This is a genomic window from Streptomyces corallincola, from assembly GCF_019104725.1.
In the GTDB taxonomy this organism is placed as follows: Bacteria; Actinomycetota; Actinomycetes; order Streptomycetales; family Streptomycetaceae; genus Streptomyces; species Streptomyces corallincola.
This window is the reverse complement of sequence record NZ_JAHRXF010000022.1, coordinates 57,231-98,655: the sequence shown is the minus strand read 5'-3', so window position 1 is coordinate 98,655 and position 41,425 is coordinate 57,231. Positions and strand designations below refer to the sequence as shown.

38 protein-coding genes (1 of these 38 running past the window's edge) are annotated in these 41,425 nt (G+C 73.7%); 12 read left to right on the top strand and 26 right to left on the bottom strand.

Annotation, left to right across the window (positions count from 1 at the left end; translation table 11 throughout):
- The 6 genes from cobA to KUM39_RS16195 form a co-directional block, all read right to left on the bottom strand.
- Positions 1-1,285, bottom strand: a 1,285-nt coding sequence (cobA, locus tag KUM39_RS16220) for a uroporphyrinogen-III C-methyltransferase (RefSeq protein WP_246620219.1), incomplete at its 3' end; no start/stop codon positions are given.
- A 216-nt stretch (positions 1,286-1,501) separates the two neighbouring features.
- Positions 1,502-2,014, bottom strand: coding sequence for a P-loop nucleotide/nucleoside kinase family protein (locus KUM39_RS16215; protein ID WP_217786353.1), 513 nt, complete (start codon positions 2,012-2,014; stop codon positions 1,502-1,504).
- A 94-nt stretch (positions 2,015-2,108) separates the two neighbouring features.
- On the bottom strand, positions 2,109-5,966 hold the full coding sequence (gene cobT, locus KUM39_RS16210) for a nicotinate-nucleotide--dimethylbenzimidazole phosphoribosyltransferase (RefSeq protein ID WP_217786352.1): 3,858 nt from the start codon (positions 5,964-5,966) through the stop codon (positions 2,109-2,111).
- A 344-nt stretch (positions 5,967-6,310) separates the two neighbouring features.
- Positions 6,311-7,522 carry a precorrin-6y C5,15-methyltransferase (decarboxylating) subunit CbiE gene (cbiE, locus tag KUM39_RS16205; protein ID WP_217786351.1) on the bottom strand — a complete coding sequence of 404 codons (1,212 nt, stop codon included), beginning with the start codon at positions 7,520-7,522 and terminating at the stop codon, positions 6,311-6,313.
- Between the two features lie 190 nt (positions 7,523-7,712).
- Positions 7,713-8,351 carry a GNAT family N-acetyltransferase gene (locus KUM39_RS16200; protein ID WP_217786350.1) on the bottom strand — a complete coding sequence of 213 codons (639 nt, stop codon included), beginning with the start codon at positions 8,349-8,351 and terminating at the stop codon, positions 7,713-7,715.
- Positions 8,352-8,694: 343 nt separating this feature from the next.
- The gene (locus tag KUM39_RS16195) at positions 8,695-9,345 is read right to left on the bottom strand and encodes an HAD-IA family hydrolase (protein ID WP_217786349.1); all 651 of its coding nucleotides are present in this window, start codon (positions 9,343-9,345) and stop codon (positions 8,695-8,697) included.
- Between the two features lie 101 nt (positions 9,346-9,446).
- On the opposite strand from KUM39_RS16195, the gene KUM39_RS16190 reads away from it, so the two are divergent.
- Both KUM39_RS16190 and KUM39_RS16185 read left to right on the top strand, forming a co-directional pair.
- Entirely contained in the window at positions 9,447-9,806 is a 360-nt protein-coding gene (locus KUM39_RS16190) for a hypothetical protein (protein ID WP_217786348.1), read from the top strand.
- A gap of 1 nt (position 9,807) precedes the next feature.
- Positions 9,808-10,308: a hypothetical protein gene (locus tag KUM39_RS16185; RefSeq protein WP_372455766.1), complete on the top strand. Its 501-nt coding sequence runs from the start codon at positions 9,808-9,810 to the stop codon at positions 10,306-10,308.
- Between the two features lie 21 nt (positions 10,309-10,329).
- On the opposite strand, the gene KUM39_RS16180 is transcribed toward KUM39_RS16185, so the two are convergent.
- From KUM39_RS16180 to KUM39_RS16170, 3 genes are all read right to left on the bottom strand, one after another.
- Positions 10,330-10,827 carry a GNAT family N-acetyltransferase gene (locus KUM39_RS16180; protein WP_217786347.1) on the bottom strand — a complete coding sequence of 166 codons (498 nt, stop codon included), beginning with the start codon at positions 10,825-10,827 and terminating at the stop codon, positions 10,330-10,332.
- Positions 10,828-10,871: 44 nt separating this feature from the next.
- Positions 10,872-11,381: an RNA polymerase sigma factor gene (locus tag KUM39_RS16175; RefSeq protein ID WP_217786346.1), complete on the bottom strand. Its 510-nt coding sequence runs from the start codon at positions 11,379-11,381 to the stop codon at positions 10,872-10,874.
- Positions 11,382-11,510: 129 nt separating this feature from the next.
- A complete protein-coding gene (locus tag KUM39_RS16170; protein ID WP_217786345.1) occupies positions 11,511-12,686 on the bottom strand; it encodes a glycerophosphodiester phosphodiesterase in 1,176 nt (391 codons plus the stop codon).
- A gap of 351 nt (positions 12,687-13,037) precedes the next feature.
- Here KUM39_RS16170 and KUM39_RS16165 point away from each other — a divergent pair, with 351 nt between their 5' ends.
- A complete protein-coding gene (locus KUM39_RS16165) occupies positions 13,038-13,760 on the top strand; it encodes a lysophospholipid acyltransferase family protein (protein ID WP_217786344.1) in 723 nt (240 codons plus the stop codon).
- Between the two features lie 125 nt (positions 13,761-13,885).
- Here the strand turns inward: KUM39_RS16165 and KUM39_RS16160 are convergent, their stop codons facing one another.
- From KUM39_RS16160 to KUM39_RS16140, 5 genes are all read right to left on the bottom strand, one after another.
- On the bottom strand, positions 13,886-15,409 hold the full coding sequence (locus KUM39_RS16160) for an MFS transporter (protein ID WP_217786343.1): 1,524 nt from the start codon (positions 15,407-15,409) through the stop codon (positions 13,886-13,888).
- Between the two features lie 52 nt (positions 15,410-15,461).
- Positions 15,462-16,022, bottom strand: coding sequence for a TetR/AcrR family transcriptional regulator (locus KUM39_RS16155; RefSeq protein WP_217786342.1), 561 nt, complete (start codon positions 16,020-16,022; stop codon positions 15,462-15,464).
- Between the two features lie 87 nt (positions 16,023-16,109).
- On the bottom strand, positions 16,110-17,081 hold the full coding sequence (locus KUM39_RS16150) for an aldo/keto reductase (RefSeq protein WP_217786341.1): 972 nt from the start codon (positions 17,079-17,081) through the stop codon (positions 16,110-16,112).
- Positions 17,082-17,307: 226 nt separating this feature from the next.
- Positions 17,308-18,738 (bottom strand): argininosuccinate lyase, encoded by a 1,431-nt coding sequence (gene argH, locus KUM39_RS16145; protein ID WP_217786340.1) that lies wholly within the window; start codon positions 18,736-18,738, stop codon positions 17,308-17,310.
- Positions 18,739-18,871: 133 nt separating this feature from the next.
- Positions 18,872-20,065: an argininosuccinate synthase gene (locus KUM39_RS16140; protein WP_217786339.1), complete on the bottom strand. Its 1,194-nt coding sequence runs from the start codon at positions 20,063-20,065 to the stop codon at positions 18,872-18,874.
- 248 nt (positions 20,066-20,313) lie between these two features.
- Between KUM39_RS16140 and KUM39_RS16135 the strand changes: the two genes are divergently transcribed.
- The 5 genes from KUM39_RS16135 to KUM39_RS16115 all read left to right on the top strand — a co-directional run bounded on the left by KUM39_RS16135 (position 20,314) and on the right by KUM39_RS16115 (position 24,712).
- On the top strand, positions 20,314-20,901 hold the full coding sequence (locus tag KUM39_RS16135; RefSeq protein WP_217786338.1) for a pyridoxamine 5'-phosphate oxidase family protein: 588 nt from the start codon (positions 20,314-20,316) through the stop codon (positions 20,899-20,901).
- A 3-nt stretch (positions 20,902-20,904) separates the two neighbouring features.
- Positions 20,905-21,606, top strand: a complete 702-nt coding sequence (locus tag KUM39_RS16130) for a L,D-transpeptidase family protein (RefSeq protein WP_217786337.1) — start codon at positions 20,905-20,907, stop codon at positions 21,604-21,606.
- A 127-nt stretch (positions 21,607-21,733) separates the two neighbouring features.
- On the top strand, positions 21,734-23,116 hold the full coding sequence (locus tag KUM39_RS16125; protein WP_217786336.1) for a ferredoxin reductase family protein: 1,383 nt from the start codon (positions 21,734-21,736) through the stop codon (positions 23,114-23,116).
- A 17-nt stretch (positions 23,117-23,133) separates the two neighbouring features.
- The gene (locus KUM39_RS16120) at positions 23,134-23,916 is read left to right on the top strand and encodes an FMN-binding protein (RefSeq protein WP_217786335.1); all 783 of its coding nucleotides are present in this window, start codon (positions 23,134-23,136) and stop codon (positions 23,914-23,916) included.
- The gene (locus tag KUM39_RS16115) at positions 23,909-24,712 is read left to right on the top strand and encodes an FAD:protein FMN transferase (protein ID WP_308288148.1); all 804 of its coding nucleotides are present in this window, start codon (positions 23,909-23,911) and stop codon (positions 24,710-24,712) included. Before KUM39_RS16120 ends, KUM39_RS16115 begins: the two co-directional genes overlap by 8 nt.
- Before the next feature lie 117 nt (positions 24,713-24,829).
- Here the strand turns inward: KUM39_RS16115 and KUM39_RS16110 are convergent, their stop codons facing one another.
- From KUM39_RS16110 to argC, 5 genes are read right to left on the bottom strand one after another with little or no spacing between them, the layout of a single operon-like run.
- Positions 24,830-25,375: an arginine repressor gene (locus KUM39_RS16110; RefSeq protein ID WP_217786334.1), complete on the bottom strand. Its 546-nt coding sequence runs from the start codon at positions 25,373-25,375 to the stop codon at positions 24,830-24,832.
- A 7-nt stretch (positions 25,376-25,382) separates the two neighbouring features.
- Complete coding sequence (locus KUM39_RS16105) at positions 25,383-26,582, bottom strand: acetylornithine transaminase (protein ID WP_217786333.1); 1,200 nt, start codon at positions 26,580-26,582, stop codon at positions 25,383-25,385.
- The gene (argB, locus tag KUM39_RS16100; RefSeq protein WP_217786332.1) at positions 26,579-27,523 is read right to left on the bottom strand and encodes an acetylglutamate kinase; all 945 of its coding nucleotides are present in this window, start codon (positions 27,521-27,523) and stop codon (positions 26,579-26,581) included. The genes KUM39_RS16105 and argB overlap by 4 nt, the downstream gene beginning before the upstream one ends.
- A complete protein-coding gene (argJ, locus tag KUM39_RS16095) occupies positions 27,520-28,671 on the bottom strand; it encodes a bifunctional glutamate N-acetyltransferase/amino-acid acetyltransferase ArgJ (RefSeq protein ID WP_217786331.1) in 1,152 nt (383 codons plus the stop codon). The genes argB and argJ overlap by 4 nt, the downstream gene beginning before the upstream one ends.
- Positions 28,668-29,696: an N-acetyl-gamma-glutamyl-phosphate reductase gene (gene argC, locus KUM39_RS16090; RefSeq protein ID WP_217786330.1), complete on the bottom strand. Its 1,029-nt coding sequence runs from the start codon at positions 29,694-29,696 to the stop codon at positions 28,668-28,670. Before argC ends, argJ begins: the two co-directional genes overlap by 4 nt.
- Before the next feature lie 318 nt (positions 29,697-30,014).
- On the opposite strand from argC, the gene KUM39_RS16085 reads away from it, so the two are divergent.
- Positions 30,015-30,461 (top strand): DUF6314 family protein, encoded by a 447-nt coding sequence (locus KUM39_RS16085; protein ID WP_217786329.1) that lies wholly within the window; start codon positions 30,015-30,017, stop codon positions 30,459-30,461.
- A 6-nt stretch (positions 30,462-30,467) separates the two neighbouring features.
- On the opposite strand, the gene KUM39_RS16080 is transcribed toward KUM39_RS16085, so the two are convergent.
- Positions 30,468-31,058, bottom strand: a complete 591-nt coding sequence (locus tag KUM39_RS16080; protein WP_217786328.1) for a histidine phosphatase family protein — start codon at positions 31,056-31,058, stop codon at positions 30,468-30,470.
- A 304-nt stretch (positions 31,059-31,362) separates the two neighbouring features.
- Between KUM39_RS16080 and KUM39_RS16075 the strand changes: the two genes are divergently transcribed.
- A complete protein-coding gene (locus KUM39_RS16075) occupies positions 31,363-31,560 on the top strand; it encodes a DUF1918 domain-containing protein (RefSeq protein WP_217786327.1) in 198 nt (65 codons plus the stop codon).
- A 9-nt stretch (positions 31,561-31,569) separates the two neighbouring features.
- Here the strand turns inward: KUM39_RS16075 and KUM39_RS16070 are convergent, their stop codons facing one another.
- The gene (locus tag KUM39_RS16070; RefSeq protein WP_217786326.1) at positions 31,570-32,868 is read right to left on the bottom strand and encodes a glycoside hydrolase family 10-like protein; all 1,299 of its coding nucleotides are present in this window, start codon (positions 32,866-32,868) and stop codon (positions 31,570-31,572) included.
- Between the two features lie 178 nt (positions 32,869-33,046).
- Between KUM39_RS16070 and KUM39_RS16065 the strand changes: the two genes are divergently transcribed.
- Together KUM39_RS16065 and KUM39_RS16060 are read left to right on the top strand one after the other, a co-directional pair.
- The gene (locus tag KUM39_RS16065) at positions 33,047-33,907 is read left to right on the top strand and encodes a 3-hydroxybutyryl-CoA dehydrogenase (RefSeq protein ID WP_217786325.1); all 861 of its coding nucleotides are present in this window, start codon (positions 33,047-33,049) and stop codon (positions 33,905-33,907) included.
- A gap of 249 nt (positions 33,908-34,156) precedes the next feature.
- Positions 34,157-34,411 carry a hypothetical protein gene (locus KUM39_RS16060; protein ID WP_217786324.1) on the top strand — a complete coding sequence of 85 codons (255 nt, stop codon included), beginning with the start codon at positions 34,157-34,159 and terminating at the stop codon, positions 34,409-34,411.
- A gap of 81 nt (positions 34,412-34,492) precedes the next feature.
- Here the strand turns inward: KUM39_RS16060 and KUM39_RS16055 are convergent, their stop codons facing one another.
- The 5 genes from KUM39_RS16055 to KUM39_RS16035 form a co-directional block, all read right to left on the bottom strand.
- The gene (locus KUM39_RS16055) at positions 34,493-35,029 is read right to left on the bottom strand and encodes an NUDIX hydrolase (protein ID WP_217786323.1); all 537 of its coding nucleotides are present in this window, start codon (positions 35,027-35,029) and stop codon (positions 34,493-34,495) included.
- Between the two features lie 99 nt (positions 35,030-35,128).
- Positions 35,129-36,472 carry an NsdA family TPR-like regulatory protein gene (locus KUM39_RS16050; RefSeq protein WP_217786322.1) on the bottom strand — a complete coding sequence of 448 codons (1,344 nt, stop codon included), beginning with the start codon at positions 36,470-36,472 and terminating at the stop codon, positions 35,129-35,131.
- A gap of 390 nt (positions 36,473-36,862) precedes the next feature.
- On the bottom strand, positions 36,863-39,376 hold the full coding sequence (pheT, locus tag KUM39_RS16045) for a phenylalanine--tRNA ligase subunit beta (RefSeq protein ID WP_217786321.1): 2,514 nt from the start codon (positions 39,374-39,376) through the stop codon (positions 36,863-36,865).
- Positions 39,376-40,497: a phenylalanine--tRNA ligase subunit alpha gene (gene pheS / locus KUM39_RS16040; RefSeq protein WP_217786320.1), complete on the bottom strand. Its 1,122-nt coding sequence runs from the start codon at positions 40,495-40,497 to the stop codon at positions 39,376-39,378. Before pheS ends, pheT begins: the two co-directional genes overlap by 1 nt.
- Before the next feature lie 142 nt (positions 40,498-40,639).
- Positions 40,640-41,425, bottom strand: the 3' portion of a protein-coding gene (locus KUM39_RS16035; protein WP_246620217.1) for a sensor histidine kinase. 369 nt of this gene lie beyond the right edge of the window; 786 of the gene's 1,155 nt are visible here — the last part of the coding sequence; its start codon lies beyond the right edge, outside the window — the gene reads right to left on this strand; it ends in the stop codon at positions 40,640-40,642.

Sequence of the window (41,425 nt, the reverse complement as noted above, 5' to 3'; positions counted from 1 at the left end):
CGTGGGGGGGGGGCGGTTTTGGGGGGGGGGGGGGGGGTGCTCGGGGTGCGGGTGGGGCCGCCGGGTCCGGGCCCACGGTGACCACCGGGCCGATCACGATGACCGCCGGGGGCCGTACGTCCTGCTCGCGGGCGGTGTCGGCGGCCGTGGCGAGGGTGGCGTCCACCCGGCGCTGCGCGGCGGTCGTGCCCTCCTGCACGAAGGCGACCGGGGTCTCGGGCGGCCTGCCGTGCGCGACGAGGGTGTCCGCGATCTTCCCGATCTTGTCCACGCCCATCAGGACGACCAGGGTGCCGCTGAGTCCGGCCAGCGAGGGCCAGTCGATGAGCGAGCGGGCGTCGTCGGGGGCGACATGGCCGCTGACCACGGTGAACTCGTGGGCCACGCCCCGGTGGGTGACCGGGATTCCGGCCGCGCCCGGTACCGAGATCGAGCTGGAGATACCGGGGACGACCGTGCAGGGGATGCCGGCCTCCGCGAGCGCCCGCATCTCCTCCATGCCCCGGCCGAAGACGAACGGGTCGCCGCCCTTGAGGCGTACGACGGACTTGCCCTGCTTGGCGTGCTCGATCAGGGCGTTGTTGATCGCCTCCTGGGCCATGTAGCGGCCGTAGGGGATCTTCGCGGCGTCGATGACCTCGACGTGCGGGGGGAGTTCGGCGAGGAGGTCGCGCGGGCCCAGGCGGTCGGCTATCACCACGTCGGCCTCCGCGAGCAGGCGGCGGCCGCGCACGGTGATCAGGTCCGGGTCGCCGGGGCCACCGCCGACCAGGGCGACACCGGGGGTACGGGTGCGGTGGTGCGGGGCGACCAGGGTGCCGTCGCGCAGGCCCGCGACGACCGCGTCCCGGATGGCGGCGGTGTGCCGGGGGTCCCGGCCGCGCGCGTCGGTGGTGAGGACGGCGACCGTGACGCCCGCGCTGGTGCCGGTGGCGGGGGTCCACGCGGTCGCTCGGTCGGCGTCGTCGGCGCGGACGCACCACACGCGACGCTGTTCGGCCTCGGCGGAGGCGGCGGTGTTGGCGGCCGGGTCGTCGGTGGCGATGAGGGCGTACCACGCGTCGGTGAGGTCGCCCTCGGCGTACGGGCGGCGCTCCCAGGTCACCTCGCCCGCGTCCGCCATCGCCTCCACGGAGGGCGTCGCCCGCGGCGAGACCAGCAGGATGTCCGCCCCGGCCGCGATCAGCGCGGGCAGCCTGCGCTGGGCCACCTGTCCGGCGCCCAGCACGACGACGCGGCGTCCCGAGAGGCGCAGGCCCACGGGGTAGGCGGGGGGTTCGGCCATGACGGCTCCTCTCGGGCGGGGCGATGGTCCTGACGTGCGGATTTTAGGTTACGGGGGAGGTGGGGGCGGGTGGGTGTCCGGATGGGGGGACGCGAAGGGGTTCCAGGGGCCGGAAACCCTGGTGGTCCGGGGGGCCGGTAAGCGGTGCCCGGCGTGGGGGCGCTGTCCGCCTCCGGGTGGGTGACCGTTAGGCGTGCCCTTGCGCGCGGTCCTCGGTCAGCCGTTCCGGTCCGGGGGCGGTGGGTCGTAGAGGGCGAGTTCGGTGGGGCCGGGGGGCTGGAAGGAGCGCGCATAGTCCGCGAGCTGCGCGCGCCCGACCGGGGCGGTTCTCGGCGTCCCCGCCCGGCGGCGGGCCTCCAGGCGGCTGGCCAACTCCTGCAGGGGGACGGGGAGATGGCGGAGTTCCACAGGGACGCCGAGGGCGCGGGCGGCCCGGCGCTTCTCGTCGCGTTCGGCACGCGCCCAGAAACCGAACTCCAAGATGACGGTCTGCCCCAGCCGCAGCAGATCCTGGGCGTGGCCCCAGAGGCGCCGTTCCAGCCGGTCGCGGGCCGGTGCGTCGAACAGGTCGGTACCGAGGTCCGTCAGCCACTCGTCGGGGCAGAGCCGTACCGCCGGGATCTCGGCCGCCAGGCGCCGGGCGAGGGTGGTCTTCCCGGAGCCGGGGAGTCCGCAGAGGAGGATGAGCCTGGGGGCGGGGGTGTCGCCGGAGCGGGGGGACCGGGACATCCGAAGGCTCCTCGCGGGGGCGGGCGACGGGTGACGGTCCCGCGCCCGTCGGGTGCGGGACCGTCAAGTAGCAGTCGGTACGGGCCGGTTGGTGCTACTTCTCCGTGACTCCCGCCGAGTCGAAGGTCGCCACCTCGTGCATCGCGCGGGCCGTGCTCTGGACCAGGGGCAGGGCGAGGAGGGCGCCGGTGCCTTCGCCGAGGCGGAGATCGAGGTCCACGAGGGGGCGGAGACCGAGCTTGTTGAGGGCGGCGACGTGACCGGGCTCGGCGCTGCGGTGTCCGGCGATGCAGGCGGCCAGGACCTCGGGGGCGATGGCACGGGCGACGAGGGCCGCGGCTCCCGCGCTGACACCGTCGAGGATGACCGGCGTACGCAGGGACGCGCCGCCGAGCAGCAGGCCGACCAGGGCCGCGTGCTCGAAACCGCCGACGGCGGCGAGGACGCCGAGCGGGTCGGCCGGGTCGGGCCGGTGGACGTCGAGGGCGCGGCGGACCACCTCCGTCTTGCGGGCCAGCGTCTCGTCGTTGATGCCGGTGCCCCGGCCGGTGACCTCGGCGGGGTCGGCGCCGGTGAAGACGGAGATCAGCGCGGCGGAGGCGGTGGTGTTGGCGATGCCCATCTCACCGGTGAGCAGCGCCTTGTTGCCCGCCGCCACGAGGTCGCGGGCGGTCTCGATGCCGACCTCGACGGCGGCCTTGGCCTCCTCGCGGGTCATCGCGGGCCCGGTCGTCATGTCGGAGGTGCCGCCCCGGATCTTGCGGGGCAACAGGCCGGGCGTGGACGGCAGTTCGGCGGCGACGCCGACGTCCACGACGCACACCTCGGCGCCGACCTGCGCGGCGAACGCGTTGCAGACCGCTCCCCCGCCGAGGAAGTTGGCCACCATCTGCGCAGTGACCTCCTGCGGCCAGGGGGTGACACCCTGGGCGTGCACCCCGTGGTCACCGGCGAACACGGCGACGGCCGCGGGCTCCGGGATGGGCGGCGGGCACTGCCGGGACAGCCCGGCGAGCTGCGCGGAGATGATCTCCAGCATGCCGAGCGCACCGGCCGGTTTGGTCATCCGCTTCTGCCGCTCCCACGCCTCCCCAAGCGCCTTGGCGTCCAGCGGGCGGATCTGCGCGACGGTCTCGGCGAGCAGGTCGTGGGGCTCCTCCCCGGGCAGGGCGCGACGGCCGTACGTCTCCTCGTGCACGACCCAGGACAGCGGACGGCGCTTGGACCACCCGGCCTGCATCAGCTCGGGCTCCTCCGGGAACTCGTCCACGTACCCGACGCACAGGTACGCCACGACCTCCAGGTGCTCGGGCAGGCCGAGCGCGCGGACCATCTCCCGCTCGTCGAAGAAGCTGACCCAGCCGACACCGAGTCCTTCGGCACGCGCGGCGAGCCACAGGTTCTCCACGGCGAGCGCGGAGGAGTACGGCGCCATCTGCGGCTGGGTGTGCCGACCGAGGGTGTGACGGCCGCCGCGGGTGGGGTCGGCGGTGACGACGATGTTGACCGGGGTGTCGAGGATGGCCTCGATCTTCAGTTCCTTGAACTGCTTGGCCCGGCCCTTGGGCAGCGACTTCGCGTACGCGTCGCGCTGACGCACGGCCAGTTCGTGCATCGCGCGGCGGGTCTCGGCGGACCGGATGACGACGAAGTCCCAGGGCTGCGAGTGCCCGACGGAGGGCGCGGTGTGCGCGGCCTCCAGCACGCGCAGCAGCACCTCGTGCGGGATCGGGTCGTCACGGAAGCCGTTGCGGATGTCGCGGCGCTCGCGCATGACCTTCAGCACGGCGGCGCGCTCGGCGTCGTCGTAGCCGGGTGCGGCCGGACCGGTGGACCGGCGCGCCTCGTCCGCCGGGGGCGCGGCCTCCTCGGCGTCCTCCTGGTCGGCGGCCCTGGTCTCCAGGTCGTCGGCGCTCTGCGCGGGAACGGCGTCCTGGAGCGCGGCCCGCGCCGACTCGGCGTCACGGGGCGCCGGAACCGTGGGCACCTGCTCCGGTACGTCCAGCACCGGCAGCACCAGCGGCTGCGGCGGGGTCGGCGCGAGGTGCGGGGTGGTGGGGACCTGTCCCTCGACCGGCACGAACTGGCCGAGCGGCGCATCGGGTACGACGTGCGGCACGGGGTCGGCGAGCGGGCCGACCGGCTCCGGGTACGGCTCCGGCTCCACGGCCGCCGGGACGGGGGCCTGCGGCGCCGGGGCCTCCGGCAGGACGGCCCGGATCTGCGGACCGGCCGGGGCGGGGACGGTGGCCGCCCGGGGGGCCGTGTCGGCGGGGTGGACCGCCAGCGTCTCGGCTCCCGGCGCGGGCTCGGGAGCCGGGGCGGGTGCCTCGGCGGGAAGGGGCTCGGGTTCGGCGGCGAGCGGTTCGGGCTCGGCTACGGCCGTCCGCCGGGCGGGGTCGGGTGCCTCGGCGGCAGGCTCGGCCGCCTCCGCGAGCAGCGCGTCCAGGGCGGAGTCGGCGGCGGTCGGCAGGGGCTCGGGGGCCCCCTCGGGAGCCTGGTCCACGGCGGGGGTGGGTTCGGCGGGTACGGCGGCTTCGGCTACGACGGGCGCAGTGCCGACGGGCTCGGCGGCGACGGGCTCGGGGAGCACCGGCTCCGGCTGCGCCTCGACCCGTACGGCTTCGGAGGCCGGGGGGACATCGGGGGCCGGAGCGCCTTCGGCAACCGGGGCAACCTCGGCGGCCGGGGCGGCCTCGTGGATCGGAGCTGCCCCGGGCACGGGCACGGCCTCCGTGAGCGGCGCCTCCTCCCGCGTCAACTCCGCCTCGGACACCGGGACTTCCTCCGGCACCGGAACGTCCTCGGGCACCGCGACCGCATCCACGACCGGAGCGGGCTCCGGGGCCGGGACAGCCGCGGGGGTCTCCGTGACCTCGGGGGCTGCGACAGCCTCGGGCACTCCCCCGGCCTCCGCACCGGGCTGCTCCGGGGTGCCCTCTTCGGGGATCTGCGGGACGACAGCCTCGGCAACCGGGCCAACGGCTTCCGGGGCAAAGGCTTCCGGGGCAAAGGCTTCCGGGGCGACGGCTTCCGGGTCAACGGCCTCCGGAGCGACACCCTCCACCGGCTCGGCGACGCCCTCTTCGGCAACGCGCCCCGGCTCGACAACTCCGGCGGGCTCCACGGACGCGGGCGGCTCGGGCACCTCACCCGTACCGGCCTCACCCGTACCGGCCTCACCCGTACCGGCCTCGCCCGCATCCGCGGGCTCCGGGACGTACACCCCGTCGTGCCCGTGCACCGACTGCATCCCGTCGTGCCCGTGGACGCCCTGCGGCGTGGGGGCGGCCTGGGTGGCGAGCCGGGTCAGTGTCGCCTGGGCGACATCGGCCGTACCGGTGTCCGAGGACGGGGAAGGAGACGAGGCCGGGGACGAGGCCGGGAAGGCGGGGACGGCCGGGTCAACCGTTTCCGCAACCGGTGCGGCCCAGCCGTCCGGCTGCGCGGGCACCGGCGCGGCGGCGGGCGCGGCGGGCGCCGTGACGGCATGGAGCCGCTGCACCGGCGCCCCGGCGGGGCCGCGGTCCGCGAGGGAGCGGACCGGACCGGCGGAGGCGTTGGGGATGGGCGGGCCGAGGTGCAGCGGTCGGCGCGGCGGCTGCTGCGCGGCGGCGGTCGCGTCGTGCGGGGTGGAGAGGATGGGCGACGGCGGCACGGAGACCGGCCCCGGATCGGGCAGGCGTACGCCGCTGAGGTCCACGGAGCCACTGTCCCGTCCGGCCGTCTCGTGCGGGCCGGGCTGGTGGACGGCTTCGACGACGGGTTCGGGAGCGGGCGGCGGCACCTCGTTGCCCCACGCGCCCTGGGCACCCGGCAGCAGCAGGTCCTCGTCCTCGGCGGGTGCCTCGGAGAGGTAGGCGTACGCGCCGTGCGCACCGGCGCCCGGCGGTTCCGCCATGCCTGCGCTCTCCGGCTGTCCCTCTTCCGGGCCCTGGCCGGTGTCGGTCATGCGTACCCCTCGCCCATCGGTTAGTGCTCTCTACGGCCGGCTCACCCGGAACGGCGCACCGACCGCCTCACAGTGAAGAACGAGCGTGCGTGCCGAGCGGCACGAACGACCCGCCGGAAAAGGCGACAAAGCCATTCAGTGGCATTGTCCCGGCCGTCCCGCCCCGGCGACAGCATGATCCGGGACTTCCGCTGTGGACTGCGCCACGTCGCGCGTCCTCGGGTTGCGCTGTACCACGCCCGCCCCAAGGCGAACGCGTTTCAGGGACATTGGCGTACGACGTTCCGGTCCACAGCTGCGGTACAACGATCGGCCAGCCTACCGCGCGCGGTACGACAACCCGATCACGGGGCGCGGTCGGGCAGGACCCCGCTGAGCAGGAACGCGACGTTCCGTTCGGTCTCCGTCCAGGCGCGGGTGTCGAGTTCGACGGACTGGAGCAGGGCGCATTCGACGTGGTACCCGTGCTCGGTCAGGCCCCGGCCGACGAGTTCGGCCTCGTCGCGGGTGGCGGCGTGGGTGACGATGCGCTGCGGGCGGCGGTCGGCCACGGCGGAGACGACGGCCGCTCCCCCGCCGCCGATCCGTACGACGTCGGGTTCGGGCAGGTTCTCCAGCACGTGCGGGGCGCTGCCCGCCACGATCTGCAACTGGACCCCGTACCGGCGGGCGGCGGCGTCGGTGCGGGCGCAGGCGGCCGGGAGCCGGTCCACGGCGATGACGGCGGCACCGGCGCGGGCGGCCTCGACGGCGAAGGCACCGGCGCCGCAGCCGATGTCCCAGAGGAGGTCCCCGGTCCGGGGTCCGAGGCGTGCGAGCTGGGCCGCGCGGACGTGTCCGGCACCGCCCTCGCCGAGATCGCCGCCGTACTCCTCGTCGGGCAGGACCCAGCCACGCGGACCGGCGCCGGGATCGCGCCCGGCGATCCAGCCGCCGTCCCCGCCCGCACCGGGGGTACCGCCGACGACGATGACCACGTTGGGGTCGCGCCAGGTGTGGTCAGGAGCCTTGTCGGAGGTGACGACGGAGACCTGTTCGCGGTCGGTGCCGAGTTCCTCGCAGATGACGAAGGTGCGGTGCACGCCCTCCATCAGCAGGCCGAGTTCGGCGGGTCCGGCGCCGGGCGAGGTGAGGACGGCGACCTTGGTGTGGGCGCGGCACACGTTGACGGCCCTGCGCAGCGTACGGGGGTGGGCGACGACCACCTGTGCGTCGTCCCAGGGCATTCCGGCGCGGGCGAAGGCGCTCGCCACGGAGGAGACGGCGGGGACGACCTCGACCTCCAGGCCGAACTCCGGTGCGCGCAGGGTGCGTACGACGCCGAAGAAGCCGGGGTCGCCGTCGGCGAGGACGACGGCGGTGCCCCGGTGTCCGGCGATGCGGCGGGCGGCGAGGGCGACGCTGCCGAGGCGGACGCGTTCGGCGCCGGGCGGGATCTCGGGGAGCGCCAGGTGGTGGGCGGCGCCCGCGACGAGGGTGGCGGCGGCGAGCGCGGCACGTGCGGCGTCGGTGGGCGGCGAGCCGTCCCAGCCGATCACCGTGACCCGGTCGGCCATCGTCGTCAGTCTCCCGCTCTCACTGGTCGTCAGGTGCGTTCGGGCGCGGTGCCGCCGGGGGCGGGTGCCGCGAGGTTACCCGGTGAAGGTAGCGGACGGGCGGGGCGGCGGCGCCGGGCGGGGTACGCCCCGGCGGCCGGGCCCCACTGTGCGGGAACGGTTCGCCGGGCGGGGGCGGCGCGCGGGTGGTTCAGTTCCAGTCGGAGTACGTGCCGAAGCCGCCGGTCTCGGCGAGCTGTTCGTCGGCGCCCTCCAGGTCCTCCGGGAGCAGGCTCCAGACGATGAAGTCGGTGCGCTGGTCGGTCCAGGTGCCGTCCTCGGTGCGGACGTGCACTATGCAGGCGTTGCGCAGCACGCCCTCGCTGATGCAGCCGATCTTCTGCGCGACCTGCTGGGAGGCGGTGTTGTCGGCGGCGGTGCGCAGCTCGATGCGCTCGAACCTCTGGTCGTGGAAAAGCCATTGGGCGGCGGCGAGGGCGGCCTCGGAGGCGTATCCCTCGCCGCGCGCCCAGGGGGCGACGATGTACGACAGCTCGGTGGAGCGGATCCGCCAGTCGGTGCGGCCGAGTTGGATGACGCCGACCAGGCGCTGGGTGAGGAACTCGGTGACGGCGAGGTCCAGTCCGCGTCCGGAGGCGCGTTCGGCGGGGGCGTAGCCGTCGATCCAGTGGCGGGCGGCGTCCTCGGTGTACGGCTGGGGGACGCTGGTCCAGGCGGCGACCTGCTCGTCGTTCATCATCGCGGCGAGCGCGGGCGCGTCGTCCTCGTCGAGGGGGCGCAGCACCAACCGCTCCGTGCTGATGGAGATGTTGGGGAAGGTGCTCGTCATGCGCCGCTCCATAACGTTCGAGGCTCCCTGTCCTTCGAAAGCGGATGCCCGAGCCGGGCTCCGGGACCGCCGGGGTGCTGCTGAACTGCCCAGCATGCAGCATCGGACGGCGGGATCGCACAACGGGGTCGCGCGAGGGGGCCGTCTCGCGGCGCGGGAGACGACCCCCTCGCGGTGCGGTCGGAACGAGGGGACGAACAAGCCCCGGCACGTGTCCTCGACGGCCCTCTTCACCTCGGGCGGGGTGAACGGCTTGCCGACGCGCGGGTCCTTCTGGTCACCCTTCCCGACGGCGAGGAGGTCGCCGTGGGGGCTGTCCTGCGCGGACTCCGGACCGGTGGGTTCAGGAGCGGACGGTGATCTCGGTTCCGGCCCCGGATTCCCGTACCCGCAGGGCGGAGAGGTCGGGGACGACGAGGTCGGCGTCGAGGTCGGCGGCTCGGTGGGTCGTGGCGAGGGCCACGGTCGTCATCCCGGCCGCGCGGCCCGCCGCGAGTCCGGCGGGGGCGTCCTCGAAGACCACGCAGTGCGCGGGATCGACGCCGAGGGTTTGGGCGGCGAGCAGATAGGGCTCGGGGTCGGGCTTGCCCCGGCGGACGTCGTCGGCGGCGATCAGTGTCTTGGGGGTGATGCCGACGGCACCGAGCCGGGCCTCCGCGAGCCGCCGGGTGGCGGAGGTGACGACCGCCCAGCGGTCGGCGGGCAGCGCGTCCAGCAGCTCACGGGTGCCGGGCAGCAGCCGTACGCCCCCACCGGCCACGTCCGTGACCTCCAGCTCCTCGATCCGGGCGACCGCCTCGGGGACGAGGTCGGCGGGCAGCAGGTCGGCGACGATCTCGGCGGCGGTCCGGCCGTGCAGCCGGATGCGCCCGAACTGCTCGGCGGTCACTCCGTACTCCCCCGCCCAGCGCGTCCAGCAGCGCTCGACGGACTCCAGGGAGGAGACGAGGGTGCCGTCGTTGTCGAACAGGAGGGCGCGGGCGTGGAGGGTCATGCGTCCGACCCTACGAGACCGGGCGCGCTCCCCCGGCCACGGGGCGGGCGTACGCCGGGGGCGGCGGCGGGGGTCCCTTTGGGCCGTATTAAGGTCACCGCATGCTCAATGCCCTGACGCTGCTCACCGGCGTCGCCGCGCTGCTGCTCGCCGCCTGGTGCGGCTGGGCCGCCTACCGGGACCAGCCCACCAAGGACTGGCACTTCATCGGCATGGCCGTGGTGTCGGTGCTGGCGCTGGCGCAGCTGGTCACCGGCATCGTGCTGCTGGCGCGCGGGGAGAGGCCGGAGCAGGGCACGACGATCTTCGTGGCGTATCTGCTGGGCTCCTTCGCCTGCGTCCCGGCCGCCGGGTTCATGTCGCTGGGCGAGCGCACCCGCTGGGGCTCGGTGACGGTCGCCGCCGCCGGGATCGTCCTCGCCGTGCTGGAAGTACGGCTCTACGACATCTGGGGAGGCTGACGTGGCGGACGTCGAGAGGACCGGCGCGACCACGTCGTCAACGGCCGCGGCGGAACGGACCGCGGGAGAACCGGCCGGGACCGCACCGGCCGGGCGGAAGCGGGCCCGGCTGATCAGCGGCCCCGGCCTGCTGCTCGTCTGGTTCTACGGCGTGATGGTGGTCGGCGCGCTGTCCCGCTCGGTGTACGAGATGTCCACCGACTTCGGCCGGGCCCCGCTCGCCTACGCGCTGTCCGCGCTCGCTGGCCTGGTCTACGCGTTCATCACGTACACCCTGGTGCGCGGTGGGGAGACGGCCCGCCGGGCGGCGCTGGTGTGCTGCGCCGCCGAGCTGGCGGGCGTGCTGATCGTCGGCACCTGGACCCTGGTCGAGCCGTCGGCGTTCCCCGACTCGACCGTGTGGTCCGACTACGGCATGGGCTACGTGTTCATCCCGGTACTGCTGCCGCTGTCCGCGATCCGCTGGCTGCGCCGGGCGGAACGGGACACCGCGACCGCGTAGCGCCGGGCCGCCGCGCGGCCGTCAGGCGGTGGCGGCGTACACCCCGGCCGACTTCTCCAGGACGATCATCTCCACGCCGTCCGCGCCGGTGGAGCGGCCGACGGCCTCGTAGCCGACGCGCCGGTACAGGCGCAGGCTGTGCTCGCTGCGGTGGCCGGTGTGCAGCCGGAACCGGGTGGCGCCGCGCTGCTCGGCGAGCGCGGTCTCGGCGGCGCGCAGCAGCCGGGCGCCGATGCCGTGGCCCTGGAGGCGGGGGTGCACACAGAGCCCGCCGATGTCGGCGGCGCCCTCCTCGGTGAGGCGCCCGCGCACCGATCCGACCACCTCGTCCCCGAGCCGGGCGACGAACACGCAGTCGGCGGCGACCTCCTCGCGGACCGACTCCAGGGTCTGCACCAGCGGGTCGATGCGGTAGTTCCCGTACAGCGCCGCCTCGCTCTGGAAGCAGAGGTACTGGAGCTTGAAGATCTGCTCCGCGTCCTGTCCGGCCGCCCCCGCGATGGTCACGCTCATGCCCATATGCGCACGCCTCCCGCTCACCTGATCACCGATGTCCCCCACTCCTATCCCCACGCCCGGCGGGCCGCAATCTCCGGTGTGAGCAATCGCCGGAGGCATTCCAGACATCGGGCGCGTTCCGGTCCGATACTCCCCTGTGAGATACCCAACTCCCCCGCGATCTCCGGGTAGGTGAGATCCCGTACGGAGAACAGCGCGCCGAGCAGCCGGGGGCAGTGGCCGGGCAGTCGGCGCACCGCGCCCGGCAGCGCGCCGTCGCCCCCGGGGGTACGGGGAAGCGGGACGGCGGCGGGGTCGGGCGGGTCGGGGTTCCGGCGGCGCAGGGCGCGGCGGAGGCAGCGGGCCTCGGCGCGCACCGCCCGGCGCACCCAGCGTCCCGGATCGCGGGGCGGACCGTCGGCGCGCAGCCGTTCCAACAGGCGTACCCAGACGGCCTGTTCCAGATCGCCGGGCTCGCCGCCGCAGGCGGGTGCTTCGGCCGCCGCCTCGGCGGTGAGCGCGGGGCGCAGCACGGCCAGCAGGTCCAGGGTGAGCGCGGGCAGGTCGTGGATCATGTGCGCAGCGACGCGCCGCCCCGGCGGAAGGTTCCGGGACGGCGCGGGATCACCCCGATCGGGGTGCGGCGGGGGCGGCCGGTTGACACGCCTGCCGGGCGTGCGGGCCGGTGGGCTCCCGCCGGTGGGTCAGCGGGCCAGGTACTCGGCGCGGGCCCGCAGCGCGGTGTCGCCGTTGTCGGTGAACAGGCCGTCGATGCCGGTGGCGAAGTACGCCTTGAACGCGCCGAACGCGTCGCCGTAGCCGTCCGCCGAGGTGCCCTTGCGGAACTCGGCGGGCAGGAACGGGTTCTCGTTGCGCATCGTGTAGGGGTGCAGGACCAGGCCGACCCGGTGCGCGTCCGCGACCAGCGTGGAGGGCTTGGCGAGGGTGCCGTCGGCGTTGCGCGGGATGATCAGGTCCAGCGTCGGGCCGATGCCCTGCGCGTAACCGGCGATCTCCCGCAGGCCCTCGGGGCTGATCAGGTCGGCGGTGGTGCGCGGGTCGCCGGTGGCGACGAAGTCGTACGGGCGGCTGGCGGCGGCGCCGAGCAGCACGGCGAGGTTGTTGTCCACCAGCCGGTTCAGGCGCTGGATGCTGGTCGGCTCGAAGGACTGGAGGATGACCGGCGAGTCACGGCGGTCCTTGCCGTGCTGCCGGAGCAGCTTCGCCACCCGCTCCTCCAGGCCGAGGCCGAGCGCGCGGAAGTAGGTGGGGTGCTTGGTCTCGGGGTAGATCCAGACCTGCTTGCCGCGCTTGCGGGTCTGCTCGTCCTGCCAGTGGAGCACCTCCTCGAAGGTGGGGATTCCCCAGTGGCCGTTGTACATCGTGTTGTGCGGGCGGTTGGCCGGGATGCGCTCGATCGCGCGGAGCGTCCTCAGCTCCGCGAGCGTGAAGTCCTCGGTGAACCAGCCGGTGGTGGCGACCCCGTCCAGCGTCTTCGTGGTCTTCCGGTCGGCGAACTCCTTGTGGTCCGCGACGTCCGTGGTGCCGCCGATCTCCGGCTCGTGGCGGCAGACCAGATGCCCGTCCCTGGTGGGGACGAGGTCACCGGCCTCGACGATGTCCACGCCGAAGTCGAGGGCGAGTTCGTAGGAGCCGAAGGTGTGTTCGGGGCGGTAGCCGCTGGCGCCCCGGTGGCCGATGATCGTCGGCACCGGCAGCCCCTTGAGGCGGCGTCCGCCGTGGGACGCCGTCCCGTTCCCGGCCGCGCGGGCCGCGCCGGGCAGTCCGAGGACCGCTCCGCCCGCGCCGAGCACCGCGGCGCCGAGCAGCGCCCGTCGTCCCGTTCCCTGCGTACGGTCGTTCCCCTGGGCGCTGTCCATCTGAGCATCCTCCTGGTGTCGGGCCTTCGGTGCGGCCCGATCGTAGGGGTGCGGATGTGACGGAGGGGAGACCTGTGCCCGAACACTCGGCCGACGGGACGTGACGCGCGCAGACCGGGCCGACCGGACCGGGAGTGCCCTGCGCGGGCCGGGAGGTGACACTCCGTCGGCACCCGCGCCCCGTCCGGGGGCACCCGTACGGTGGAGGCTCCGCGCGATGTCCGTCACATCGCCGCGCCCCCACCACGGGCGTGTCACCGGCGCCCTCCGCAGGTGAACCCGTGTCAACGGCGTGTAAGACCCCGGTGAACCGTCCGCACCCGGCGTGCGTCCTGACCGGGGCCGCGAGTAATGTCCTCACCTGCACAGACTCATATCGCTCCCTCGGCACCGGAGGACCCGTTGTCCCGCTTCGCGTTCATCAAGGCAGTGCTCGGACCGGTCATGCGCCTGATGTTCCGCCCACAGGTGGAGGGCATCGAGCGCATTCCGGGAGAGGGCGCGGTGATCCTGGCCGGGAACCACCTCACCTTCATCGACTCGATCGTGCTGCCGGTCATCAGCAAGCGGCAGGTCGTGTTCATCGGCAAGGACGAGTACGTCACCGGCAAGGGGCTCAAGGGCCGGCTGATGGCCTGGTTCTTCACCGGCGTCGGCATGATCCCGGTGGACCGGGACGGCGCGAACGGCGGCGTGGCCGCGCTGATGACCGGGCGCCGGGTGCTGGAGGAGGGCCGGATCTTCGGCATCTACCCCGAGGGCACCCGCTCCCCCGACGGCCGTCTGTACCGGGGCCGCACCGGCATCGCCCGGCTCACCCTGATGACCGGCGCCCCGGTGGTCCCGTTCGCCGTGATCGGCACCGACAAGCTCCAGCCCGGCGGCCAGGGCATTCCGCGCCCCGGCAAGGTCACCGTCCGCTTCGGCGAGCCGATGGAGTTCTCCCGCTACGAGGGCATGGACCGCGACCGCTATGTGCTGCGCGCGGTGACCGACTCGGTGATGGCCGAGGTCATGCGGCTGTCCGGCCAGGAGTACGTGGACATGTACGCGACCAAGGCGAAGGCGGCCTGAGTCCGGCCGCACCCGCTTGAGGGCCCGTCCGGTGTGTCCGGGCGGGCCCTTCTCGCGTACGCGGGCCGGTCCTGGCGAGTCCCACCCCGAGCTCCCGCCTCCGTCCCCGCCCGGGCCCGCGCTCGTCAGTCCGCGCTCTCCAGCTTCTGCCCGCGCAGCAGGAACCAGGCCGCGACGGCCGTGCCGAGCAGCACCGCCGCACCGGCGCCGGACGCCAGGTGCAGGCCGTGCGTGAAGGAGTCGCGGGCCGCGTCCAGCAGGGCGTGTGCGGTCTGCGGGGGCAGGTCACGGGAGGCTTCCACCGCCGCGCCCAGCGACTCGTGGGCGCCGGGCGGGGTACCGGCCGGGCCGGTGAAGTCGCGGTAGACGCCGGTCACGATGGAGCCGAGCAGAGCGATGCCGAGGGCGGCGCCGAGTTCGTAGGCGGTCTCGGAGACGGCGGAGGCGGCGCCCGCCCGCTCCCTGGGGACGCTGGACAGGATCACGTCGGCGGTCACCGTGAAGGAGAAGCCCGCGCCGACCCCCACCACCAGCAGGGCCGCGCCGAGCACCGGGTAGCCGGTGGTGGCGCCCGCCGTGGTGAGCACGGCGAGGGCGATGCCCACGGCGGCCAGACCCCCGGAGACGACCGCGCGCACCGAGAACCGGCGGGCCGCGCGGCCCGCGACCAGCCCGGCCGCCACCGCACCGACGGCGGCGGGCAGTTCGGCGAGACCGGCCTCGAACGGGTGCCTGCCCTGGACGAGTTGGAGGAACTGGGACAGGAAGAACACCAGCCCCGACATGCCGAGCACGGTCAGCAGGTCGGCCAGCACCGCACCGCCGAACCCCCGGCGCCGGAACAGCCGCACGTCCAGCAGGGGTACCGGCATGGTGAGTTGCCGGTGCACGAAGCCGTACAGCCCGGCGGCACCGGCCAGCCCCGTGGCGAGCGCCGTCCAGGTCGGACCGTGGGTCGCGGCCTCCTTCACCGCGTACACCAGGGTGACCATGCCGACCAGGGAGAGCGCCACGCTGGGCAGGTCCCAGGGGCCGGGGCGCGGATCGCGGGACTCGGGCAGGGTCCGCAGGCCGACCAGGACCAGCACCGCCATCACGGGCAGGTTGATCAGGAACGCCGAACCCCACCAGAAGTGCTCCAGCAGGAAACCGCCGACGATCGGGCCGACGGCCGTACCGGCGGAGGCCGTGGCGCCCCAGATGCCGACGGCGAGGCTGCGCTCGCGCGGGTCGGGGAACAGGTTCCGGATCAGGGCGAGGGTGGCGGGCATCAGGGTCGCGCCCGCGACACCCAGCAGGGCGCGCGCCAGGATCATCATGCCGGGACCGGTGGCGTAGGCGTTGAGCACGGAGACCGCGCCGAACGCGGTGGCGCCCATCAGCAGGACGCGCTTGCGGCCGATCCGGTCGCCGAGGCTGCCCATCGAGACGAGCAGACCGGCGATGGCGAACGAGTAGACGTCACCGATCCACAGCAGCTGGGTGCCGGAGGGGTGCAGGTCCTCGCTGATGTACGGGGTGGCGAGACCGAGGACGGTGGCGTCCACGGCCACCAGCAGCACGGCCAGGACGAGGACCGAGAGCGCGAGCCACCGGCCCGGACGCCTCTCGGTCTCCGTCACGCGGACCGGCCGCAGGGTGCTGGTCATGATTCCTCTCCCGGTGTGTCCGGCCGTCTGTCCGGTGGGTGTCCCGCCGGGGTTACGCGCCCTGCGGCGCGGGTGTGCGCCGTACGCCGCCGAGCAGCAGCTCGACCACCATGTGCGGGAAGTCCCGTGGTGCGGCCCTGCCTTCGGTCACCGCCCAGGCGCCGGAGGCCAGCAGGCCGTACAGCGCCTCGGTGAGCCAGGCCGGGGTGAGGTCGATGCGGAACTCGCCGTCCTCCTGGCCGCGCCGGAACAGTGCGGTGAGACGGTCGTCGATGCGGTTCCAGCCCTCGTTCTGCTCCTCGCCCTCGAACAGCTGGTTCTCGGTGTAGAGGAAGGCGAGCAGTCCGGCGGCGGGCTGGATGGCGGCCACCAGCCGCCGTACGGCGTCGGCGGCCGGGCCGTCGTCCAGCCGGGCGGTGTCGAGGGCGGCCTCGCACTCGGCGATGCCGAGCGCCTCCAGGGCGCGGACGAGGGCGTCGCGCCCGGCGAAGTGGCGGTGCAGCGTGGCCCGGCTGATCCCGGCGGCCCTGGCGACCTCGTCCAGGGTCGCCGTGGACTTCCGGGTCAGCAGGGTGGCCGCGCTGCGCAGCACATGGTCACGATCCAAGGGCATGAGACAAGGGTAACCCAGGTGAGACACTGGTGTCTCACCTGGGTCGTGCCCGAATCACCGAGGTCGCTCGCCGGAGAGGTGTGCGGCTCAGTGCCAGGGCAGTCCGCTGCGGTGGGTCCAGTAGGCGCCCGGTTCCTCGGCCAGCGCGGCCAGCCGGGCGGCCTGGTCGTCGTCCAGATCGACCACGGGCGCGTGCAGGTTGGAGGCGAGCTGGGCGGAGGTGGCGGCGCCGGACAGGACGACGTCGGCCCAGGGCTGCCGCAGGACGAGGGCGAGGGCGACGGCGTCCTGGCCGAGCCCGGTCTCCCCGGCCACCGTGCGCAGCGCCTCGGGCGCCTCGGGCCCGGCGAGCCGCCCGTTGGCCATGCCCTCCTTGACGATCACCGAGAGCCCGGCGTCGTGCGCCTCGGCCAGCGCGGGGCCGGCGGAGGTCTCCAGCGCGTTGTACGTGGACTGCACGGCGCGGAACAGCGGTGCGCCGTCCACGGTGATCTTCAGCGCGGCGCGGATGGCGTCGGCCTGCGCCGGGCCGGAGGTGGAGAAGCCGACGGTGACCCCGTGCGCGGCGGCCTCGGCCAGCCGGGCGTGCAGGTCCCGGTCGGTGAGGGCGGGGCTGTCCGGGGTGACGGAGTGGATCTGGTAGAGGTCGAGCCGGTCCCCGAGCAGCTCGGCGGTCTCGGCGCGCTGGCGCTCGTAGGTGGCGAGGCCGTGGTCCTTGATCTCGTGGTGCTCGGCGTCGGTGGTCCAGTCGGCGGTGTAGGTGTAGCCCCACTTGCTGCCGACCACCGCGTCGGTCACGTCCGGGCGGGCGGCGAGCCACCCGGCGAGGAACTCCTCGGAGCGGCCGTAGGAGCGGGCCGCGTCGAAGTAGCGCACGCCCTGCGCGTAGGCGGCGTCGAGGAGTTCATGGGTACGGGTGCGCAGCGCGTCCACGCTGCGGTCCGGCGGGAGGTCGCGGTCCCGGCCGAGCGTGATGTAGCCGGGGCGGCCGACGGCGGCCAGACCCAGGCCGAGGTGGCAGGTCGGCGTCGTGGCGTGCGCGAGACGGGCGAAGGGCATCGCGGGCTCCGTTCGTCGGCCGGCTCCCGACCGGCCTGGTCGGTGGCCGCCGGCCGTCCCCGGCCGGCGGTCTCCCGACCAACCTAACCCGCGCCGCGCGCCCCCGACCGGTCACCGCCGCACACGGCGCCCGCACCCGGCACGGCCGCACGCGCCGCCGCCCGGGGCGCGGCCCGCCCCGCGGACCCGCGCCCCACCGGAACCCGGCGCCCGCGCCGGGGACCCGCTACGCCTTCTTCGCGTCCGCCCACGCGTGCTGCGCCGCCAGGTCCGCCTTGATCTCCGCGAGCTGGACGGCCACCGCGCCGGGTGCCGTACCGCCCCGGCCGTTGCGGGAGGCGAGGGCGCCGGGGACGTCGAGGACGGTGCGGACCTCGGGGGTGAGGTCGGCGGAGATGGCGGCGAACTGCGCGTCCGTGAGCTGGTCCAGCTCCTTGCCGTCGGCCTCCGCGACCTTGACGCACTCCCCGGCGACCTCGTGCGCGACCCGGAACGGCACGCCCCGCCGGACCAGCCACTCCGCGATGTCGGTGGCGAGGGAGAACCCGGCCGGGGCCAGCTCCTCCATGCGCTCGCGGTGCACGGTGAGCGTGGCGACCATGCCGGTGAACGCGGGGAGCAGCACCTCCAGTTGGTCGCAGGAGTCGAAGACGGGCTCCTTGTCCTCCTGGAGGTCCCGGTTGTAGGCGAGCGGCAGTGCCTTGAGGGTGGCGAGCAGGCCGGTCAGGTTGCCGATGAGACGGCCGGACTTGCCGCGCGCCAGTTCCGCGATGTCCGGGTTCTTCTTCTGCGGCATGATCGAGGAACCGGTGGAGAACGCGTCGTGCAGGGTGACGAAGGAGAACTCCTTCGTGTTCCAGATGATGATCTCCTCCGCGACGCGGGAGAGGTTGACCCCGATCATCGCGGTGATGAACGCGAACTCCGCGACGAAGTCCCGTGCGGCGGTGCCGTCGATGGAGTTGGCCACGCTGCCGTGCTCGAACCCGAGGTCGGCGGCGACCGCCTCCGGGTCCAGGCCCAGCGAGGACCCGGCCAGCGCGCCGGAGCCGTACGGCGAGACGGCGGTCCGGGTGTCCCACTGGCGCAGCCGCTCGGCGTCCCGGGAGAGCGCCTGCACATGGGCGAGCACATGGTGGGCGAAGAGGACCGGCTGGGCGTGCTGGAGGTGGGTGCGGCCGGGCATCGCCACGTCCGGGTGGGCGTCCGCGAGGCCGACCAGTGCGTCCTGGAGGTCCGCGATCAGCCCGCCGACGATCCGGGCGTGGTCGCGCAGGTACATCCGGAACAGGGTGGCGACCTGATCGTTGCGGGACCGCCCGGCGCGCAGCTTGCCGCCGAGGTCGGCGCCGAGCCGCTCCAGCAGGCCGCGCTCGAGGGCGGTGTGCACGTCCTCGTCCGCGATGGTGCCGGTGAAGCTGCCGTCCGCGACGTCGGACGCCAGCAGGTCCAGGCCCTGGTGCATCCGGGTCAGCTCGTCGTCGGTGAGGAGTCCGGCCTTGTGCAGCACACGGGCGTGGGCGCGGGACCCGGCGATGTCGTAGGGGGCGAGCCGCCAGTCGAAGTGGACGGAGGCGGAGAGTTTCGCCAGGGCCTCGGCGGGCCCGTCGGCGAACCGGCCGCCCCAGAGCCGTACGTCACCGCTGTTGCTGCTCACTTGCGTTGCTCCTCGGGGGGATCGGGTCCGGGTGTGCGACCGCCTCCCCGCGCCGGAGGGCTGGGGAGGCGGTCGTCAGGCTAGTGCGTGGGGACGGGCGGCCGGGCCGGGCGCGGCCGGACGGGCGCGCCGGTCAGGCGAGGTCGCGCTTGGCGGCGATCTTCGAGGACAGGCTGTAGATGTCGATGAAGCCCTTGGCGGCGGCCTGGTCGAAGGTGTCACCGGTGTCGTAGGTGGCGAGGTTGAAGTCGTACAGCGACGACTCCGAGCGGCGGCCGGTGACGACGGCACGGCCGCCGTGCAGGGTCATCCGGACGTCGCCGGTGACGTGCTGGTTGGCCTCGGTGATGAAGCCGTCCAGGGCGCGCTTCAGCGGGGAGAACCACTGGCCGTCGTAGACCAGTTCGCCCCAGCGCTGCTCGACCTGCCGCTTGTAGCGGGCGAGTTCGCGCTCGACGGTGACGTTCTCCAGCTCCTGGTGGGCGGTGATGAGCGCGATGGCGCCCGGTGCCTCGTACACCTCGCGGGACTTGATGCCGACGAGGCGGTCCTCGACCATGTCGATCCGGCCGATGCCCTGGGCACCGGCGCGCTCGTTGAGCTGCTGGATCGCCTGGAGCACGGTGACCGGGCGGCCGTCGATGGCGACGGGGACGCCCTCCTTGAAGCTGACGGTCACCTCGTCGGCCTCGCGGGGCAGCGCGGGGTTGGAGGTGTACTCGTAGATGTCCTCGATGGGCGCGTTCCAGATGTCCTCCAGGAAGCCCGTCTCGACGGCGCGCCCGAAGACGTTCTGGTCGATGGAGTACGGGGACTTCTTGGTGGTGGCGATCGGGAGCTGCTTGGCCTCGCAGAAGGCGATGGCCTTGTCACGGGTCATCGCGTAGTCGCGGACCGGGGCGATGCACCTGAGGTCGGGGGCGAGCGCGACGATCCCGGCCTCGAAGCGGACCTGGTCGTTGCCCTTGCCGGTGCAGCCGTGGGCGACGGTGGTGGCGCCGTGCTTCTGGGCGGCGGCCACGAGGTGCTTGACGATGGTGGGCCGGGAGAGGGCGGAGACCAGCGGGTAGCGGTCCATGTAGAGGGCGTTGGCCTTGATCGCCGGGAGGCAGTACTCCTCGGCGAACTCGTCCTTGGCGTCCGCGACCTCGGCCTCGACGGCACCGCACGCGAGGGCGCGCTTGCGGATGACGTCCAGGTCCTCGCCGCCCTGGCCGACGTCCACCGCTACGGCGATGACCTCGGCGCCCGTCTCCTCGGCGATCCAGCCGATGGCGACGGAGGTGTCCAGACCGCCGGAGTAGGCGAGTACGACGCGCTCGGTCACGGGTTTCTCCTCACAATGCGTTGCGCTGTTATGCATGAGTATGCAGAACTCCGCATGATTCGTCAATCGCACGATCGGGTGACGGCGGCACGTGGGCGGCGGAGGGCGATACGTCGGGGGCGGAGGGCGGCATGTGGGCGGCGGAGGGCGGCATGTGGGCGGCGGAGGGCGGCGGAGGGTGGCGCGCCCCCGACCCCGCCCGCGAAATCCTGAGACGGCCGAAGGAGTCCGCGCGAGAATCCGGAGACATGGGAAAGACCTACGAACGCATCGACGGCAGGCTCCGCACGTTCATCGAGGAGCAGCCCCTCTTCTTCACCGCGACCGCCCCGCTCGCGGCGGACGGCACGGTCAACCTCTCCCCCAAGGGCCTCAAGGGCTCGTTCGTGATCCTGGACGAACTGACCGTGGCCTACCGGGACTTCGCCGGGTCCAACGCCGAGACCGTCGCCCATCTGCGGGAGAACGGCCGCATCACCCTCATGTGGTGCGCGTTCCAGGGCCCGCCGAACATCGTCCGCGTGCACGGCACGGGCGAGGCGGTCTTCCGCGACGACCCCCGTTTCGCCGCTCTCCTCGCCCGCTTCCCGGACATCGACCCGAGCCGGCACGGACTGCGCGCCGTGATCGTCGTGCACGCCGAGCTGATCCGCGACAGCTGCGGCTACGCGGTCCCCCGCATGGCGTACGAGGCGGACCGCGAACTGCACGGCAAGCGCTTCGCCCGCGAGGACGACGCGTCGCTCAACGCGTACTTCGCCAAGAAGGACCACATCGCCACCAGCATCGACGGCCTGCCGGGACTGCCGTTGCCGCTGCCTCCCTCTACCGTCTGAGCCATGCGCTCCCGCCTGCTCGCCCTGGCCCTGACATCCCTCTGCGCGCTCGGCGCCACCGCCCCCGGCGGACGCGGCGAACCACTGCCCGCACGGATGGCCGACACCGGCGGCGGGAGCCAGCTGATCACCGCCGAGGCACCGGACACCGGGTCCACCACCGGCACGGTCACCTGGTGGGACCTGCGGGACGGGACCTGGACGGCGGCCGGTTCGGCACCGGCCCGCTTCGGGGCGGGCGGCCTGGTGGAGGGCACGGCACGACAGCAGGGCACCGGCACGACACCCACCGGGCTCTACGACCTCCCGTTCGCCTTCGGCATCCGTCCGGCCCCGCCCGGCACCCGTACCGCCTACCGGCGGGTCACCGACACCGCCTGGTGGTGCGAGGACAACGCCTCCACCGCCTACAACCGCTGGGCCGACCCGCTCCCCGCCGACTGCCGCCCCGCCGAGTCCGAACACCTCGCCGCCTACGACCCGCAGTACGCCCACGCCCTGGTCGTCGGCTTCAACTACCGGCGTCCGGTGCGTGGCCGGGGCGCGGGCATCTTCCTGCACGTCAACGGGCGCGGTGCGACAGCGGGGTGCGTGTCGGTGCCGGAGGAGGCGATGCGCGCGGTCCTGGCGTGGGCGGACCCGGCCCGCTCCCCGCACCTGGCGATCGGGACGGCGGGCGGGGCGACGGGGGTGACCCGGTACTGAGCCGCCGGGTGCGGGCCGGGGCGGGGCCGGGGAAACGGTTCGGCGGAGGTTCCCGGCCGGGGTGAACACCGGGCGTGTGCGGTGCGTATCTCTGGGCCAGGGGTCGAGTCCCGGAGGAACCGTACACGTGACCACCACACTCGCCGGCGGACGTGCCGCCCGCCGTCAGACGATGCGCCGCATCCGGCCGCGCCGGTCGCCCGCCGTCCCGCTGCTCCTCGTGGTCTGGGCGGGGGCGGCGGCCGTGCTGTGGCTCTGGTGGCACAACACGCCGTCCATCGCGGACGACACCGCCCGCATCGTCAACGCGGGCCGTATCACCGGGCTGTTGGCGGGTTACCTGATGGCGCTGGTGGTGCTCCAGATGGCCCGCGTGCCCGCGCTGGAGCGGCGGGTCGGCTCGGACCGGGTCGCGCGCTGGCACGCGATGAGCGGCCGGTACACCCTCAGTCTGGTCGTGGCGCACGTGTTCCTCACCATGTGGGGGTACGCCCGGCAGGCGGGACGCCCGCTGTCGGGGCTGGTGACGCAGACCGTCGAGTCGGTCGAGCAGCTGCCCGGCATGACCAAAGCGGCCGTCGGCACCGGCCTGTTGGTGCTGATCGGCCTCAGCTCCGTCGGCCCGGTCCGCCGCCGCCTGCCGTACGACACCTGGTACCACGTGCACCTGCTGACGTACGCGGCGGTGTTCCTGACGTTCTGGCACCAGGTGGCCGCCGGGAACGACTTCGCGGTGGAGCCGGTCGCCACGACCTTCTGGTACGCGCTGTACGGCGGGGTGACCGCGCTGGTGCTCTGGTACCGGGTGCTGGTCCCGGTCCGGCTGAACCTGCGGCACCGGCTGCGGGTGGAAGCGGTGATCGAGGAGACGCCGGGCATCGTGTCCGTGCTGATCAGGGGCCGGAGACTGCACCGGATGGGCGCGGAGGCGGGGCACTTCTTCCGCTGGCGGTTCCTCGCGCCGGGCATGCGGTTCAGTTCGCACCCGTACTCGCTGTCGGCGGCGCCCCGGCCGGAGATGCTGCGGATCACCGTGAAGGCCATCGGGGACCACAGCGCGGGGCTGCGCGCGCTGACGCCCGGTACGCGGGTGTGGGCCGAGGGGCCGTACGGCGCGCTGACCGCCCAGCGGCGCAGCCGGGGCAAGGTGCTGCTGGTGGCGGGCGGGGTGGGGATCACGCCGATGCGGGCGCTGTTCGAGACGCTGCCCGGCGCGGCCGGTGACATCACCCTGCTGTACCGCGCCAACACGACTCAGGACCTGGCGCTCTGGAGTGAGCTGGCGGCCATCGCCACCGAGCGCGGGGCGCGGCTGATGTACGCGGTGAACAGCCCCGAGGGCGAGCGTCCGGACATCTCGGCGGAGAACCTCCGGCGCAAGGTCCCGGACATCGAGCGGCACGACGTGTTCCTGTGCGGGCCGCCCGGATTCGCGCAGTCGGTGTTCGAGGCGCTGCGCGACGCCGGGGTTCCCGCGCGCCGTATCCACCAAGAGTCCTTCGAGATGTGAGCGGGAGCTGCCACGCGATGAGGAAGAGTCACCCCCTGCGCCGGATCGTGCTGGCCACGGCCGCCACGGTGTCCGGTGTCGTGCTGCTGCTGTCGCTGAAGCCGGGCGGCGGTCCGGCCGCGTCGGAGGCGACGGGCGCGGTGCCGGGCGCGTCGGCGGGGGCCCGGGAGTCCGCGCAGGGCGGCCAGGCCGGTGGTGTGCCCGCCGGGTCCGCGACCGTCACGGGGAACGTGGTGCGGACCGAGTACGGGGACGTACAGGTACGGATCACGGTCGCGGGCGGGAGGATCGTCCGCGCCGACGCCGTCCGGGCACCGAGGGGCGGGCTGAGCGACACGAAGTCCGCCGACGCGGTCCCGAAGCTCAACCGGCAGGCGGTGGCGGCGGGTTCGGCCCGCATCGACAGCGTCTCGGGCGCCACCTACACCAGCGAGGGCTACAAGAAATCCCTCCAGTCCGCGCTGGACAGGACGGAACCGGCGGGCGCCTCCGCCGCTGCCGCCCGCGCGTCCGCGGACCCGTCGGCTCCGCGCACGGTGACCGGGGACGTCGTACGGACCGAGTACGGGGACGTACAGGTGCGGGTCACCGTCACGGACGGGAAGCTCACCCGTGCCGCCGCCGTCCGGGCACCGCAGGGCGGGCTGAGCGACCAGAAGACCGCCGACGCGGTCCCGAAGCTCAACGCGCGTGCGGTGGCCGCCGGTTCGGCCCGCATCGACAGCGTCTCGGGCGCCACCTACACCAGCGAGGGCTACAAGAAGTCCCTCCAGTCCGCGCTGGACAGGGCCGGTGGCTGAGGCGGTGGCGGAGCGGGCGGGGGTCCCGGCGGCCGTACGGCACGCCGAGGAGGTCATGGGGACCGTCTTCTCCTTCGACGTACGGGGCGGGGAGCCCGGCGCGGTCCGGGCCGCGCTCGCCGAGGCGGTCGCGGAGCTGCACCGGATGGACGCGGTCTTCTCGACCTACCGCGAGGACAGTGAGGTGTCCCGGCTGGTACGGGGTGAGCTGACCGTCGCGGAGTGTGTTCCCGAGGTCGCCGAGGTGCTGGCGCTCGCCGCCGAGGCGGAACGGGTCAGCGGCGGCTGGTTCAGCCCCCGCTATCTCGGTTCCCTCGATCCCACCGGCATCGTCAAGGGCTGGTCGGCGGAGCGCGCGGCCCGTGCGCTGGCCGGGGTGGACGGGGTGTGCGGGGTCAGTGTGAACGGGGGCGGCGACGTGCAGTTGCTGGGAATCCCGGAGGACGGCCGTGCCTGGCGGGTCGGGGTGTCCGACCCGCTCCGCCCGGGCGGCCTGGCCGCCGTCGTCTCCGCCTCCGGTGCGCCCGCCCTCTCCGTCGCCACCTCCGGCACCGCCGAACGCGGCCCCCACATCATCGACCCCCGCACCGCCCGCCCCGCCGTCACCGACCTCCTCGCCGTCACCGTCCTCTCCCCCCACCTCACCTGGTCCGACTCCTGGGCCACTGCGGCCTTCGCCATGAGCGCGCGAGCGGGCCTGACCTGGCTGGAGTCCCTACCGGACGTGGAGGCGCTCCTGATCACGGCCGGGGACGAAGTCCTGTGCACCGACGGCCTGAGCTCCTGGCTGGGCTGACCGGGGCGGCGCAGCCGCCTTTCAGGGGCGCGGGGAACTGCGCGACCGGCCACGGCGTACCCGCGGCCGGTGTCGATACAGAAGCCCCGCCCCCGAACCGCCCCCGAACCGACGGAGTCACGTCGCGTTCTGGGCCAGCCGCAGCAGATGGTCGGCCAGCGACTGCCCACCCACCGGATCACGGCTGATCAGCAGCAGCGTGTCGTCACCGGCGATGGTCCCCAGGATGTCGTGGAGTTCGGCCTGGTCGATGGCGGAGGCGAGGAACTGGGCCGCGCCGGGCGGGGTGCGGAGGACGACGAGGTTGGCGGACGCCTCGGCGGAGATGAGGAGTTCCGCGGAGAGCCGCCGCATGCGCTCCTCCTTGGCGGACTCGCCGAGCGGGGCGCGCGGAGTGCGGAACCCCCCCTCGCTGGGCACCGCGTAGATCAGATCCCCCTCCGCGTTGCGGATCTTGACCGCGTTCAGCTCGTCGAGATCCCGCGAGAGCGTCGCCTGCGTGACACTCAGCCCGTCGTCGGCGAGCAGCTTGGCGAGCTGGCTCTGCGACCGCACGGGCTGCCGGTTGAGGATGTCCACGATCCGCCGGTGCCGGGCGGTACGCGTCTGCGGCACGGCGGGCCCGGCACCCGCCGCCTGCTGGTGGTCCTGCGCCTGGCTCATCGTCGTCTCATTCCCCGGCTCGTCCGTCCCCGTGACCCGCGTCGAGGATGCCGGGCAGTGCCCGCAGGAACGCGGCCGTCTCGTCGTCGCGGAGGTTGAGCGGCGGCATGAGCCGTACGACGTCGGGAGCGGGCACGTTCACCAGGAACCCGGCATCCTGGGCCGCCTGCCGCACCTGAGGTGCGTACGGCCCGGTGAGCACGATACCGAGGAGGAGTCCGGCGCCCCGGACATGGTCCACCAGCGGGTGTCCGAGCCCTTCGACACCGTCGCGCAGGGCGCCGCTCTGCCGCTTGACGTTGTCGAGGAGGCCCTCGCCCTCGATGGTGTCCAGCACGGCGAGCCCGGCCGCGCAGGCGACGGGGTTGCCGCCGAAGGTCGTACCGTGCTGGCCGGGCCGGAGCAGGTCGGCGGCGCGGCCGAAGGCGACGGTGGCGCCGAGCGGGAGGCCGCCGCCGAGCCCCTTGGCCAGGGTGACGACGTCGGGCAGGACCCCGTCGTGGGCCTGGTACTCGAACCAGCCGCCGGTGCGGCCGACGCCGGTCTGCACCTCGTCCAGGACGAGCAGCGCGCCGGTGGCGGCGGTGATGGCGCGGGCGGCCTTGAGGTAGCCGGGCGGGGGGACGACGACGCCGTTCTCGCCCTGGATGGGCTCGATGACGACGAGGGCGGTCTCCTCGGTGACGGCGGCGGCGAGCGCCTGTGCGTCGCCGTACGGCACGTGCGTGACGTCGCCGGGCAGCGGGAGGAACGGTTCCTGCTTGCCGGGCTGGCCGGTGAGCGCGAGGGCGCCCATCGTGCGGCCGTGGAACCCGCCGGTGGCGGCGACCATGTGGGTGCGGCCGGTCAGCCGGCCGATCTTGAAGGCGGCCTCGTTGGCCTCGGCGCCGGAGTTGCAGAAGAAGACCCGCCCGGCGCGGCCGAACAGCTTCAGCAGGCGTTCGGCGAGGGCGACCGGCGGCTCGGCGACGTACAGGTTGGAGACGTGCCCCAGGGAGGCGATCTGGCGGCTGACGGCCTCGACCACGGCCGGGTGGGCGTGCCCGAGGGCGTTGACCGCGATACCGCCGACGAAGTCGAGGTACGCGGTGCCGTCGGCGTCCCAGAGGCGGGTGCCCGCGCCCCGCACCAGGGGCAGTGCGGGGGTGCCGTAGTTGTCCATGAGCGCGCCCTGCCAGCGCCCGGTCAGCTCTTCGTTGGCGGTCATGACCGCGCTCCCTCCGCGTCGTCGTCGGGCACGACCATCGTGCCGATGCCCTCGTCGGTGAAGATCTCCAGCAGGATGGAGTGCTGGACCCGGCCGTCGATGACGCGGGCGGTGCGCACCCCGTTGCGTACGGCGTGCAGACAGCCCCGCATCTTCGGCACCATGCCGCTGGACAGGTCCGGGAGGAGTTTCTCCAGCTCGCTCGCGGTGAGGCGGCTGATCACCTCGTCGGAGTGGGGCCAGTCCTCGTAGAGTCCCTCGACGTCGGTGAGGACCATGAGGGTCTCGGCGCCCAGTGCCGCAGCGAGTGCCGCAGCCGCCGTATCAGCATTGACGTTGTAGACATGTCCGTCGTCCTGGGAACGGGCGATCGAGGAGACGACCGGGATGCGACCGTCGTCGAGCAGCGCCTCCAGGGCGCCGGTGTCGATCGCGGTGATCTCCCCGACCCGGCCGATATCGACGCGTTCGCCGTCGATCTCGGGCAGGTGCCGGGTGGCGGTGATGGTGTGGGCGTCCTCGCCGGTGAGGCCGACGGCGAGCGGGCCGTGCGCGTTGAGCAGTCCGACCAGCTCGCGCTGCACCTGCCCGGCGAGCACCATCCGTACGACGTCCATCGCGTCCTCGGTGGTGACCCGGAGCCCGGCCTTGAACTCGCTGACGATGCCGTGCCGGTCGAGGGCGGCGCTGATCTGCGGGCCGCCGCCGTGCACGACGACGGGACGGAGCCCGGCGTGCCTCAGGAAGACGACGTCCTGGGCGAAGGCGGCCTTCAGCTCGTCGTCGATCATCGCGTTGCCACCGAACTTGATGACGACGGTGCGGCCGTGGTGCCGGGTGAGCCAGGGCAGGGCCTCCACGAGAATCCGCGCCTTGGGGAGGGCGGTGTGCCTGCGGGTGCCGCCGCCGGTGTCGTCGGTGGTGCCGTGGGGGGCGCTCATGAGGAGTACGCGCTGTTCTCGTGGACGTAGTCGGCGGTGAGGTCGTTGGTCCAGATGGTGGCGGTGGCGTCACCGGCGGCGAGGTCGGCGACGATGTGGACCTCGCGGTAGCGCATGTCCACCTGGTCGCGGTCCTCGCCGACACCGCCGTTCTTGCACACCCAGACCCCGTTGATGGCGACGTTCAGCCGGTCGGGTTCGAAGGCGGCGCGGGTGGTGCCGATGGCGGACAGGACGCGGCCCCAGTTGGGGTCCTCGCCGTGGACGGCGCACTTGAGCAGGTTGTTCCGGGCGATGGAGCGGCCCACCTCGACGGCGTCGTCCTCGGTGGCCGCGTTGACCACCTCGACGCGGATGTCCTTGCTGGCGCCCTCGGCGTCCCGGATGAGCTGCTGCCCGAGGTCGTCGCAGACCTCACGGACGGCCTCGGCGAAGGCGGCCTCGTCGGGGGTGGTGCCGGAGGCGCCGGAGGCGAGCAGCAGCACGGTGTCGTTGGTGGACATGCAGCCGTCGGAGTCCACCCGGTCGAAGGTGACGCGGGTCGCGGCGCGCAGGGCTCGGTCCAGGGCCGCGCTGTCCAGGTCGGCGTCGGTGGTGAGGACGACCAGCATGGTGGCGAGGCCGGGGGCGAGCATCCCGGCGCCCTTGGCCATGCCGCCCACGGTCCAGCCGTCGCGGCTCGCCACCGCCGTCTTGTGGACGGTGTCGGTGGTCTTGATGGCGAGGGCGGCCTTCTCGCCGCCGTGCTCGGAGAGCTGGGCGGCGGCGGTCCCGATACCGGGGAGCAGCTTGTCCATCGGCAGGGTGACGCCGATCAGGCCGGTGGAGCAGACGGCGATCTCGACGGCGCCCCGGCCCAGCACCTCGGCGGCCCTCTCGGCGGTGGCGTGGGTGTCCTGGAAGCCCTTGGGTCCCGTACAGGCGTTGGCGCCACCGGAGTTGAGGACGACGGCGGAGACCTGGCCGGACTTCAGGACCTGCTCGGACCAGAGGACCGGCGCGGCCTTCACCCGGTTGGCGGTGAAGACGCCCGCGGCGGCACGGCGTGGGCCGGTGTTGACCACGAGGGCCAGGTCGGGGTTGCCGTTCTCCTTGATCCCGGCGGCGATGCCCGCCGCCGTGAACCCCTTGGCTGCCGTGACGCTCACGGTGCGACTCCGATCGTGGAAAGGCCGGTGGTCTCGGGGAGACCGAGGGCGATGTTCATGCTCTGTACGGCACCGCCCGCGGTGCCCTTGGTGAGGTTGTCGAGGGCGCTGATCACGATGATGCGGTTCACCGCCGGGTCGTGGGCGACCTGCACCTGAACCGCGTTGGAACCGTAAACGGACGCCGTCGCGGGCCACTGCCCCTCGGGGAGCAGGTGCACGAACGGTTCGTCGGCGTACGCCTTCTCGTAGACGGCGCGGACCGTGTCGGCGGTGACGCCCGGGCGGGCGGTCGCGGTGCAGGTGGCGAGGATGCCGCGGCTCATCGGGGCGAGGGTCGGCGTGAAGGACACGGCGACCCGCTCACCGGCCGCGGCGCTGAGGTTCTGGATCATCTCGGGGGTGTGCCGGTGGCCGCCGCCGACGCCGTACGGCGACATGGAGCCCATGACCTCGCTGCCGAGCAGATGGGTCTTGGCGGACTTGCCCGCGCCGGAGGTCCCGGACGCGGCGACGATCACCGCCTCCGGCTCGGCGAGACCGGCCGCGTAGGCGGGGAACAGCGCGAGGGACACGGCGGTCGGGTAGCAGCCGGGTACGGCGATCCGCGTGGCCCCCGCCAACCCGGCCCGCGCACCGGGCAGTTCGGGCAGGCCGTACGGCCACGTCCCGGCGTGCGGGGAGCCGTAGTACGTCTCCCAGTCGGCCGCGTCCCTGAGCCGGAAGTCGGCGCCCATGTCGATGACGAGCACCTCCGGACCGAGCTGTTCGGCCACGGCCGCGGACTGCCCGTGCGGCAGCGCGAGGAACACGACGTCGTGCCCGGCGAGCGCCTCGGCGGAGGTCTCCGCCAGCACCCGGTCCGCCAACGGCAGCAACTGCGGCTGAAGCGCCCCGAACCGCTGCCCGGCGTTGGAGTTCCCGGTCAGCGCCCCGACCTCCACCCCCGGATGCCCCACCAGCAACCGCAACACCTCCCCCCCGGCATACCCACTGGCCCCGGCCACCGCAGCACGCACCGCCATGTTCTCCATCCTTCTCTCGATGGCATGACTATACGTATACCTGCACGTTTATGCAACGGTCACCGAAAGGGTCACCGGGGCATGCGGCGGGGGCGTCACCAAGTCCTCGCCGGGCGCCGACCGCCCCGCCCGCCGCCCCGCCCACCTACGGGCCCACCCCGGGGCTCCGCCCACCGGCCCACCCCTGGGCACCGCTCCCCCCGCCCCGTACCCTCGACCCATGCCCGCAGCCCTCCGCCGCCTCCTCGTACTCGGCGACCCCGCCGCCGTCCCGCCGACGGGGGCGCTCGGTCCGCGGCGCGGGCGAAGGGCGGGCCGGTGACCGGCGGGCACCGGCCCGTGGCCGATGTGCTGGCGCATCTCGTGGGGCGCTGGCGGGTGGAGCGGGTGGTGCGGGATCTCGCGGGCGGGGCCGAGGGCGGATTCAGCGGGGTCACGGACTTTCTGCCGCTCGACGGGGGCGGGCTGCTGCACGAGGAGGCCGGGACGTTCACCTGGCACGGTGTGGCGCGGCCCGCGACGCGGACGCTGCGGTTCCTGCCGGGTGCCGCGCCGGGCACGGCGGACGTGCGGTTCGCGGACGGGCGCCCCTTCCACCCCCTGGACCTGACCTCGGGCCACTTCGTCGCGGACCATCCGTGCGCGGCCGACCTCTACCGGGGCGAGTTCACCGTCACCGACGCCGATCACTGGCGCACGGTGTGGCGGGTGGGCGGCCCGGCGAAGGATCTGCTGCTGATCACGGAGTACACGCGGGAGAGCTGAACGCGCCTACCCGGCCGGTACGGCGGGTGCCCCGGCCGCGTCCAGCCGCAGGGTCCACCGCCCGGCCCCGCCGGTCACCGAGGCCGTGGCGAGGGGCCGTACGTCCACGGCGAAGTACGTCTCCGGCGCCGCCCTCAGCACATGCACCAGCACCGCGCGGATCACGGCGGGCTCGACCACGGCGACGATCGCGCCGCCCGCCGGGCGGGTGTCCAGCCACTCGCCCACCCGCGCGGCGAACGCGGTCAGGGACTCGCCACCGTGCGGGGTCGCACGCGGCTCCGCGAGCCAGTGGTCCACGGCCTCCGGCTCACGTGCCATCGCCTCGCCCAGTGTCAGCCCGTTCCAGCGGCCCATGTCGCACTCGCGCAGGGCGAGTTGGGCGAGCGGTGCGTAGCCGAGGGCGTCCCCGGTGGCGCGGGAGCGGGGAGTGGGCGAGCAGTAGCGCAGCTCGGCGCCCGAGGGCGGCGGCAGCGTACCGGCGAGCCGCTGCACCTCGTCCCAGCCCGCCTGGTCCAACGGCCGCTGGTCCTGGAAGCGCTCGGCACGCGAACCGGCGGTCCCGGCCGCGGCCACGAACGTCACCCGAAGTGGCATGGAGCGATGGTGGGCCCGGCAAGTACGCAGGTCAAGGGGCGGGACCGAAGCCGTACGAGGGGCGGCGCGGAACGTCCGGGAACGTACCGTACGCGGCCGGTGAACGCCGCCCGGGCGGCCGGTTCCGGGGCGGGCGCGGGGCGCCGAGGGTTGCGGCCGGTGCGCGGCGGTGCCCACACTGGTCGGGTCGGCGCCGTCGCCGGACGGGCGCCGGACAGCGGCCGGTCCGCCGGACGCCCTCCGCCGCCCCTCCCGCGCCGGTCCGCCGCGGCTCAGCCGTACGACCGTCAGGAGGAGGCCCCCGATGCGCGCAACCGTGGGCGATCATCTCGTGCAGCACGGCCGGGTGGTCGGGCAGCACGATCAGGAGACGGAAGTGGTCGAGGTCATGGGGCGGGAGGGCAGTCCGCCGTACCGTGTCCGCTTCCCGGACGGGCACGAGGCCGTGATGTCCCCCGGCCCCGACTGCCAGGTCAGGCACCGGGAGGGCGAGCAGGCGTAGCCGGGCCGGTCACAGCGGTGGGGGCGCCGACTGCGTGTAGTGGTCGGTGACCACCCGCGTCATGGCGCCGATGGGGTCGGCGGCGACCTCCTTGGCGGAGAAGAAGACATGTCCGCGCACCTCGGGGCGCCGGGCGGCGCGGGTGAGGTGGCGGGAGAGTTCGACCGGGTCCTGCCAGGCGGTGGGCTGTCCGGCGGCGCCCGCCTTGTACAGCGCCTCCCCGATGTACAGCCGCGTCCTGGTGCCCTTGGCGACGTCGGCCCACCAGTCGATCAGGGTCGCGTAGTCGGCGGCGGAGTTGCCGATGTGCCAGTAGAGCTGCGGCACGATGTAGTCGATGCGGTTCTCCCGCACCCAGGCGCGGGTGTCCGCGTACAGGTCGTCGTAGGTCTGCACGCCCGCGCGGGTGTCCGAGCCGCGCGGGTCGGTGGAGGCGTTGCGCCAGACACCGAAGGGGCTGATCCCGAACCGGGTGCCGGGGCGGACGCGCCGGATGTCGGCGGCCGTCTCCGTGATCAGCTTGTCGATGTTGTCGCGCCGCCAGGCGGCCCTGCTGGTGAAGGCGCCGCCGTGCGCGTCGAAGGCGGCGGAGTCGTCGAAGGTCTGTCCGGCGACGGGGTACGGGTAGAAGTAGTCGTCGAAGTGGACGGCGTCCACGGGATAGCGGGCGACGGCGTCGATCATCGCCCGGCGCACGAAGGCCCGTACGTCGGGCAGGCCGGGGTTGTAGTAGAGCTTGCCGCCGTACCGCACGGTCCAGTCGGGGTGGACGCGCGCCGGATGCGAGGCGGCGAGTTTCCCCGGGTCGTCGTGCAGGGCGACCCGGTACGGGTTGAACCAGGCGTGCAGCTCCAGGCCCCGGTCGTGCGCGAGGCGTACGGCGGTGCCGAGCGGGTCCCAGCCGGGGTCCCGGCCCTGGGTGCCGGTGAGGTACGCGGACCAAGGCTCGTACGGGGACGGCCACAACGCGTCGGCGGCCGGGCGGACCTGGAGGAAGACGGTGTTGAGGCGGTCGCGGACGGCCCGGTCGAGCAACGCGGTGAGCCGGGTGCGCTGTTCGGCGGCGGAGAGGCCGGGCCTGCTGGGCCAGTCGCGGTTGGAGACGGTGGCGATCCACATGCCGCGCATCTCGCCCGCCGCGCGTTCCCCGCCCGCGCCACCGGGTGCCCCGCCGGGCGCGGGCCCCGCTCCGGGCCGGGTACGGAGGGCGGCCGTCCCCGCACCGGGCCCCGCCGTACCGCAGCCCGCCGTGGTCAGCGTCGCCGCCAGCGCGGCTCCCGTGAACGCCCGCCGTGACATCCGCCCCATCCGCACACCCCTACACTCCGGACCCGTACCGTCACGGATCGTCACGCGCCCCAGGATGCCCCCACCCGCGCGATCGATCATCGATACTTGGCGGTAACGTGCACGATCGGAGCAGGCGCCGAACCCGGAGGTCCTGCGGAGGTCCTGCCGAGCCAGGCAAACCAGCGAAGGGGACGATGTGACCGACATCGAGCGCGTCGGAATCGTGGGCTGCGGCCAGATGGGCGCGGGCATCGCCGAGGTCTGCGCCCGCGCGGGGCTGGACGTGAAGGTCGCCGAGACCACCGGCGAGGCCCTGGAGATCGGCCGCACCCGGCTGCACAACTCCCTGTCGAAGGCGGCCGAGCGCGGCAAGATCAGCGAGGAGGAGCGGGACGCGACGCAGGCGCGGCTCAGCTTCACCACCGACCTGGGCGAGTTCGCCGACCGGGACCTCGTGATCGAGGCGGTCGTGGAGAACGAGCAGGTGAAGACGGAGATCTTCCAGGTGCTCGACCAAGTGGTGACCCGCCCGGACGCGATCCTGGCCTCCAACACCTCCTCCATTCCGCTGGTGAAGCTCGCGGTGGCGACCTCGCGGCCCGACCACGTGGTCGGCATCCACTTCTTCAACCCGGCGCCCGTGCAGAAGCTGGTCGAGCTGATCCCGGCGCTGACCACCTCCGAGGGCACGCTGAGCCGGGCGCAGATGTTCGCGGAGAAGATCCTCGGCAAGCACGCCATCCGCGCCCAGGACCGCTCCGGCTTCGTCGTCAACGCCCTGCTGGTGCCGTACCTCCTGTCCGCCATCCGCATGTTCGAGTCCGGCATCGCCAGCCGCGAGGACATCGACAACGGCATGGAGATGGGCTGCGCCCACCCGATGGGCCCGCTGAAGCTCTCCGACCTCATCGGCCTGGACACCATCGTCTCCATCGCGGGCTCGATGTACGGCGAGTACAAGGAGCCCCTGTACGCGGCTCCCCCGCTGCTCCAGCGCATGGTCGAGGCGGGCCGCCTGGGCCGCAAGAGCGGGTCGGGGTTCTATACGTACGGCTGAGACCGCGTACGGTCCCGGCCACCGCGACCGCGTACCGCCGCATCGCGCGGCCCCGCTACCGAGCGCGACGCAACGACGAGCCCGGCACCCGATGGGTGCCGGGCTCATCCTGTTCACACGGAGTGTGCGGGAGGGGCCCGCATATGCCGTGCGCACACGCTCCCCCCGGACCCACCAGGCGAGTTCACTCTTCCTGCGCATGCAAGGAATGCGGAACCGGCTGGTTCGACTACGGAAAGGAGTGGGACGTTGAGAACCGACACGGAACATCCCGCGGTCCCCGGAGAACTCGCAGAGTTACGGCGGCGGTTGGACGTGGCGTACGCGCGGGTCGAGGGCGGGCTCGCCCTGCTCACCCACCGCACCGAGGCGACGGCGAAGGAGACGGAGGAACTGGACGCGCGCGTCAGCGCGTTGGAGCACGCGCGCTGGCCGCTTCCCTCGCTCGCCGCGCTGGCGGCGCTGGGCTCGCTGGTCGTGACCGTCTGGCAGTCGCTGCGCTGACGGCCGCGCCGCACCGCCCCCGGCCCGCACGGACACCGGCCACCGGACCGGTGGGACCGGTGACCGGCCGACGGACGGCCGCTAGCCGTCCGTGAGGCGGAGGTGGTGCAGGAGGAGCAGGGCCGCCGCCATGTTGGCGGCCGGTACCTCCCCCCGGGCGATCAGATCGGGGGCGACCTTGAGCGGGACCCACTCGCGGCGGTCCGACTCGAAGTCGTCCACGGGGTGTCCGACGTACTCGCCCCGTTCGGACCAGTAGATGTGGTGCCGGGCGTCGGTGAGGCCGTTGGACGGCTCGACGGTCATGAGGTGGTGCAGGGGGCCCGGCCGCCAGCCGGTCTCCTCCTCCAGCTCGCGCGCCGCCGCGCCCGCTATGTCCTCGCCGTCCTCGACCACTCCCGCGGCCAGTTCCCAGCCCCAGCTGTCGGTGATGAACCGGTGGCGCCACAGGAGCAGGACCTCGTTCGCCTCGTTGACCACCGTGGCCACGGCGACGGGACGCAACCGGATCAGGAAGTGGTCGAGGTGCCGGCCGTCCGGCAGCGCCACATCGGCGAGGTTGACGCTGAACCAGCGATTCTCGTACACGGTCTGTTCGTTTTCTTTCGTCCACTGCACGGTTCTGCCACCTTTCGACGGGTAAGTGGCAATATCGCAGCAGGGACGGTGTCACCCACAGGGCGCCCGCGGAGCGCTCCCGGAACGCGCCGCGCGCGCCTAGAGGGGTACGCGCAGTGCGCCGTCGATGAGTTCGGCGGCCTCGGCGGTGCCCGCCGACCCGCAGCGCACCAGGTGTTCGCGCACCGCGCGGAGCCGGTCGCGCAGCCGCTGCGACTCCATGCCGCGCGCCTGCTCGGCCATCCGTACGGCCGTCGCCACCGCCTGTTCGGCGTTGCCCTGGCGCAGCTCGATGGTGGAGAGCATGGCGAGCCGGTGCACCCGGCCCCGGTCGTGGGCGGGGTTGTCCACGGCCGCCGCCGCGTGCTCACCGGCGGCGGCGAGTTCCCCGAGGCTGAGCAGCGCCTCCGCGACCTGGACGTTGACCAGGCCCGGCTGGACGTATCCGGTCTCGTCCGGTTCGTGTCCGCGCCGGATGCGTTCGGCGGCGGTCTCGGCACGCCGGATGCAGGACAGGGCGCTGCCGCTGTCGCCGAGGTGGGCGTACGCCTTGGCCTGCATCGCGTACAGGTCGGAGGCGAGCGCCGGGGTGATGTGGCGGCCCGCGGTGCGCAGCGCGGCCTCCGCGAAGGCGACGGCCTGCCGGTGTTCCCGCATGTACAGCGACTGGTTGACGAGCAGCGCGATGACGTACGCGCCGAGGCCGTGGTCGCCGCTGGCCTTGGCGAGCCGCAGCGCCTGGTGGAAGTAGCGCTGCGCGAGGCCGTGCGCGTCGGAGTCGTACGCGCAGATGCCCGCGATGGCCACCAACCCGCCCGTGGCGCGGTGCAGTTGGCGGCCGGTGGCGTCGGTGTAGCTGCCGCGCAGCAGGGGTGCGGCCTCGGCGTTGAGGAAGCCGACGACACGGGTGCGGGTCGCCACGCCCCCGGCCTTGCGGTACATCTGCTCGTAGTGGGCGCGGGCCGCGCGGAGGGTCGCTATGTCGGACGCGGTCACCCGGTGCCGGCCGCCGCGCGAGACGTCGGTGTCCTCGGGCGGGTTCTCCCACTCCCAGACCGGCATCACGGCGGGCGTGCCGGTGACGGCGGGTGCGCCGAGGACGTGGGCGCGCTGCTGTTCGTCGGAGCGCCACAGGGCGGTGGCCCGCTCGACGAACCCGGAGAGGGTGCCCGGGGTGGCGGGGGCGCCGGGTCTGCCGGGTACGCCGAGGCCGATGTCGTCCAGGGTGACCGGGCGGCCCAGCCGGGCGGCCAGCACCTCGCAGATCAGGTCGGGCACCTGGCCGCGTGGCCGCTGGCCCTTCAACCACCGCGCCACGGCGGTGTGTTCGTACCGCAGGGCGAGCCCGCGGGCGCGCCCGGCCTGGTTGACGTGGGCGGCGAGCCCGGCGTGCGAGACGCCCGCCTCGTCGAGGATGGCGTCGAGCAGGGTGTTGGGCTGCATGGGTGGCCCCCCGAGTGACCTCAAGTGCCGTCAGCGTAGTGCGTCCGCGTTCACACGGGGTGTGAACGGAGTACGGGCACCGGTACCGTGCGCGCGCTGTCGCACGGCGGTCCGGGCCGGTTGACTCGGCCCCCTCGCAAGAGACCCGCCGGGCCGTCGGCTCCCCCTCAGATCAACGGCGGCCCGGCCGGGGCGAGGCGTGGTACTCGGGTGCGTCGGGCGGACCGGCCCCGACAGGCCCCCGCCGATTCCGGCCATCCCTCCACCGGCACGCCCTGCCGCGCCGGGGATTCCCGCTCGGACGGGTGAGCCGGGGCTCGGGGAGCGGGCACGACGACGGCCGTCGCACTCCCGGTCGGGAGTGCGACGGCCGTCGTCGTGCTGTGCCGGTCAGGCGCGCAGGGTCGCCCCCGTGCGTTCGCCCGCCAGGGCCACCGCCGCGTCCCTGGCCGCCGATGCCTCGTCCACCGTGAGGGTGCGGTCGGGGGCACGGAAGCGGAGGGCGTAGGCGAGGGACTTGCGGCCCGCACCGAGCTGCTCGGCGTTCTCGTAGACGTCGAACAGGCGGATGGACTCCAGGAGTTCACCGGCACCGGCGCGCAGGGCGGCCTCGACGTCGGCGGCCGGGACCGGGTGGTCCACGACGAGGGCGACGTCCTGGGTGGCGACGGGGAAGGCGGAGATGCCGGGTGCCTGCGGGGTGTCGTTGCCGACGGCCGCGAGGGCGTCCAGGTCGAGTTCCATCGCGCAGGTCCGCTCGGGCAGGCCGAGGGACTTCACGACGCGCGGGTGCAGCTCGCCCGCGTGGCCGACGACGCGTTCGGCGCCGTCCGCCACGACCACCAGCTCGGCGCAGCGGCCGGGGTGCCAGGGGCCGTACTGCCCCTTGCGGACGAGGAGTTCGGCACCGGCGGCGGCGGCGACCGTGCGGGCGGCCTCGACCGCGTCGGCCCAGTCCGCCGGACGGCCCCTGCCCCACCAGCCGGCCTGCTCGCGGGCACCGGCGAGGACGGCGGCCACGTGCCGGGGCTGCTCGGGCAGCGCGGAGTCGAGGACGGCGATCTCCTCGCCGGAGGGACGGCGGTCCACCGGGAGCCGCACGGCGGCGCGGTACTCGGCGCGGGGCAGGAAGACCAGGCCCGTCTCGAAGAGGGCGAGGTCGTGCGAGCCCCGGCCGTCGTTGCGGCGCAGCGCGGCCAGCAGACCGGGCAGCAGCGTGGTGCGGAGCGCGGGCTCCTCGTCGTTCAGCGGGTTGGTGAGCTTCACGACACGGCGTGCCGGGTCGTCCTGCGCCAGGCCCAGCTGGTCGAAGACCTGCTCGGCGAGGAACGGGTAGGCCGGGGCCTCCACGAACCCGGCACCGGCCAGCGCGCGGCCGACCCGCCGGTGCAGCCGCTGCCGGGCGGTGAGACCGCGGCCGGACGGCGGCTTGGGCAGCGTGGCGGGCAGGTTCTCGTAGCCCTCCAGCCTGATGACCTCTTCGGCCAGGTCGTTCGGCGCGGCGAGGTCGGGCCGCCAGGACGGGACGGTGACGGTCAGTTCGTCCTGCCCGGACACGTCGCAGCCGATCTCCTGGAGCCGCCGTACGACGGTCTCCCGCCCGTAGGTCACGCCCGCGACCCGGTCGGGGTGGTCGGCGGGGAGCGTCACGGTGTGCGGCGCGGCGGGCGCGACGACCTCGGTGACACCGGACTCGGCGGTGCCCCCGGCCAGCAGGACCAGCAGATCGACGGTGCGCTGCGCGGCGGCGGCACCGGCACGCGGGTCCACGCCCCGCTCGAAGCGCCGGGACGCCTCGGTGGAGAGCTTGTGCCGCCGGGCCGTACGGGCGATGGAGACGGCGTCGAAGTGGGCCGCCTCGATCACCACGCCGGTGGTGGTCTTCTCGGTGTCGTCGTGGTCGGCGATCTCGGTCTCGGCGCCGCCCATCACCCCGGCGAGGCCGATCGGCCCGCGCTCGTCGGTGATGACGAGGTCGTCGGTGTGCAGGGTGCGCTCGACGCCGTCGAGGGTGACGAGCTTCTCGCCCCCGGCGGCCCGGCGGACACCGAGGGTGCCCCGGACCAGGGAGCGGTCGTAGGCGTGCAGGGGCTGGCCCAGCTCCGTCATCACGTAGTTGGTGACGTCCACGGCGAGGGAGATCGGACGGATGCCGACCTTCTGCAGCCGTCGGGTCAGCCACATCGGGGAGCGTGCCTCGGGGCCGATCCCGGTGACGGTGCGCGCGGTGAAGCGGTCGCAGCCGAGGGGCTCGGTGACCCGTACCGGGTAGCCGAAGGCGTTCGGCGCGGGCACGTCCAGCAGGGCCGGGTCGCGCAGCGGCAGGCCGTAGGCGATGGCGGCCTCACGGGCGACACCGCGGATGGACAGGCAGTCGCCCCGGTTGGCGGTGACGGCGATGTCCAGGACCTCGTCCACGAGTTCCAGCAGCTCGATGGCGTCCCGGCCGACCTCGGTCTCCGGCGGCAGCACGATGATGCCGTGCGTGCCGTCGTCGCCCATGCCCAGCTCGTCGGTGGAGCAGATCATGCCGTGGGAGGTCTTGCCGTACGTCTTGCGGGCGCTGATCGAGAAGTCGCCGGGCAGCACCGCGCCGGGCAGCACCACGACGACCTTGTCGCCGACGGCGAAGTTCCGGGCGCCGCAGACGATCTCCTGCGGCTCACCGGTGCCGTTGGCGGTGCCGACGTCCACGGTGCAGAAGCGGATGGGCTTCTTGAAGCCCTCCAGCTCCTCGATGGTGAGGACCTGACCGACGACCAGCGGGCCCTTGAGACCCTCGCCGAGCTGCTCGACGGTCTCGACCTCCAGACCGGAGGAGATGAGGGCGGCCTGGACGTCACGGCCGGTCTCGGTGGCGGGGAGATCGACGTACTCCCGCAGCCAGGAAAGCGGGACCCGCATCAGATCTCCATCCCGAACGGCCGGGTGAACCGGATGTCACCCTCGACCATGTCTCGCATGTCTTCGACGTTGTGGCGGAACATCAGCATCCGTTCGATGCCGAACCCGAAGGCGAAGCCGCTGTACTTCTCCGGGTCCACCCCGCAGGCGGCCAGCACCCGGGGGTTGACCATGCCGCAGCCGCCCAGCTCGATCCAGCCCTCGCTGGAGCAGGTGCGGCAGGGCCGGTCGGGGTTGCCGACGGACTCGCCGCGGCAGACGTAGCAGACCATGTCCATCTCGGCGGACGGCTCGGTGAACGGGAAGAAGTTCGGCCGCAGCCGGGTCTCCATGCCCGCCCCGAAGAGCGACCGCACCATGTGGTCCAGGGTGCCCTTGAGGTCGGCCATCGTCAGGCCCTCGTCCACGGCGAGCAGCTCGACCTGGTGGAAGACCGGGGTGTGCGTGGCGTCCAGCTCGTCGGTGCGGTACACCCGGCCGGGGCAGATCACGTACACCGGCAGCTCGCGGGAGAGCAGCGAGCGGATCTGCACGGGCGAGGTGTGGGTGCGCAGCACGACACCGGACTCGGTGCCGCCGGAGCCGCCGTCCACGAAGAACGTGTCGGCCTCACCGCGCGCCGGATGGTCGGGGCCGATGTTGAGGGCGTCGAAGTTGAACCACTCCGCCTCGACCTCGGGGCCCTCGGCGACCTCGTAGCCCATCGCCACGAAGACGTCCTCGATGCGCTCCGACAGCGTGGTCAGCGGGTGCCGGGCACCGGCCGGGACGCGGTCGTACGGCAGGGTGACGTCCACGTCCTCCTCGACCAGCACACGGGTGTCCCGCTCCGCCTCCAGCTCGGCCTGGCGGGCGGTGAGCGCCTTGGAGACCGCGCCGCGCGCCATGCCGACGCGCTTCCCGGCGTCCGCCTTGGCGTGCGGGGGCAGGGCGCCGATCTCGCGGTTGGCGAGGCTCAGCGGGGACGCCGGACCGGTGTGGGCGACCTTGGCCTCGTGCAGGGCGTCGAGGGAGTCCGCCGCGGCGAAGGCGGCGAACGCCTCGTCCCGCATGCGCTCGATCTCTTCCGGTTTCAACGCCTCGACCTCGACAGGGTCGTACGACTTATTGGGTGCCGACATCTCTTCCCGTGCTTCCGATCGTCTGGCGGACGGTCCCCGTCACCGGCAGGTGCGCCGCGCAAAGGACACAGCCTGTGAGGACACAAGGTGCCAGAGGCCGAGTCTAACGGGGTGGTGCGAGCCGCTGAGCCCGTGGTGCGCCTCAGGCCAGGTAGGCCGGGGCCGCCACGGGCAGGGTGAATCGGAACCGCGCGCCGCCACCGGGTGCGCGGCCGACCGTGATGGTGCCACCGTGGGCCTCCACGATGCCCTTGACGATGTACAGCCCGAGGCCGGTGCCGCCGCGCTTGCTGCCCCGCCAGAAGCGGGTGAAGACGCGGTTCATGGACTCCTCCGGGATGCCGGGCCCCTCGTCGCTCACCGTGACCGACGTGGCGGTTTCCTCGCCCTCGCGCGGGGATGCGGTGGGCGTGACCTCGATGGTGACGGTTCCGCCGCCGTGCCGCACGGCATTTTCCAGCAGGTTGCTCAGCACCTGATCGACCTTGTCGGGGTCGGCCCACAGGGCGGGCAGCGGCTGCTCGACCCGGAGCAGGAAGCGGTCGGCGGGGCGCCCGGCGGCCACGTGCGCCTGGATGTGCCGGCCCACGGCGGTGCCGATGTCCACGGGCTGGCGGCGCAGCTCCAGCCGTCCGGAGTCGATGCGGGAGATGTCGAGGAGTTCGGCGATGAGCCGGGTGACGCGGTCGGCGTCGGCGTCCACGGTCTCCAGCATCAGCCGCTTCTGGTCGTCGGTGAACCGCTCCCACTTGGCGAGCAGGGTGGCGGTGAAGCCCTTCACCGAGGTCAGCGGGGAGCGCAGTTCGTGGGCGACGGTCGCTATCAGCTCGGCGTGGCTGCGTTCGGTACGGCGCCGGGCCTCGGTGTCGCGCAGGGCGACGACGATCCGGCTCACCGGGCCGAGCGGTGCGCGGCGCACGTAGCGGGC

Excerpts from the sequence above, each read along its gene's own strand:
- KUM39_RS16215 (WP_217786353.1), bottom strand. The coding sequence starts at position 2,014 with ATGTCCCGGTCCCCCCGCTCCGGCGACACCCCCGCCCCCAGGCTCATC.
- cobT (WP_217786352.1), bottom strand. The coding sequence starts at position 5,966 with ATGACCGACACCGGCCAGGGCCCGGAAGAGGGACAGCCGGAGAGCGCA.
- cbiE (WP_217786351.1), bottom strand. The coding sequence starts at position 7,522 with ATGGCCGACCGGGTCACGGTGATCGGCTGGGACGGCTCGCCGCCCACC.
- KUM39_RS16200 (WP_217786350.1), bottom strand. The coding sequence starts at position 8,351 with ATGACGAGCACCTTCCCCAACATCTCCATCAGCACGGAGCGGTTGGTG.
- KUM39_RS16195 (WP_217786349.1), bottom strand. The coding sequence starts at position 9,345 with ATGACCCTCCACGCCCGCGCCCTCCTGTTCGACAACGACGGCACCCTC.
- KUM39_RS16190 (WP_217786348.1), top strand. The coding sequence starts at position 9,447 with ATGCTCAATGCCCTGACGCTGCTCACCGGCGTCGCCGCGCTGCTGCTC.
- KUM39_RS16180 (WP_217786347.1), bottom strand. The coding sequence starts at position 10,827 with ATGGGCATGAGCGTGACCATCGCGGGGGCGGCCGGACAGGACGCGGAG.
- KUM39_RS16175 (WP_217786346.1), bottom strand. The coding sequence starts at position 11,381 with ATGATCCACGACCTGCCCGCGCTCACCCTGGACCTGCTGGCCGTGCTG.
- KUM39_RS16170 (WP_217786345.1), bottom strand. The coding sequence starts at position 12,686 with ATGGACAGCGCCCAGGGGAACGACCGTACGCAGGGAACGGGACGACGG.
- KUM39_RS16165 (WP_217786344.1), top strand. The coding sequence starts at position 13,038 with ATGTCCTCACCTGCACAGACTCATATCGCTCCCTCGGCACCGGAGGAC.
- KUM39_RS16160 (WP_217786343.1), bottom strand. The coding sequence starts at position 15,409 with ATGACCAGCACCCTGCGGCCGGTCCGCGTGACGGAGACCGAGAGGCGT.
- KUM39_RS16155 (WP_217786342.1), bottom strand. The coding sequence starts at position 16,022 with ATGCCCTTGGATCGTGACCATGTGCTGCGCAGCGCGGCCACCCTGCTG.
- KUM39_RS16150 (WP_217786341.1), bottom strand. The coding sequence starts at position 17,081 with ATGCCCTTCGCCCGTCTCGCGCACGCCACGACGCCGACCTGCCACCTC.
- KUM39_RS16135 (WP_217786338.1), top strand. The coding sequence starts at position 20,314 with ATGGGAAAGACCTACGAACGCATCGACGGCAGGCTCCGCACGTTCATC.
- KUM39_RS16130 (WP_217786337.1), top strand. The coding sequence starts at position 20,905 with ATGCGCTCCCGCCTGCTCGCCCTGGCCCTGACATCCCTCTGCGCGCTC.
- KUM39_RS16120 (WP_217786335.1), top strand. The coding sequence starts at position 23,134 with ATGAGGAAGAGTCACCCCCTGCGCCGGATCGTGCTGGCCACGGCCGCC.
- KUM39_RS16110 (WP_217786334.1), bottom strand. The coding sequence starts at position 25,375 with ATGAGCCAGGCGCAGGACCACCAGCAGGCGGCGGGTGCCGGGCCCGCC.
- KUM39_RS16105 (WP_217786333.1), bottom strand. The coding sequence starts at position 26,582 with ATGACCGCCAACGAAGAGCTGACCGGGCGCTGGCAGGGCGCGCTCATG.
- argB (WP_217786332.1), bottom strand. The coding sequence starts at position 27,523 with ATGAGCGCCCCCCACGGCACCACCGACGACACCGGCGGCGGCACCCGC.
- argC (WP_217786330.1), bottom strand. The coding sequence starts at position 29,696 with ATGGCGGTGCGTGCTGCGGTGGCCGGGGCCAGTGGGTATGCCGGGGGG.
- KUM39_RS16080 (WP_217786328.1), bottom strand. The coding sequence starts at position 31,058 with ATGCCACTTCGGGTGACGTTCGTGGCCGCGGCCGGGACCGCCGGTTCG.
- KUM39_RS16075 (WP_217786327.1), top strand. The coding sequence starts at position 31,363 with ATGCGCGCAACCGTGGGCGATCATCTCGTGCAGCACGGCCGGGTGGTC.
- KUM39_RS16070 (WP_217786326.1), bottom strand. The coding sequence starts at position 32,868 with ATGGGGCGGATGTCACGGCGGGCGTTCACGGGAGCCGCGCTGGCGGCG.
- KUM39_RS16050 (WP_217786322.1), bottom strand. The coding sequence starts at position 36,472 with ATGCAGCCCAACACCCTGCTCGACGCCATCCTCGACGAGGCGGGCGTC.
- pheT (WP_217786321.1), bottom strand. The coding sequence starts at position 39,376 with ATGCGGGTCCCGCTTTCCTGGCTGCGGGAGTACGTCGATCTCCCCGCC.
- pheS (WP_217786320.1), bottom strand. The coding sequence starts at position 40,497 with ATGTCGGCACCCAATAAGTCGTACGACCCTGTCGAGGTCGAGGCGTTG.